This window comes from Actinokineospora cianjurensis, assembly GCF_003663795.1.
GTDB classification, from domain to species: domain Bacteria; phylum Actinomycetota; class Actinomycetes; order Mycobacteriales; family Pseudonocardiaceae; genus Actinokineospora; species Actinokineospora terrae.
In genome coordinates this window covers 1-56585 of record NZ_RCDD01000005.1, presented here as the reverse complement: position 1 = coordinate 56585, position 56585 = coordinate 1, and the positions used below count along the sequence as shown (strand labels likewise).

The following is a 56585-nucleotide window of genomic DNA, read 5'->3' as shown; positions in this document are numbered from 1 at the left end:
CGCCGCGCAGGGCCAACGCGCCCTGCGACCCGACCAGGGACCTGGGCAGGGTGCCTGCCTCGCCGACCGCGCGGAACGTGGTGCCCGGTCCAAGCTCGGCGAGGACGCGGTCGAGCCAGCCGCTCGACACCGACGAGGTCGCCGCCCCGCCGCGTTCGAGGCAGTCCTGCGCCTGGAAGTGGCTGCGCGAGAGGTCCGGTGTGGACAGTGCGGGCACGGCGGTGAACCGGCCCGCGGCCCAGTACTCGTGCAGCGGCGCCAGCGCCGGGTGCAGGCCGAACCCCCGGTCCAGCGGCAGCAGCGCGCCCGCGGGGGCGGCGATCTTGGGCCGGGCCGCTTGCAGGTGCGGATCGCCCGCGGGCACCAGCACGGACAACCCGTCCATGCCGCCGCGCAGGAAGACCACGACGACCGTCCCCTTGCGAGCCGGGTCGCCGAACGACACGCGGGTGGTCACCAGCTGCGCACCCAGCGCCGCCACTCCAGCCGCACCGGCGCCCGCGATCACGCGTCGGCGGGTGAAGCCCCTGTCCCACAACCGACGCCGGTGTTCACCGTCGTGGGCGACCCGGGCGGCCTCGGCCCGCAGCCGGGCTTCCGCGCGGTTCGGGCCCAGCCGGTCGAGGTCGGGACAATCGGGGTGCGGTCCCCGGTCGTCGGTCATGGGCTCGCCTTCAGTGGAGTGCGAAGTACGGGGAGTCGAGCACCAGCGGTGCGAGGTGCTGGGCCATGTCGGCGGGCTTGCCCTTGGACGCCAGGAACTCCACGAGCGCCTGCCGGTGCGCGGGCCGCATGCGTTGGAAGGTCAGCCGTTCGCACAGCGCGTCCACAGAGGCGCCGCCGGATCCTAGGGGTACCAGCTGTTCCGGCTGGTGTAGTCGAAGCCCTTCCACCAGCCCTGGACCAGCCCGGGGTGCCGCATGGCGGCGGTCAGCAGGTCGGTGAACGTCCCGAGGGCGTGCCCGCGGATGACGTCGTTGTGGTACGAGCAGCCGACGTCCCAGGAGACGTCGCTGGGCATGGGCACGGTGAGGTGGTTGGCCCAGAAGTCGACCACCACCTCGAACACCTGCCTGCGGGAGAACAACTGGCGCGCGAGGGTGGCCTGGGCATAGGCCACCATCGCGTCCCAGCTGTACTCCTTGACCGCGCCGCGCACCTCGCGCGCGGACATCGCCGCGGTCGGGAAGGCCCGCCACACCCGGTCGGCCTCGGGGTCCGGGATGGCCGCCGGGTCCAGTTGGTGGCGAACCACCGGTCGATGCCGGTCGAGGAGACCTCGGCCAGCAACTGCGGGGTCGGCCCGAAGGTCACCCTGCGCAGCAAGTGCGACACCGGGTTCGAGGTGTCCACAATGGTCGGTACGGTGGCCTTGGTCGCCGCGGCGGCAGCGGCGGGACCGGCGAAGAACTCCGCCGCGTCCGGGGTGGCCGATCCGGCCGGGCCCGCGACGCCGTGCCGGTAGCTGTCGTCGCGGTCGAGGTAGGCGCCGCCGTCAGCCGGTTTCGCCGCCGCGGGGCGGGGTCCACGCGGCCGGGGCGGTGATGGCTGCTCGTCTTGCGCACCGAGCAGCCCGGAACCAGCCAAACCGGACACCGCGACCGGCACGCACGCGGCCGCGCCGAGCCCGCTGCCGACCAGCACCGCCACCACCCGGCGTCGACCGACCGGCGTTGCCGCGCGTTCGTCCCCGGCGGCGGACTCATCGCCGCCGCCCTTGGCCAAGTTCACAGGTTCGCCCTCGTTCCCCGACGGCCCGGCGTTCCCACCGAGGCGGCGGTAGTGCCAGCGAACGCCGGTCACGCTAGAAGAACACCACCGGGCACAGGTACCTCCGAATGGCCCAAGTACCCGGTTGGCCCGATCGCCTTGCCAGCACTGGAGATCCCGCCCCGGCCCCCGGCACGCCCGAGGGCCGGGGCGCACCCCCAGCACGCGATCAGGTCTCCTGACCGGCCACAGTGGACGTGAACCGCCGCCGGTATTCCGCCGGCCCAACCGAAAGCCCGCGCAGGAACGCGCGGCGCATCGCCTCGGGTGTGCCGTAGCCGCAGGCGCGCGCGATCCTGCCGACGCTGTCGTCGGTGTCCTCCAACCGCAACCGTGCGGCTTCCAACCGCACCTGGTCGACGTAGCGCCCCGGCGCCACCCCGACCTCTTGGGTGAACGCCCGGGTGAAGTGCCGCGGCGAGAGCCCGGCGCGGCGGGCCAGCGCGGTGACCGCCAGGTCGGCCTCGGGGTGCTCGGCGATCCAGCACTGCACGTCGCGCAACGGCGCGCGGTGCGCGACCTGGGCCGACATCTGCGCGCTGAACTGGGCCTGGTTGCCCGGCCTGCGCAGGAACACCACCAGGTGCCTGGCGACCGCGAGTGCCACGTCGCGGCCGAGGTCGTCCTCCACCAGCGCCAGCGCGAGGTCGATGCCCGCGGTCACCCCGGCCGAGGTGGCGATGTTGCCGTCGCGGACGAAGATCGGTTCGGCGTCCACGGTGACGTCCGGGTGCAGTTCGGCCAGGTCGGCGCAGTACTGCCAGTGCGTGGTGGCCCGGCGCCCGGCGAGGAACCCGGCCTCGGCGAGCACGAACGCGCCGGTGCACACCGACACCAGCCGCTCGGCGTGCGCGCCGTTGGCCCGCAGCCACGCCACCAGCGACAGGTCCAGCTCACCAGGCACGCAGCCGCCCGGGGCGACCAGGGTGCCCGCGACCGGGGCGCCGTCGAGGTCGATGTCGGGCGCCAGCCGCATCCTGGCCGAGGTGCGCACCGCGGTCGCGCCGAGGCTGCCGGTGGTGATGGCGTAGGCGGGCGCCCTGCCGTGTTCGGCGAGGACGTCGTTGGCCGAGGAGAAGACCTCGACCGGCCCGACCACGTCGAGCCCCTTGACGCCGTCGTAGAGCATCAGCAGGACGTTGTGCACACCGGCAATCGTGTTCGCCGCACGGCGAGGGCGTCAACGACGCGTTGCCCACCTTTCGCGCCACGCCCCGCTCACAGCGCCCACTGCCGCATCCACAGTGGACGGTCGCGGCCCTGGCCGACCTGGCGCAGCTCGGTGGGGTCGAACAGCACCGGACCGGCGTCGGCGTGCACCAGCAGCACCTCGTGGTAGACCTCGCGGTCGGACAGGATCCAGTCCGGCCTGCACCCGGCGGCCAGCCAGCGGCCGCGCCACAGCGCGGTCTCCTCCACCGCGGCCCGTTCCACCAGTTGGACGCGCTCGACCCGCAGCCCGCGCGCGGCCAGGACCATGCCCGCCACGCAGGCCAGCACCCCGCAGTCGACGTGCTCGGCGCTGGGCACGTCGCACCAGGCGAACGGCCACCGGCTCGGCCCCCACCGGAAGTAGCGGAACAGCCAGCCGAGGCCGAAGGTGGTGGTGTCCCACTCGCGCGCGGGTGTGGCCTCGGCGCGGTCGTGGGCCAGCAGCCAGGACCGGGTGTCCGCGCAGGCGGCGCAGTCCGCGTGCTCGGTGAGGGTCGACGGCGGGTGGTCTGGCACGCCTGGTGCGGACACGGTCATCACACTCCGAACCGGAAGCTCATGCTGGCGTCGTAGGCGCCCGCGTCGAGGAACAGCAGGTGGTCGCCCTCGGCGATGCCGTCGGGCAGGGTGAGGCCCGCGCGCGGGCGGTCGTGCTCCATGCACAGCCGCCCGAACACGGACTCGTCGCCGGGCGGCAGCCTGCGCCACGGCGCGCCGGGGGCCCGCCACAGCACGGGGTGCGGGTGCGAGCCCCAGTCCGGCAGCTCGGCGATCGAGGCGTCCACGACCGCGGCGCGCCCGTGCCTGCCGTCGCGCACGTCCAGCACGGTGGTGAACACCGCCATCGCCGGTTCGACCAGGTGCTTGCCCGGCTCGAACAGCACCTGGTCGAGCGAGCCGAGCTCGCGCACCGCCGCCCTGGTGGCCCGGACCAGCTGCGCGCCCAACTCGGCGCGGCCGAGCCCCGGCGGCCACCCGCCGCCGAGGTCGAGGCACCTGGCTCGCACGTCGGCGCGGGCGAGCAGGTCGGCGGCCACGGTGACCGCCGCGGTGAACTCGCGCAACCAGGCGCGCAGCCCGATCTGGCTTGCGGCGTGGTGGAACTGGAGGCCGAGCCTGCCCACCGGGGCGTCGCGCAGTGCGTCGGCCACCGCTCGGTAGGCGCGCGGGCAGGTCACGTCGACGCCGAAGCGGGACGGCACACCGGGCGGGGCCAGCCGCAGGCCGAGCACGTCGGCGTAGACGCCGCCCTCGGCGACCAGTGCCAGCGTCCGCTCCAGGTCGCCGACCGAGTCGCAGAACACCGCGCCGAACTTGACCGGGCCGCCGTCGAAGCGCCACCACTTGGCCGGACCGCCGAGCACGACCCGGTCACCGGGGAACCCGGCCGCCGCGCACCGGCGGGCCTCGGCCTGCGAGATCACCTCGACCAGCGCGCCGCGGCGCAGCACCGCGCCGAGCACCCGCGGGTCCGGGTTGGTCTTGACCGAGTAGGCGAACCTGGTCGGCACCCCGGTGGCGTCCTCGACGTCGCGGCACACCCCGGCGAGCCGGTCGAGGCCCCGGTCGAGCACCCCGCCGAAGTAGACCCGCGCCGGGGACTCGTACGGGTCGACCAGCAGCGCGTCGGCGATGTCGGCGGCCCGCCGGTGGTCGAGGTCGACCGGGCGCGGCCGCGGGCGGGGCAGGGCCAGCCTGCGCGAGAGCACCGGCATGCCCGACGGGTGCTTGCCGCCGGGTGCCGGGCTGTCGGCGCCGCAGTGCCCGGGGAGCTCGCCGTCGCAGGACAGGCCGTGCTGCCCGGTCGGCACGACGCCGATCGCGTGCGGCCCGGCGGGGATCTCCTCGACGACGCGCACGAACCCGGTGGAGTGCGCCTTCTCCCGTTCCTGGCGGGGGATCCCGGTGGCGGCCGCGACCAGCCGCGCGGGCAGGTTGACCCCGGCGAGGGTGGCGCCGTGGATCCACGCCGGGAACCGCGGGTTGACCTCCAGCAGGTACGGGATGCCGGTGTCGGCCTCCCGGACGATCTCGACCTCCCCGCCGCCGGTCCACCGGGTGATCCGGACCAGGTCGACCAGTCTGGCCCTGGTCGGCGGGTCGAGCAGGTCGACCGACCCGGCCCAGGTCTTGCCCTCGGCGGTCACCATCGTCTTGCGCATCGCGCACGCGCCGAGCAGCTCACCGTCGAGCGCGGCGAACACCACCGACTCCTCGGCGCCGTCGACGTGCCGTTGCAGCAACGTCTCCCCGCCCCAGGTCGCGCGCAGCCCGGCGATGGCCGCCGCCAACTCGGCGCGGCCGTTGGTGGCCACGGCCTCGTAGCGCGACCCCTTCACCCAGACCCGCCAGCCGTGCCGGACCGCGAAGTCGGCGCCGTCCTCGACGCCCTCGGCGAAGCGGTACTCCGGCACCGCGAGACCCAGCAGCGACGCCGCCGTCTCCCCCGGTTTCACGACGGCGTCGAACGCGGCGCTCGGCGGCAGCAGCAGCGCGGGGTGCCCCGGCCTGCGGTCGGCGAGCAGCGCGGCCTCCAGGTCGAGGCCGGGCAGGAACACCGCGCCAGCCGACTCCACGATCGACAGCAGACCGGCGCACAACGCGTCCAGGTCGGCGTCGTGCCAGCCGGGCCGCACGTGCACCCGGTCGAACTCGGAGGCACTGAGCCCGGTCGAGCGCGGCGAGTAGTCCACCGCCTCCAGCCGCAGCCGCGGCCACGCCGACCGCAGCGACCTGGCCAGGCCGAGCCCGGGCGACGGGTTCGGGCCGGAGTGCACGCCGGACAGCACGACAGCGGGAGTCGACACCGGTGCCCCCTTCAGTGCTCGGTGGCGAAGTAGGCGGCGAGCCGCTCGTCCTCGCGCTGGCGCAACTGGGACCACAGCGCGTCGTAGTCGCGCGTGGGGATCGCGGAGTGGTTGTCGTTGTGGTCGGAGTAGTCCTGGAACGCCGTGGCCGACAGGGCCTCCGGGGTCAACCGCGCCCTGGCCGACGCCCAGTGCGAGCGCTCGCCGAGCGGGGTGTGCGGCAGCGGGTAGTAGCGGTAGGCGTCGAAGGCGAGCCTGGGCACGGAGTCGATGAGCTCCAGCGTCGCCTCGGCGTCGGCCCGCGCCTCCCCCGGCCAGCCGATGCCGATCGAGGCGCGGATGACGTAGCCCATGTCGATGGCCCGGTTGAGCACGTCGGCCACCCCGCCGCGCAGCGTGCCCTTCGCCAGCCGCCTGCGGGTCTCCGCCGAGGCCGACTCCACCCCGACGTAGAGCGCGCGGAACCCGGCGCGGTGCATGAGGGCCAGCAGGTCGGGATAGCGGTCGAGATCCGACAACTGGACATCGCACCCGTAACGGAATGGGCTGCCGTCGGCGATCGCGCGAGCGCAGAAGTCGCGTACCCGCCGTTGTCTGGTGTCGATGAAACAGTCGTCGACGAAGTAGAATCCGCGCGCGCCGGTGACCGAGTTCAGTTCCGCGAGGTCGTCGTGCAGTTTCCCGGCGGTGACGTAGCGGAACCGCGCGTGCGGGTACTGGGCGTTGAGGTAGCAGAATGTGCAGCGGCGGGTGCAACCGCGCGCGGAAGCGACGTGGATACCCGGGACGGCCATGTTCGGCCAACTGCGCGCCGGGTGCACGTAGTCCGGCAGACCCGACCACCACGACGGCACACCGACCGCGTCCAGGTCCGGCGGCTCGACCCCGTGCACCAGCCCGCCGCGGCGCGGCCGGGAGTTCGACCAGGCCACCATCGCCTGCTCGCCGTCGCCGAGCACCAGGGTGTGCACGCCGCGCCAGATCAGCGCGTCCGGGTCGGGGAACGTGCTGACCAGCGGCCCACCGGCCACCACGGGCAGCCCGGGGGCGACCGCGGCGAGGTGGTCGACCACGGCCCGGAACCGGCGCGCCCCGACCCCCTGCTTGGCGGTCACGCCCACCACCGTCGGCCTCGACCCGGCCAGCGCCGCGTCCAGGCAGGCGGGCAGGTCGGCGCCGTTGAGGTCGAGCACCACCACGTCGTGGCCCGCCGCCCGCAGCGCGTGCCCGACGGTGAGCGCGCCCCACGGCGGGAACGCGAGTGGATTGCCGTCGTCGTAGATCCCCGGGTGCACCAGCAGCACCTGTTGCCCGCCCACTGCGTCTCCTCCCGTTCGAGCCGGGCATCGCGGTCGGTCAGGACCCCGTTACCCATTCCCGCGACTCACGACACGATCCAGCGACAACGCCGCTCCGGCGTTTCCAGTGCACCACCGACAATGGCCGTTGGGGAATTCCAGGAACGGGCCGAAATTCCGCACGTTCGGTAGTCGGAAATGGCGCGCGGCTGGGCCGAACGGGGTTTCCCGGCGGTCACACCACCCGTGCGGCGCAACCCGGCCCAGGGTGATGTCGTTTTCCCGCTGGAGTCGGCGCGCGGAACCCGAGATGCTGGGGTCATGCACTCCGACACCGAGCGGTGCGTCCGCGCCGTGCAGTCGCGGGACGCGCGGTTCGACGGCTGGTTCTTCACCGCCGTGCTCACCACCGGGATCTACTGCAGGCCAAGCTGCCCGGTGCTGCCGCCCAAGGCCCGCAACATGCGCTTCTACCCGAGCGCGGCCGCCGCGCAGCAGGCCGGGTTCCGGGCGTGCAAGCGGTGCCTGCCCGACGCCTCGCCCGGCTCCCCGCAGTGGAACGAGCGGGCCGACCTGGTCGGCAGGGCGATGCGGCTGATCGCCGACGGCGTCGTCGACACCGGCGGGGTGCCCGCGCTGGCCGCGCGGCTGGGCTACAGCGTCCGGCAGGTCGAGCGGCAACTGCGGGCCGAGTTGGGCGCGGGGCCGTTGGCGCTGGCCAGGGCGCGGCGGGCGCAGACGGCGCGGGTGCTGATCGAGACCAGCGGGCTCGCGATGACCGAGGTGGCGATGGCCTCGGGGTTCGGCAGCATCCGCACGTTCAACGACACCGTGCGCGAGGTGTTCGCGCTCTCGCCGACCGACCTGCGCAGGCGGGCCAGTGCCCAGGCCCGGCCGGTGTCGGGCGGGTTGACCGTGCGGCTGCCGTTCCGGGCGCCGTTCAGCCCGAGCAACGTGTTCGGCCACCTCGCCGCCACGGCGGTGCCCGGTGTCGAGGAGTGGCGGGCCGGGGCGTACCGGCGGAGCATGCGGCTGCCGAACGGCCCGGGGGTGGTGAGCCTGCGCCCGCAGGCCGACCACGTGCGCTGCGACCTGGCGCTGACCGACCTGCGCGACGTGCCGGTGGCGATCAGCCGGTGCAGGCGCCTGCTCGACCTGGACGCGGACCCGGTCGCCGTCGACGACCTGCTCGCCGCCGACCCGCTGCTGGCCCCGCTGGTCCGCCGCACGCCGGGCAGGCGGGTGCCGCGCACGGTCGACGGCGACGAGATGGCGGTGCGCGCGGTGCTCGGGCAGCAGGTGTCCACCCAGGCCGCCCGCACGCACGCCGCGCGCCTGGTCCTGGCCCACGGCGAGCCGATCTCCGATCCCGGCGGCGGCCTCACGCACCTGTTCCCCGACACGGCGGCGTTGGCGGAGATCGACCCGGAGACGCTGGCGTTCCCCCGGTCCCGCCGGGCGACCCTGCTGGGCTTGGTGGCCGCGTTGCCGCGGATCGACCTGTCCCCCGGCGGCGACTGGCGTGCGGCGCGGGAGGACCTGGCGGCGCTACCGGGCATCGGACCGTGGACGGTGGAGACCATCGCGATGCGCGCTCTAGGCGACCCGGACGCATTCGTCGCCAGCGACCTGGGCATCAGGGCAGCGGCGAAGGAGTTAGGTCTACCTGGCGCTCCTGCCGCGCTCATCGCCCACTCCACCGCCTGGCGCCCTTGGCGCTCTTACGCCGTGCAGTACCTGTGGGCCACCGGAAACCACCCGATCAACCACCTCCCCGCCTGACCCGCGGCACCGACTGGGACGCTGACCATCCCCGAACCAAGGAGAACCGTGCTCTTGCTCGACCCGACGACGCTCGCCGAGGCGCTGGACGGCCCCACCCGCTACACCTTCGTCGACACCCCGGTCGGCGAACTCCTCCTCACCGGCGACGGCACCTCCCTCACCGGCCTCTACATGGGCGTCGGCCACCGCCACTTCGCTGGAATCGGCGCGGACTGGCTGTCCGACGCGACCCCGTTCGCCGAGGTGAAGGCCCAACTCGCGGCGTACTTCGCCGGTGAACTCCAGGAGTTCGACCTCCCCCTGGCCCCGCGCGGCACCCCGTTCCAACGCCAGGTGTGGACGGCGCTCACCACCATCCCCTGGGGCCACACCACCACCTACGGCCAACTCGCCCACCAACTCGGCCGCACCCCCGCGGCCTCCCGAGCCGTCGGCATGGCCAACGGCCGCAACCCCATCTCCATCGTCATCCCCTGCCACCGGGTAATCGGCTCCACCGGCGCCCTAGTCGGCTACGGCGGCGGCCTCCCGGCCAAACAACACCTCTTGGCGCTAGAGGGCTCCACCCTCATCTGACCCACGAAGTCGCCACCGAACAACAGCGCCGCCCGGACGCCTGCCGCGGTCCACCGCGTCGGCGCACTCACTGGCCCCGGCGCTGCTCCCGACCGGACATGCACGCGCGTGGCGTCCGTCGAGGAGCGCGGTCGCGGGTCGACGAGCCTGGGCACACCGGCATGCCAGGTAGGTGCGGGCGGATCGGCGACTGTCGCTGTCAGCGCAGGCTGCCCAACCGGTGACGGTCCTTGCCTAGGGCCGGGGTGATCCGTGCGATCGCCGCGCCGGCCGCCGTATTCGGCCAAACCGAGGCCGGCGGTCCCACGGGCTCCGTGGGCGAGAGCCCCGGCCGGCTGTGACGGTACGGCCGCCCGGCCAACTCTTGGCGCTAGAGGGCTCCACCCTCATCTGACCCACCACCGCGTGCACCCTCGTCCAACCCTCGACCTGTCGCCACCGATACAACAGCGCTGTTACATTGCCCGGGTGTCCTACTCACACGGTGATCCCCGCGCGCACGGTCTGCTCGACGTCGGCCAGGGCAACCAGGTCTACTGGGAGGAGTCCGGGAACCCCCACGGCAAGCCCGCCCTGATCGTCCACGGCGGTCCGGGCTCGGGGAGCAACCGCGGGAGTCGGGAGTACTTCGATCCCGAGCGGTACCGGGTCATCCTGTTCGACCAGCGGGGGTGCGGCAGGAGCGTCCCGAACGCGGGAGACCCGGCGACGGAGCTGGTGCACAACACGACGCACCACCTGGTCGCGGACATGGAGGTGCTCAGGGCGCACCTGGGGGTCGAGCGGTGGTTGATCTCCGGCGGCTCGTGGGGATCCACCCTGGTCCTGGCGTACGCGCAGCAGCACCCCGACCGGGTCACCGAGATCGTCATCAGTGCCGCCACTCTGTCCCGGCACGCCGACCACGACTGGATCACCAACGGGGTCGGCCGGTTCTTCCCCGAGGCCCTGGAGCGGTTCCGGGCCGGGGTGGCGGGCGCGGACAACGTGATCGCCGCGTACAACGCCCTGATGGCGCACCCCGACCCGGCCGTGCGCGACAAGGCGGCCAGGGACTGGACGGCCTGGGAGGACACCGTCGTCTCCCTGGAGCCCAACGGGCACGAGGCGCCCTACGGCGGAAGGCCGACCGCGGCGACACACACCATGGTCCGGCTGGTGACCCACTACTGGTCGCACGACGCGTGGCTTGAGGACGGCCAACTGCTGCGCGACGCCCACCGGTTGGCCGGGATCCCGGGCACGATCCTGCACGGGCGCCACGACATCGGTGGGCCGGTCGAGGTCGCGTGGTCGTTGGCGCGGGCGTGGCCGGACGCGGAGCTGCTGGTCGTCGAGGACTCCGGGCACACCGGGAGCGCCGAGTTCTCCCGGCTCAAGCAGCGGACCCTGGACCGCTACGCGCTCACCCCGGCGTGACCAGCCCGGTCCGGTAGGCGACCACCACGGCCTGCGCCCGGTCCCTGACCCCGATCTTGGCCAGCACCCGCTTGACGTGCGTCTTGGCCGTGGACTCCGCGATCACCAGCGACTCGGCGATCTCGGCGTTGGTGTTGCCCAGCGCGATGAGCCGCAGCACCTGCGTCTCGCGGTCGGTCAGCCTGGCCAGCCGCGGGTCGGTGATCGGCGCGGGCAGCTGCCGGACGAACCGGTCGACCAGGTCGCCGGTCACGGCCGGGTCGAGCACGCTCTCCCCGGCGGCGACGGTGCGCACCGCGTCGATCAGCCGTTCCGGGGAGGCGCGTTTGAGCAGGAACCCGCGCGCCCCGGCCCGCAGCGCGCCCCACACGTACTCGTCGTGGCGGAACGTGGTCAGCACCAGCACCGCGACCGACGGGCACGCCGCCAGCACCCGCTTGGTCGCCTCGACCCCGTCCACCCCGGGCATCCGCACGTCCATCAGCAGCACGTCCGGCCGCAGCTGCGCGGCGGTGGCCACCGCGACCAGCCCGTCGCACGCGTCGCCGACCACCTCGATGTCGCCCGCCGTGCCGAGGACCACCTTCACACCCGCCAGCAGCAGCGGGTCGTCGTCGGCGAGCACGACCCGGATCACGCCAGCGGGAGCACGACCCGCAGCCGGAACCCGCCCCCGTCACCTCCCCCGTGCACCACGGACCCGCCGAGCACCTCGGCCCGTTCGGTGATCCCGGTCAGCCCCCGGCCGACCCGGTAACCCGGTCGAGGACCACGCCCCCGGTCGGCTACCTCCACCGCGACCCCCTCCTCGGACGGACTCACGGACACTGAGGCCGACCTCGCCTTGCCGTGGGTGAGAGCGTTCGTCAACGCCTCTTGCACTATCCGGTACACCGCGAACTCCACCGGTCCGGGCAGTGCGTCGACCTCGACGCGCAGGTCCACCGCCATGCCTGCCTCGGTCATCCGCGACGCCAGGCGGGCCAGGTCCGGGTCGTCCGGGCGCAGCGCGGCGAGCACCCGGTCGAGCTCGTCGAGCGCCTCACGGCCGGTGCGTTCCACCGCGGTCAACAACTCCTTCGCCTTGGCCGGGTCGGTGTCGAGCACCACCCGGCTCGCCCCCGCCTGCACCAGCATCACGTTCACCGTGTGCCCCACCAGGTCGTGCAACTCCCGCGCCATCCTGGTCCGCTCCTCGGCGACCGCCGCGCGGTTGAGCAGCGCCGAGCGCTCCTTGGCCCTGGCCGTCGCGAACCCCACCGCCCACGCCAGCAGCCAGAGGAACACCGTCCCGGCGATCGCGACGGCGGAGAAGGGGAGCTGGGCGTTGTAGGCGAGCACCCCGGGCACCACGATCGCCGGGCCGACCAGCGAGTGCCGCGGCGGGGCGTGGACGCCGAGCGCGTGGATCCCGATGACGTTGGCGTACGGGGCGATCGGGTCGGCCACCCCGAGCAGCCCGCCGGTGACCAGCGCTGCCGTCCCGAGCAGGTACCCGACCAGCGGGGCGCGGGTGCGCAGGGCCAGACCGATCGCGACGCCCGCGGTGAGCCACAGCGGGCCGGGGCCGGTGAGCGCCATGGCGGTGAACGCCGCGACGCCGAGGGCACCGTCGACCAGCGGCACGCGCCGCTCAGACAGCCACCGCGGAACGCTCATCAGCCACTTCCCTCGTCACCACGGCCTGCCAGAAGCCCACACCCACGCCCACGACGCCGACCAGGCCCAGTACCGCGACCGGCAGGGTCGGGTCCGTCCACGCGCGGCCCGCGTAGGCGGTCACGGTGACCGCGGCGTACACCGCCGCGTACCCCGCGGTCGCCACCAGCATCGTCCACAAGCGCGCCCTTGTCGCGAGGGCGGTGCCCTCCAGCAGGACCGCCAGCACGATGAGCACCTGGATGCCGTGGATGCCGATGGCGTGCGCGAGCTTCGCGCTGCCCGCCGCGCCGAACACCAGGTCCTCCGGGACGTGCCCGGTGGCCGCGTAGACCTTGTCGCCCTCGCCGATCAGGTCCGTGCCGATGTAGCCCGCGACGGCCAGCGCGAGCAGGCCCCCGACCGCGGCGACCCGGGCCACGGCGGTGCCCCGGAAGTCCACCAGTGCCCACACCAGCAGGAACCCCGTCGCCGCGGCGACCAGCAGTACCGTCATCCCCATGGCGCTGAACACGCCCTCGTCGAACGGGGTGCCGGAGTTGAAGTGCGACGGCACGCCCCGCCACTTCTGCATGGTGATCAGCGCGACCTCCACCAGCGACGACCCGCCGAACACCAGCGCGAACGGCCAGCCGAACCACCGCCTGCCCAGCTGCCGCATGACCCACACCGCCGACCAGGTGACCAAGCCGAACGACGCGCCGAACACCACCGGCTTGCGCCAGGTCACCGACCCGAGCCACGGTCCACCGTCGACCAGTGCCACCACACCGTGCACCGCCGCGGAGACCAACAGCAGCGTGCCGCACCACCACAGGAACAGCTGCGCGCCACCGACCGGCCGCACCGCCGCCCACACCTGTCTGGCCATCCCGGCCACCCGCCCCGCCAACGTCCCCACGGCTCCCCCGCTCGATCCCCTGCGACCCATGGCGATGACGGTAGGTCGGACCCAGGTCCGGCTCGTCCCCCCGACGGGGTAGGCGAACCCTGAGAAGTCCCCCATGGTCCACTGTGGATTGTGGGAGCGCGCCCGAATTGCGCCGTTCGGTGGAAGCGGTGGTTTAGACCTCCACCCTAGTTTGGTCCAGACCAAAGGGCGGATCCCTGCCGCCTGATGAGCGAGGAGAACCATGTCCGCGAGAAAATGGCGCACCGCGGCGCTGCTGACCGGAGCGGCCGTCGCCGCGGCGGTCGTCACCGCGCCCGCCGCGCAGGCCCACCAGCCGGACCACGGTCACGGTGGCGCTGACGCGAAGGTGATCGGCTACTTCACCCAGTGGGGCATCTACGCCCGCAACTTCACCATCCGCAACCTGGTCGACAGCGGCACGGCGGCGCGGCTGACCCACCTGAACTACGCGTTCGGCTTCCTCGACGAGAAGGGCTCCTGCGTCAGCGCGGACGCCTGGGCCGACTACCAGAAGCCGTTCGCCGCGGAGCAGAGCGTCGACGGCGTCGCCGACGTCGCGGGCCAGCCGCTGTCCGGGAATCTCAACCAGCTGCGCAAGCTGAAGAAGAAGTACCCCAAGCTGAAGGTCTACATCTCCCTCGGCGGCTGGTCGGGGTCGAGGTACTTCTCCAACGCCGCGCTCACCGCGGAGTCCCGCAAGGCGCACGTGACGTCCTGCATCAACCAGTGGATCAAGGGTGACATCGCGGGGCCCGGCGCGGCGGCGGGCGTCTTCGACGGCATCGACGTCGACTGGGAGTGGCCCAACAGCAAGGCGGGCGAGCCCAACAACATCAGCAGGCCCGAGGACAAGGTCAACTACACCGCGCTGCTCAAGGAGTACCGCACCCAGCTCGACCAGCTGCCGCGCGGCAAGCGCGACCTGACCGCCTACCTCCCGGCCAACACCAGGGAGATCGACTCGGGCTTCGAGGTCGCCAAGGTCATGCGCTACCTGACCTTCGGCAACCTGCAGGGCTACGACTACCACGGCGGCTGGGACCCCACCACCAACCAGCAGTCGGCACTGCGCACCGCCAAGGGCGACCCGACCCCGGCGCCGGGCTACAGCAGCCAGGTCGTCATCGACGCGTGGGTCACGCGCGGCGCGCCGAAGGACAAGCTGACCCTGGGCGTGCCGTTCTTCGGTCGCGGGTGGACCGGCGTGGCGAACGTCAACAACGGTCTGTACCAGAAGGCCACCGGCCCGGCCCCCGGCACGTGGGAGGCGGGCGGTGAGGACTACAAGGTCCTCAAGACCAAGGTCGGCGCGTACAAGGTGTACCGCGACGAGAAGGCCGGGCACGCCTGGCTCTACGACGGCACCACGTTCTGGACCTACGACGACCCGACCGAGATCCGCCGCAAGGCCCGCTACATCGAGAAGCAGGGCCTGGCCGGGGCGATGATCTGGTCGCTCGACGCGGACACCGGCGACGGCGAGCTGATCAAGGCGCTGTACAGCGAACTGTCCTGTTAGGACGAGTGGCGTAACGGGGTCCCCGGCGGTTGCCCGCCGGGGACCCCTTCGCGTGTAGGGCGAATGGAGTCTGTCGGCGGGCCCGCCGCTGATCTACGGTTCCCCCAACCCACCGGGGAGAGGACACCAGGCAATGAGCGGATGGCCCCACCTGCGTTCGTCGCGGACCGTGCGGGCCGGGTCCGCACCGGGCACCGTGGTCACCTGCGGGGTGACCGACACGGTCATCGCCGACGTCCCGGTGTCGGTGGTGTTCTTCTTCGGCCACCCGCTCGACGAGGACCGCCTCGCCGAGGGCCTGGCCACCGCGCTGGCCGCGGTCCCCGGCTTCGCGGGCCGCCTGCGCACCACCGGTGACGTCCTGGAGGTCGTCTGCGACGACTCGGGCATCCCGTTCGACACCTACGACCTGGACGAGACGCTGCCCAAGGCGATCGGCCGGGTCACCCTGCCCGGCGCCGACTTCGTCGACCACGTGCAGGCCCCGGCCGCGCGCCTGGGCGGCCTGCCGCTGCTCACCGTCCGGCTGACGCACCTGTCCGACGGCACCTCGGCGCTGGGCTGCTCGTTCCACCACTCGGTCGGCGACCTGGCCAGCTTCATGTTCCTGGTCCGCGCCTGGTCGGCGGCGACCGAGGGCACCGAGCCGCCGGAGATCACCCTGCTCACCGACCCGGACGCGTTCCTCGACGAGGTGCTGCCGCCGGTCGACTCCGGCCGCCCGGGGTTCCGGCTGCCCACCCCGGAGCAGGCTGAGCGGCTCGGGGCGGAGTTCGCCGGGGCGGTGCGGGCGAACCGGACGGTCCAGGTGTACTTCACCGACGCGGAAGTCGCTGCGTTGCAACGGGAAGTGAGCACGGCGGCGGGGCGTCGACTGTCGGTCAACGACGTGCTGTGTGGACACGTGACCTCCGTGGTGCGCACGCTCGCCGGGGACACCTCGGAGGAGCGCGCGATCGCGATGCCGGTGAACGTGCGCCGGTTCCTGGGGCTCGACGAGGGCGTGATCGGGAACCTGGTGGGCGAGATGTACGTCACCTGCCCGCCGGGCGCGCCTGCCGAGGACATCGCCACCCGGATCCGCGCCGCGGTCGAGGACTTCCCGCGCGCGCAGCTCAACCTGCGGGCGAACCGCGCGTTCCTGGAGTCGATCGGCCGCTCCCGGCTGCGCGAGTGCGTCCCGGTCGGCTTCGACCCGGACCGCAGGACGTTCACCATCACCAACTGGAGCCGCTTCGGCATCTACGAGGTGACCTTCGGCGGCAAGCAGCCGGTGTTCTTCAGCCCGACCTCGAACCTGCAACTGCCGTGGGTGTCGTGGATCGTGGAGGGCTTCGACAACCGCGGCCTGCTGTTCACCATCGCCGTCCCCGCCCGCCTGGCCACCGCGTTGCGCGGACCCGCGGGCCGGGAGGCGCTGCACCGCTACCGGGACCCGGCGGAGGAACTGCCCGCGCTGGCCGGTGAGGTGCGCAAACTGGCCTGACGTTCGAACACGTGTTCGAACACTCTGCTAGGCTTGGCCCCGTGAGACGCTCCACGGTGGCCAGGTACTACCTACCCTGGCCCGCCCCGGTCCAGGCAGCGCACTACACCGACCCGGCCGTCCTCCCCGCCATCAGCCACTGGGTCACCGCCCTGCGCCAACAGGGCAAGGTCTCCCCCAACGTCACCTTCACCCTCACCACCGACACCCCACCCACCGCCACCCTCACCGACGACTCCGGCCAACACGTCTTGCTCCCCAAGTCCTACCTGGTCCTCAACCACCACGGCCTCCACGTCCTGGACCCCCACACCTTCCACCGCCACTACCAACCCCCCACCACCGACCGGGAATGGTCCACCTGACCACCCCCACCACCTACACAACCCGCCCCCCAACCAGAACCGACCACCCCCGCCCACCCCGCCGCAGACCGATGACCGTCGGATCTCGGCGAACCAGGCGAGCCGCTTGGGCGCGCCCAGCGGAACTGTCCACACAGAACTGCCGGACCACCGGCGGCGCCACGCGCGTGCGGGTCGGGCAGCGCGGGCAGGTCAGACAACACAACCCGCCCCAACCCCAGGTCACCCCGAGTGGCGGCCCGGCTGTCCGCCATCGACTGCCCGCGCCCTCCGCCGCCCCACTGCAAGGTCAGTGCCTATCCAGAACACAGCCCGCCTCGTCGCGTTGCCGCGCGGGCGAACACGACCGGGCCCATCCCGCTCGGCTGTCCACCTCGTCGTATCGGCGCGCGGGACGACTACCGCCGACGGCCCTGGTTAGTGAACCCAAGCCGCACCAACCCTTCCTCGCACCCTGCTTGCTTGCCACCACCCTCAACATCGAGAGTACGTGTTTCGCAAGCCCGCCAAGGAGATCCGAGGCGCCCTGTGGACAAGTCCAGCCTTGGGGATGGACGGGCCTGCTATGACTTGCCTTCGCCCTCGGTGGCTTCGCGGGCTCGGGCTCGGCGTTTGCCCTCGTGCATGGCGACGACGCGGGCTACGGGGATGGTGTGGCCTTCGGCGACGAGGTCGGCCGGGAGGGTTTGGGGTGAGGGCATCAGGTCGACCCAGGGGTCGTTGTCGCCCAACAACTCCAGGGCCGTGCGGATGGTGAAGTCCTGGGGGGTCACGTGTTCCAGCGCGTCCCACGCGACCGGGAACGAGACTGTCACCCCGGGTCGGATGCGCGGGCTGTACGGGGCCGCGATCGTGGCGCCGTAAGCGCGGGTCGAGTCCAGGAAGACCTTTCCCTCCCGGTCGTCCTTGATGTACGCCGTGGTCGCCACCGACGGGTCCAAGCGCTCTGCGCGGGCGGCCAGGGCGCGGGTCGCGGCGGCGATGTCATCAGCGCCAGTGGGAGCGAGTGGGACCATGATGTGGACGCCTTTGGAGCCGCTCGTCTTCACCGCCGCCGACAGCCCCTCGTCGGCCAGTGCCCGGCGGACCACGGCGGCCGCGGCGACGACGGGGGCGAAACCGGCGTCCGGCGGCGGGTCGAGGTCGAGTACCAGGTGTGTCTGGACTGTCTCCCCCAGCCGGAACAGCGGGACGTGGTACTCGACGGCGCGTTGGTTGCCGAGCCAGAGCAGTGTCCTGAGGTCGTCGCAGACGGCGTAGTTGATCTCGCGTTTGCTGGACTCGGCCCACATCGGCGTCGTGCGGACCCAGGGCGGGGTGTACTTCGGCGTGTTCTTCTGCATGAACGGCGGCTGCCCCGGCCGGATCCGGACCACCGACAGCGGCCGGTCGCGCAGGCCGGGGAGCATGAGGTCGGCCACAGCGGCCAAATAGTCCACGAGGGTGCGTTTGGTGGCGTCGGCGCCGTCGAACAGCGGCTGGTCCAGGTTCGTCAGCGACACCCCGTCGCGGATTTCCTCGGTCGTCACCCGGTTCACTGTGCCACACGGGTGACCTGGGCAAACCCCTGTATACCAGTTTCGTGTCACCCACTCGGTGGAGCCCGGGATCTGAGGTTTGCCCGATCCGGGTTATGGGTAACAATTCACTTCACAGCACTGATACGCCAGATGACCCCCGGGGAACAGAGGACCAGCCCATGCGCGAAGACACCGTCGGTGTGCTCGACGTCGGCTGCTTCAGCGCGCACCTGGTGGTGGTCACCGGCGGCCAGGGCTCCCCGCTGCACCCCGTGCACTCCGACAAGGTGCCGCTGCGGCTCGACCGGGCCTACGACGACGACGGCAACCTGCGCGAAGAGGGCATCGACGCCATCGCGGCCGCCATCGCGGCGGTGCGCAGGCGGGTGCGGCGGGCCGGGGTGCCGGTCGGCGAGTTCCTGCCGTTCGCGACCTCCTCGGTGCGGGACGCGGCGAACGCCGACATGGCGGTGCGCGAGATCCAGCGCCGCACCGGCATGGCCCTGCGCACGTTCACCGGCGAGCAGGAGGCCGAGTTGGCGTACCTGGCGGCCAGGCGCTGGTCGGGCAGGCAGGGCAGGCTGACCGTGCTCGACGTCGGCGGCGGGACGGTGGAGCTGGCGACCGGGTCGGCCGACCAGCCGCAGGTCGCCACGTCGCTGCCCTACGGTGCCCGCGCCCTGACCACGCTGGGCCTGGCCCACCGCGAGGACCTGGTCGAGGACCTGATCCGCGACGCGCTCACCGCCCGCGACCTGGCCGCGCTGCACCGGGGGCAGGCCGTTGGCTGCTCGAAGGTGTTCGGCGGGCTCGCCAAGCTCGCGGGCGGCAGCACCGTGCGGGTGTCCGACCTCGACCGGTGGATTCCCCGGTTGGCGGCGCTGTCGAGCCGCAGGCGGGCGAAGCTGCCGGGTATCTCCCGGCACCGCGCGGGCCAGTCGCTGGCGGGCGCGGTGGCTGCGCGGGCGTTGATGGAGGTGACCGGGCACGACGCGGTGACCGTGAGCCCCTGGTCGACCACCGAGGGCCTGCTGCTGGCGCTGCGCGAGCACCGCTGGGAACTGGTCGGTTCCGACGCCGCCTGACCGGTTCACCCCGAGGCGCCCGTTTCACCCTCGACCAGCGAGGTATTCCCGGAGCATGACGGAGATGGCGGTGTGGTCGGTGGCGGTGCCCGCCGAACCCGGTCAGTTGCACCTGGCACGGCACGCCCTGCGCGACTGGCTCAGCGGGTCCGGCGTCCCGGAGCACACGTGCGACGATGCCGTGTGGTCCGCCGACGAGGCGATGAGCAACGCCATCGCCAACAACGGCCGAGCGGGCCGCCCGGCCACCGTCCTCGGCGTCAGCGCCCACATCGACGAGGACGTCGTCGTGGTGACCGTGGTCGACGAGGCGGGCTGGCGCGTCCCCGCCTCCGGTGTAGTCCTCGCGGGCCGGGGCATGGCCATCGTCCGCGCCCTGGCCGAAGAGGTGAACCTGGCCGTCACCGACGGCCGCACCACCTTCACCGCCTGGTTCACCCGCGTCTGAGGTCATCCACAGTTGAGCCATTCGGGTCTGTTGTGGACACCCCGGGGCGTTCGCCGTAGCGGGCCAGGACGGCGGCGCGGAGGTCGGTGTTGGTGCGGGGGACGGGTTCGATGAAGACCTCGGTGACGTCGTTGTGCGCCGACTGGAGTTCGGCGGCGAGGCGCACGCAGACGTGTTCGAGTTCTCCGGCGGTGAGGGTGTCGTCGAAGTCGACGCGGGCGCAGACCAGGACGCTGTCGGTGCCGATGAGCATGGTCTGCAGGTCGACCACGGCGTCCACCTCGGGTGCCGCCGACAGGTGGTCGCGGATGCCGAACACCAGGTCCGGTGCGGCTTGGCGGCCGATGAGCAGCGCCGCGTTGGCCCGCCCCAGCAGGAACGCCACCCCGGCCAGCAGCACGCCGATGGCGATGGACGCGACCCCGTCCCACACCGACTCGCCGGTCAACTGGTGCAGGCCGACCCCGGCGAAGGCCAGCAGCAAACCGGACAACGCGGCCGAATCCTCGTAGAACACCGTCGTCGCCGTCGGGTCGTCGCTGAAGCGCAACTGGTGCCGGAACGTGCGCCCCTGCTCGGCCGCGTCCCGCCGGACCTGGCGCAACGCCTGCGCCCACGACACCGACTCCAGCACGAACGCCCCGGCCAGCACCAGGTACGCGACCAGCGGCGAGGTCTGTTCCTCCGCCTCGCCGAAGACCGTGGAGAACCCCTCGTACAGCGCGAACATCGCGCCCGACGCGAAGATCGACACGGCGGCGAGCAGGGACCAGAAGTACCGGGCCTTGCCGTAGCCGAACGGGTGCGCGCGGTCGGCCGGGCGGCGTGAGACGCGCAGCGCGGTCAGCAGCAGCACCTCGGTGATCGTGTCGGCGAACGAGTGCACGGCCTCCGACAGCATCGCCGCCGAGCCGGTGACCAGCCCGGCGACCAGCTTGAGCACCGCGATCAGCAGGTTGACCGACCCGGCGAGCACCACGGTGAGGGTGCTCTCCTCCTTCTCCTGTGCCACGCGGCGATCCTAGGTCGCCGCGCGGCACCCCGCTCAGGTCGCGATCTCCCCCAGCACGCCGATGGCCGCCCGGAGTTGGTCGTCGCGCAGGTACGGCGCGGGCCCGAACCGCAGGTGGACGCCCCGGCTGTCGGTGAGCACACCGCGTTGCGCCAACACGCGTTGAAACTCCTGCGCACGGGGTGAGACCAGCGACAGGAACCCCGCGAACCGCTCACGCGGCGTGTCCCGGTCACGGGTCACGACGGAATCCGGCAGTCCCAGCTCGTCGAACGCCGACGCCAGCACCCCGTTCTGGTGCAGCGAGATCTCCCGCAGCCGAGCCGGGGTGAGTTCCTGCTCCACGAAGAAGTCCAGCACCCGCGCGGCGCGGTAGTGGCTGGTCGGGTCGTAGGTGGACCCGGCGAACCTGGTCGCCCCCGGCCCGTAGGCGACGAGCGTCGGGTCGCGTTCATCAGCGAGGGCATCGAACTCGGCGAACCACCCGGTGATCACCGGACGGGTCTGCTGCGCGTGTGCGGGCAGCCGCAGGAAGCAGTTGCCCTCCCCGAGTTGCAGGTACTTGTAGCCGCCACCGACGATCCAGGCGTCCGCGAGCCCGTCGAAGTCGAACGGCACCACACCAAGGGCGTGGTACGCGTCGACGAGCAGCTCGGCACCGTGCCGCTCACAAGCGGCGGCCACCGCACCCAGCCCAGGCACGATCCGCGATGTCTCGAACAGCACCGACGACACCAGGACCGCCGCCGCCCGATCGTCCACTTCGGACGCCAGCCGCTCGGCGAGGGTGTCCGCGGGCTCGGCGGGAACCCGGACGATCCGGACGAACTCCTCGGCGAGCCTGCCCAGCTGCCTGCGCAGGGTGTGGAACTCGCCATCGGTGGTCACCAGCTTCGGTCGCCCGGTGATGTCGACGGCGGACAGGAAGCGCACCACCAACTCGTGCGTGTTGGCCCCCAGCGCGATGTCACCACCCGGGTCGCCGAGCAACTCCCCGTACGCGGCCCGCACCCGGTCCGCCTTGGCGAACGCGCGCCCCCACTTGTCGTCCACCTCGAGCGCCGCGTCGTCGAAAGCCTCGATCTGGCCCTCCAGCGCGACATCCGGCCACGCCTGGTGCGAGTGCCCGGTCAGCAGCAGCCGGTCCGCCACGCGGAACCGGGTGTAGTGCGCGGCGAGGTCGCTCACAGCTCGCTCCGCACGGCCCACAGGTCGGGGAACGCGGGGTCGAACAGGGTGCCGCGCAGGTAGGCCGCGCCCGCGGACCCGCCGGTGCCCTGCTTGGTGCCGATCGTGCGCTCGACCATCTTCACGTGCCGGTACCGCCATTCCTGGAGACCTTCGTCGAGGTCGACGAGGTACTCGGCGACCGTGGACGGCCCGCCGTCGTCGGCGTAGACCGCCAGCAGGACCCGTTGCAGCTCCGGCGAGGGTTCGACGGGCAGGCTGACATCGCGGTCGAGCACCTCCGGCGGGACGGTGTACCCGTGCGTGACCAGGTAGGCCAGGAACGAGTCGAACAGCGACGGCCGTGACATCGCGTCGCTGATGCGGGCGCGCTGCTCGCCGCCATCCGGGTAGTGCGCGAACGCCCGCCGGTCGCGGCGGCCCAGCACGGCCTCCAGCTCGCGGAACTGGGCGGACTGGAAGCCGCTGGAGGCGTCGAGCCTGGCGCGGAAGCTGGTGAACTGGCGCGGGGTCATCGTCTCCAGCACGTCGATCTGGGCGACGATCACCTTGAGGATGGTCAGCACCCGGCGCAGCACCCGGGTGGCGTGCGCGGTGTCGCCCTTGAGCAGCACGGCCTGCAGGTGGATCAGCTCGTGCAGCAGCTGCTTGAACCACAGCTCGTACACCTGGTGGATGACGATGAACAGCAGCTCGTCGTGCTCGTCGGAGCGCGGGCGCTGCGCGGTGAGCACCTCGTCGAGCGCGAGGTAGGACGTGTAGGTGAGGGCGGCTGCCGTATCGGCAGGGCTGGTGCCGGTCTCGGTCACGGGGTCATCGCTCCGTCGAAGTGGCGCTGGGCCTGCTCGGCCAGCGCGGGGTAGGTGTCGTGGAACAGCGCGACCGCGGCCCGCCGGTGCGGCGGTGGCGGGGCGATGCCCTCGGGCAGTTCCGGGTCGAGCAGGGCGAACTGGCGGTAGGCGTGGGTGAGCCGCACGCGTAAGCCGAAGGCGGTGGCCGGGTCGGGGTCCGGGTCGCGGTCGGCGAACTCGGTGACGAAGTCGCGGTAGCGCCGTTCCAGGGCGTCGAGGTCCCACACCCGGGTGACGAAGTCGGCGAAGTCCGGCACGGCGGCCGGGGCGCCGACCAGGACCCCGGCGTGCGTGGCGACGCCGAGGTCGGCCAGCAGGTCGGCGACCTCGGCCGCGCGGTCGTGCGGGGCCAGCCAGGTGCCGTCCTGGACCGAGCCGAAGCCCAGGAAGCGCAGCCTGCGCACCAGCCTGGCCCTGGCGACCCGCTGGTCCTCGGGGATGGCGTGCCAGAGCACGGTCCACTGTCCCGCGTCGCTGGTCCGGCTGCCCAGGCTGAAGATCCGGCGGTCACCCTCCGCGAGCACGGCGGCGGCGCGCGGGGTGATCCGGTAGTGCACCATCCGGCCGTCGCGGACGCGTTCGAGCAGGTCGCGGCGCACGAGCCGGGTCAGGGCGACCCGGGCGGCGCCGGGGGTGGAGCCGAACTCACCCAGTAGTGAGACCAGGCCGCCGGACCAGACGGTGGTGCGCTCGCGGGGGCGCAGGTGGGCGCCGAGGATGGTCAGCACGAGGTCCTGCGGCGCGGCGTCGAACATGGGGGTGAGCTTAGTTGACACCTAAGCGGGGTCAACCGTAACGTTTTCGCCAGTGACCCCGGCCACAAGGGTGTGACGCTGGTGAAGGTCGGTATCGGACTCCCCAACACGGTCCCCGCCCGCGACGGCGGGACCCTGCTCGACTGGGCCCGTCGCGCCGAGTCGGCGGGGCTGGCCACGCTCGCGGTGCTCGACCGGCTGCGCTACGACAGCGTCGACCCGTTCATCGCGCTGACCGCGGCCGCGGCGGTGACGGAGCGGATCGGGCTGGCCACGATGATCGCGATCGGGCCGCTGCGCTCCCCCGGTGGGCTGGCCAAGCAGGCCCAGTCGGTGCACGAGGTGTCCGGCGGGCGGTTCACCCTCGGTCTCGGCATCGGCGCCAGGCACGACGACTACGCGGCCGCCGGTGTCGACCCGTCGACCCGCGGTGCGGCGCTGTCGACGCAGCTTGCGGCATTGCGCGCGGACGGTGAGTCCTCAATGGACATCTTGGTGGGCGGCAGTTCCGGCTCCGCGTTGGCGCGCATGGCCCGGTACGCCGACGGGTACGCGCACGGTGGTGGTCCGCCGCGGGCGTTCGCGTCGGCGGCGACCAAGGCCAGGGCGGCGTGGTACGACCACGGCAGGGCCGGTCAGCCCGTGTTGTGGGGTCAGGGATATCTCGCGGTGAGCGACCCGGATCGCGGGCGGGACTACCTGAGCGACTACTACGCCTTCACCGGCCCGTTCGCCGACAAGATCGCGGCGGGCGCGTTGACCAGCGTGCGGGCCATCAAGGACTACATCCGCGGCTACGCCGACACGGGGTGCGACGAGCTGATCCTGTTCCCCACCACGCTCGACGTCGCCGACATCGACCGACTGGCCGAGGCGATCTGATGGACGTCTCGATCCTCGGCGCCGGACCGGCCGGGCTGTACCTGGCGATCCTGCTGCGCAAGGCGGGCCACACCGTCACCGTGCACGAGCGCAACGCCCCGGACGCCACGTTCGGCTGGGGCGTGGTGTTCTCCGAGGAGACGCTGGGCGCGCTGCGCGACGCCGACCCGCCGACGCACCTGGAGATCACCGACTCGTTCGCCCGCTGGTCGACCATCGACATCCGCCACCGCGGCCAGGTCGTGCGCTCCACCGGCCACTCGTTCACCGCCATCGCCCGGCGGCACCTGCTGGCGATCCTGCAGACCAGGGCCACCGACCTGGGTGCCGACCTGCGCTTCGGGTCCGAGGTGGACGAACCACCGGATGCCGACCTGCGGGTGGCGGCCGACGGCGCGAACAGCAGGACCAGGCAGCGGCACTTCCGCGCGAAGGTGTCCACCCAGGGCGGCAAGTACGTGTGGTTCGGCACGGACCTGGTGCTCGACGCGTTCACCTTCGCGTTCCGGGAGACCGAGCTCGGGCTGTTCCAGGCGCACGCGTACCCGTTCGACGAGCACACCAGCACGTGGATCGTGGAGTGCGCCGAGCCGGTGTGGCGGCGCGCGGGGCTCGACACCGCTTCCGAGCAGGAGAGCATCGCGTTCTGCGAGCGGCTCTTCGCCGACGACCTCGCGGGGGCGACGCTGCGGTCGAACCGCTCGCTGTGGCTGGACTTCCCGCTGGTGCGGTGCGGGAGCTGGCACAAGGGGAACCTGGTCCTGCTGGGCGACGCCGCGCACACCGCGCACTTCTCCATCGGCTCCGGCACGAAGCTGGCCATGGAGGACGCGATCGCGCTCGCGAACTCGCTGGCCCGCACACCTTCGCTTGAGGCAGCGCTGACGGACTACGAGCTGGAACGCCAGCCTGCCGTGGAACGGTTCCAGCAGGCGGCGGCGGAGAGCGCGGCGTACTTCGGGCGGACGGCGAACTACACGTCGTTCGAGCCCGTGCAGTTCGCGGTGAACCTGCTGACCCGTAGTGGGCGCGTCACGCACGCGAACCTGGCGCAGCGCGATCCCCGCCTGGTGCGGCGGGTCGACTCGTGGATCGCCGGTCGGGCCATCGCACCGCCGCCGGTGTTCGCGCCGTTCAAGGAGTTCGCGAACCGGCTGGTGGCAGAAGTGTCCACACCGGACGAAGCCGCTTCGAGGGCCGCGGACGGGTACGGGCTCGTGCTGACCGGGCCAGTGGGGGTGACGGGACGGGACTCCCCGCCACTGGCGGCCTGGACCGGGATCGACGCGCCGCTAGGGGTCCGGCTGACGCACTTCGGCGCGCGTGGGGTCGAGCCGGTTGCCGCTTCCCCTGTGCCGTACGGGCCTGGCGCGCCGGTGCCGGTGGAGTTGACCGACCTGGACGAGGTCCGGCAGGCGTTCGTCGATCACGCGACGCGGGCAGCCGAGGCCGGAGTCGCCCTGCTGGAGCTGGACATGGCGGAGGGGCACCTGCTCGCCGGGTTCCTGTCGCCCCTGACGAACCGCCGCACCGACGAGTGGGGTGACCGGCACAAGTTCCCGCTGTCGGTGCTCGACGCCGTCCGCGCGGCATTCCCCCGCACCCTGTCCGTCCGACTCACGGTGACCGACTGGTCCCCCGGCGGCACCACGATCGCCGACGGCATCGCCTTCGCCCGCCAACTCCACGCCCACGGCACCGACCTCGTGCACGTCCGCGCGGGCCACACCACCCCGGACTTCCGCCCGGACTACCGGCGCGGCTACCTGACCACCCTGTCCGACCGCGTCCGCAACGAGGCGGGGATCCCCACCCTCGTCGGCGGGTACCTGACCACGCTCGACGAGGTCAACACGGTCGTCGCGGCGGGTCGAGCCGACCTGTGCGTGCTCACGGAGGCGCCGTGAGCCACCAGTTCGCGGACCTCACCTCGCCGCAGGCCGCCGCACTGCGGGAAAGCACGACGGTGCTGCTGCTGCCGGTGGGGGCCGTGGAGCCGCACGGACCGCACGCGCCGCTGGACACCGATCCGCTGATCTCGGCGGGGATGTGCGCGCGGGCGGCCGACCGGTTCGCCGGGGATCCGGTCACCGTGAAGGTGTTGCCCGCGCTCTCCTACGGGGTCACCGAGTTCGGGGCGGGGTTCGCGGGAGCGGTGGGGATCAGCGCGGAGACGCTGGGCCGATTGGTGGTCGAGATCTGCTCGTCGTTGGCCGCGCAAGGCTTTCCCAGGGTCGTCGTCGTCAACAACCACTTCGAGCCGGGACACGTGACGGCGCTGCGGGACGCGGTGAAGACCTTGGCCGACAAGGGAATCCGCACGACCTACCTCGACCTGCTCCGCCGCGCGGCCGTCACCCGGTTGACCGAGGAGTTCCGGTCCGGCTCCTGCCACGCGGGCCGGTACGAGACCTCGCTCGTGCTCGCCGACCGCCCCGACCTGGTCGACACCGACGTCATGGCCGCCTTGCCACCACTGCTCGTCGACATGCCCGCCGCGATGGGGTCCGGCGCACAGGGGTTCATCGAGATGGGCATGGGAGACGCCTACTGCGGTGCTCCGGCCGAGGCGAGTGCCGAGGAGGGGCACGACACGTTCGCCCGGTTGACCGAGTTGCTGGTCGAGGCCATCCACGACCAGGTGAGTTGAGAGGAGCACGGTGCAGGCAACGCAGCTCAACCTCGCAAGCCACTTCCTCGACCGCAACCTCGACCTGGGCCGGTCGGACCGCCCAGCCCTGCTCGGCCCGACCGGCCCCACCAGCTACGCCGACCTCGCCGCGCTCACCAACCGGATCGGCAACGTCCTGCTCGAGTTCGGCGTCAGGCCCGGGGATCGGGTGCTGTTAGCCCTGTCCGACGGTGTCGAGTTCGTCGCCGCCTGGTACGCGGCGCAGAAGGTCGGCGCCATCACCGCCGAGGTCTACACTTTCCTGACCGCCAAGGACTACGCCTACTTCCTCGACTACACCGACGCCACGGTGATCATCGCCGACTCCCTCACGCTTGACCGGCTCCGCGAGGCGGGCGTCCAGGATCGGACCGTTCTGGTAGTCGGCGCAGGCGAGTTACGTTCCAACGAGCACGACCTCGACGCGCTGGCTTCGGGCGCTGAGTCCACTGTGGATGCTGTGTTGCGCGCCGAGGGCGACGTGGTGCTGTGGAAGTTCACCACGGGCAGCACGGGCGCGCCGAAGGCATGTCCGCACGGCGTCCGCAGTCCGCTCAACAGCCACGAGTGGTACGCGCGCGGTGTGCTCGGCCTGACCGAGGACGACATCGTGCTGCCGGTGCCGAAGCTGTTCTTCGGCTACGCCCGCGACCTGACCGCGTTGTTCCCGTTCGGGGTCGGCGGCGCCGGGATCGTGTTCCCCGAGCGCACCACGCCGGAGCGGGTCTTCGCGTTGATCGCCCGGCACCGGCCGACCGTGCTGGTGAACGTGCCGACGATGATGGCCGCGATGGTCGCGCACCCGCTGGCCGCCGACCAGGACCTGAGCTGCCTGCGGCTGTGCACGTCGGCGGGCGAGGCACTGCCGCCCGAGCTGCACCGCAAGTGGGACAACACCTTCGGCGTCGAGGTGATCGACGGGATCGGCTCGTCGGAGGCGTACCACATCTACATCTCCAACCGCCCCGGCGCGGCGAGCACCGGCAGCATCGGGTCCCTGGTCCCCGGCTACACCGCGCGGGTCGTCGACCCGGACGGCGTCGAGGTCCCCGATGGCGAGGTCGGCACCCTGGAGATCACCGGTGCGACCGCGGCGTCCGGGTACGTGGGTGACCCGGCGAAGTCGGCGACCACCTTCCCCGGTGGCGACACCGTCCACACGGGAGACCTGGTGGTGCGCGATCCGGATGGCGAGTTCCACTACCGGGGCCGCGCGGACGACCTGTTGAAGGTCAGCGGGATCTGGGTGGCGCCGAGCGAGATCGAGCACTGCCTGATCGGGCACCCGGATGTCGTGGAGTGCGCCGTCCTCGGCCACAACCGCGACGGGCTGATCCGGCCTTACGCGTTCGTGGTGGTCACCGGGGAGGCCACTGAGGACGACCTGCGCCGGTTCGTCCGCGAGCGGTTGTCCCCGCACAAGACCCCCGAACGGGTGGTCTTCGTGGCCACTCTCCCCCGCACCACCAACGGCAAGCTCGACCGCAGGGCGTTGCGCGCGTTGGATGTGTCCTCATGAGACGCGTCGTCATCACCGGTGGCACCAGGGGCATCGGCGCGGCCATCGCGACCCGGTTCCGGGACGCGGGCGACGAGGTGTTCGCACTGGGCCGGGCCGACTGCGACGTCACCGACGAAGCAGCGGTGCGGGCGTTGTTCGCCGACCTCGGGCCGGTCGACGTGCTGGTCAACAACGCCGGGATCGCCTCAAGCGCTCCGCTGGCGAAGACCACGGTCGCGCAGTGGCGCACGCAGCACGACGTGAACGCGCTGGGCGGGTTCCTGTGCACCCGGGCGGTGCTGCCGCGGATGCTGGAGCGCGACACCGGGCGGGTCGTGTTCGTGGCGTCCACCGCGGGCAAGGTCGGGCAGCGGTACACCGCCGCATACTCGTCGGCCAAGCACGCCGCGATCGGCCTCATGCGGGCGGTCGCGGCGGAGGTCGCGGGCACGGGGGTGACGTCGAACGCCGTGTGCCCGACGTTCACCCGCACCGACATCGCCGCCGAGGCGGTACGCACCATTGTGGACAGAACGGGGCGCACGCCCGCGGACGCGGAGGCCGCGCTGGCGTCGGCGTCCCCGCTGGGGCGGTTGCTCGAACCGGACGAGGTGGCGTTCGCGGTGGTGTTCCTGGCCGCGGCGGAGGCGGGCGCGGTGAACGGGCAATCGCTCGTGCTCGACGGAGGAGGAGTCCAGTGACCGGTGTTGGAGGCAGTCGATGAGCCCGTTCCGGGCATCACCCGGGGTGACCGGCGAGTGGGGCCACTTCGGGTTCACCGTCGAGGACGGGGTCGCCACGGTGACCCTGGACCGGCCGGAGAAGCTGAACGCGCTCACCTTCGACGTGTACGCGGACCTGCGCGACTTGGTGGCCGAGCTGCCGCACCGCGGCGACGCGAAGGTGTTGGTGCTGCGGGGAACCGGGCGCGGGTTCTGCTCGGGCGGGGACGTCGAGGAGATCATCGGCGAGCTCCAGTCGATGGCGGCGGCGGAACTGCTGGAGTTCACCCGGATGACCGGCGCCGTCGTGCGGGCGCTGCGCGAGTGCCCGATGCCGGTGATCGCGGCGGTGAACGGGGTCGCGGCGGGCGCGGGGTCGGTGCTGGCGCTGGCGGCGGATTTCCGTTTGCTGGCCGAGGAAGCGTCGTTCTCCTTCCTGTTCACCAAGGTCGGGTTGGCCGGTGCCGACATGGGGTCGGCGTACCTGCTGCCGCGCTTGGTGGGGCTCGGGCGGGCAACGGAACTGCTGATCCTGGGCGAGCGGGTCGACGCGGCTCGGGCGGAGCAACTCGGGTTGGGCACGGTGGTCGACGATCTCCCCGCGGCCGCGGAGTCCCTGGCCCGTCGGCTCGCGGATGGGCCCGCGCTGGCGTACTCCATGACGAAGGTGCTGCTGACCCGCGAACAGGACCTGGACCTGGCGTCGTCGATCGAACTGGAGGCGATCAGCCAGGCCCTGCTGATGAAGTCCACCGACCACGCCGAGTTCTACGCGGCCTGGTCCGCTGGCCGCCCCCCGGTGTGGAGGGGCCGATGACCCCGCACCGCGTTGTGACAGCACCGGACCTGGCCCCACCAGTCGGCTTCGCCCACGCCGTGGTCGCGGCACCGGGGAGCACCGTGTACCTGGGCGGCCAGACGGCCCTGGACCCCGCCGGGGCGATCGTCGGCGCGACCATGGCGGAGCAGTTCGACCAGGCCGCGGGCAACGTAGTCTCCGCACTGACCGCGGCGGGTGCCCATGCCTCGCACCTGGTCTCCTTCATCATCTACGTGACCGACGTGGCCGCGTACAAGGCAGCCCTGCCGGAGCTGGGTCCGTTGTGGCGCAAACACTTCGGCAGGCACTACCCGGCCGTGGCCCTGCTGGGGGTGACCCGGCTGTTCGACGAGGAAGCCCTGATCGAACTGGTGGCGACCGCCGTGGTTCCCGGAGGTGCGGCGTGAGCTCACTGGATGACCTGCGCGCGCGGTGCGAGGCGTTGGCCCAAGGTCCACTGCGGACCGCGGCAGAGCAGGGGACTCCCGGGCGGCTCAACCGGGGGCTGGTGAAGGCGTTGGCGGAGCACGGGGTGTTGGCGGAGATCTTCGACCGGCCCGCGAAAGCGTTGGTGCTGTGTGTGATCCGGGAGGCGCTCGCGCGGCACTGCACCGAGGCGGAGACGGCGTTCGCGTTGCAGGGGTTGGGCGCGTACCCGATCGTGCTGGCGGGGAGCGCCCCGATCGTCGACGAGTGGGTTCCCCGGGTGGCCGCCGGGGACGCCGCGGTGGGGTTCGCGCTGACGGAGCCGGAGGCGGGCTCGGACGCGGCGCACCTGGTGTTGCGGGCGGTCCCCGAAGGCGACGACTTCTTGCTGACCGGGGAGAAGACCTACATCTCGAACGCCCCCGAAGCCGACGTGTACTCGGTGTTCGCCCGCACCAGCGACACCGGCGCCAAGGGCATCACCGCGTTCGCCGTCCCCCGCGACACCCCCGGCCTCGACGGCGAGCCGCTCGACCTGCTCGCCCCGCACGCCATCGGCCGCCTGCGCTTCACCGGGGCCCGCGTCCCCCGCGCGAACGTCCTCGGCGAGGTCGACGGCGGCTGGTCGGTCGCCATGCGCACCCTCGACATGTTCCGCCCCAGCGTCGGCGCCTTCGCCGTCGGCATGGCCCAGGCCGCCCTCGACGCCGCCATCGCCCACGCCACCCACCGGCACGCCTTCGGCAAACCCCTCTCCGCCTTCCAGGGCCTCACCCACCAACTCGCCGACGTGGCCACCCGCCTGCACGCCGCCCGCCTCCTCGTCCACGACGCCGCCACCGCCTACGACGCCGCTCCCGGCACCACCGCGTCCCTCTCGGCCATGGCCAAGCTCTTCGCCACCGAGACCGCCCAACAAGCCGTCGACCTCTCCATCCAGGTCCACGGCGCCCAAGCCCTCGAACGCGGCCACCTCCTCGAACACCTCTACCGCGAGGTCCGAGCCCCCCGCATCTACGAGGGCACCTCCGAGATCCAACGCGAGATCATCGCCCGCGCCCTCTTCCGCAAGTAGCCCCCGGCAGCCCGCCAAGGGCACGGGCCCTCACGTGAACCAGCCTCGGGTGGAAACCCGCGTCCTGGATCGCGATCACCACCGTCGTGGAAGAGTTCAGCAAGAGCGACCGGTGCGACGCCGCCTGACATGAGCTTGTCGGCCGGCGGGAGCCACGCGCCTGCCGTTCGCGTCGGCGGGATCGGCGGCCAACTGCCGCACAGCCGCTTGAACGCTGTCCGGCAGGTCCGTCAAAGCGCCATCAAGCCGTCGCGCGTGGTTCTGGGCGATTGAGCAACGCAGGGTTCAGCGCGTCCGCCGGACGCCGCGCCGCCGTCGCATCTAGCGGCGTGGAGTTGGCCGTGGCCGAGGGCACCGTGAAGCGGGCGGCTGGGTGCTCTCACCCAGTTCGCGAAAAGTGGGCGCGCACTGAGATCCCCTCGGGGATGGGCTACTTCCGGATCGGTCCCGGTGGGAACCGGGCGCGGGGTCAGGGGCTCCCACCGGTATGCGGATGTGGTGGGTGGTGGCGTTGGCGCTCGTGGCCGGGTGTCAGTCGGCACCGGTGGGGCGGGTGGGCTTAGGGGAGCCACCGCGTCAAGTGAGTCTGGGGGAGGTGTCCAAGGTGTCGGATCTGGTGTTCGCCGAGGACGATGAGTTGGTCGCCGGGTGGTATTCGTACTTCCAGGAGTGGCACCTGGCCGCACGGGTCAGGGTGGGGTCGGTTGATCGGTTCAGGAAGGACAACGGGTTGGCGGAGCCCGCGCCGGTGCAGGGGGCTTTTCGGAATCCGGCGAGTGACGCCGACCCCGGGTGGGAGCCGGAGCCCGCGACGGGGGTGACCCCGGCTGACACCGATGTGCGGCGTTCTGTCCGGTTCGTGCGGGACGGGAGCGGCGCCGAGGTGGTCTACCTGGTGGTCGAGGCGGCGTGAGTTTGGCGGGGACGATCATGGGTGCGGCACGATAGCGGGCATGACCGAGTGGGTCCGCCCGATCAGGCGGGGTTGGCTGGTCCGCGGCGAGGTGCCCGGACCGGATGTCGACGAGTTCGCTGACGCCGATCGGGTGGTGGCGGCGTTGGCGCGGCCGGGGACCCGGGGGTCGCTGCTGGCCGTGCAGCACCCGCACCGCACGCCGACCGCGCTGGCCGCCGGGCACGACCTGCTCGACGTCCTGGCCGAGGCGCGGCGCACGCTCAGGGAGTTGACCCGCACCGCGTACCGGCCGGTCGCGGACGTGATCGCGCCCTACCGGGTGGACGGTCCGGACGGGTCGGCCACCGGCGTGCTGTGCCTGGTCGACCCGGCCGCGGTCGGGGCGGACGGGGTGTCGTGGGTGCGGCACAGCGAGCAGGTCTACCCGGAGGTCGTGGCCGAGCGGGCCGCTGTCCTCACCGGACTCGGGTGCGCCACCAGTGCCGCGCTGCTGATCCCGGTGGTCGACGGCCAGGTGCTCACCGACACCGTCGACCAGGCCATCGCCGCGGCGGGCGCGCCCGCGATCTCCACTGTGGACAGCAGTGGCCGCAGGCACCAGGTGTGGCTGCTGGGTCCCGGCCCGATCCAGGACGCCGTGCTGTCGGTGGTCGCCGCCCGCCCGTTGATGGTCGCCGACGGCAACCACCGCGTCGCCGCAGCGGCCGCGGCCGACCTGGGTGGGCTGCTCGCGCTGGTCACCGCGGGCCCCGGCCTGCGCATCGGCGGCTACCACCGCGTCCTCACCGGCACCGGCCTCGACGCGGACGCCCTCGGCGCCGCCTGGCGCGCCATCGGCCTCCAGGTCACCGAGGTCGCCGCCGCGGCACCGCCCGAGCACCCGGGGTCGGTGGTCGTCGAAACCCACGGCCGGACCCTGTGCGTCGACCTGCCGCCGTCCACCGCGCTCGACCACGCCCAGGTCGAGACGCTCCTGCTGCGCCAGGCCCTGCGCCTCGACCCGGAGGGCACCCACGTCCGCCCCCTGCCCGAGGGCCGCACCCCGGACACCGAGGTGGACGCCGTGCTCAGGCTCGCCCCGGTGCCCCTCGCCCAAGTCCTGGCCGTCCACGCGGCGGGCGGCCGGATGCCCCGCAAGAGCACCTACTTCACGCCGAAGCCCCGCAGCGGACTCCTCCTGGCCGACCTCGACCGCTGAGACTCGCCTGCCACGGCTCGGTGCCAGAAGTCGCTAGGCCGTGGCCGGGCGGGGTTTGCGCATGAAGACGCGGGTGACGGGTTCGACCACGCGGGCGGCGACCGGGCCGATGACGGCCATCAGCAGCACGTACGCGGTGGCGAGGGCGGCCAGTTGCTTGTCCACGGCCCCCGCGCTGACCGCCAGGCCCGCGATGACGATGGAGAACTCGCCCCGCGCCACCAGCGCGGCCCCCGCCCGGGCCTTGCCGAGCGTCGCGATGCCCTGCCTGCTCGCGGCGAACCAGCCGGTGCCGATCTTGGTGACGGTGGTGACCACGGCGAGGGCCACCGCGAAACCCAGGACAGGGGGGATGCTGCTGGGGTCGGTGTTGAGGCCGAACACCACGAAGAACATCGCGGCGAACAGGTCGCGCAGGGGTTCGAGCAGCTTGGTGGCGTTCTCGGCGGTCGAACCGGAGATGGCGATGCCGAGCAGGAACGCGCCCACCGCCGCCGACACCTGCAGCTGCGAGGCCAGCCCGGCGACCAGGAGCGCGGCGCCGAGGACGCGCAGCAGGAACACCTCGGGCTCCGGGCTGTCCACCAGCACCGAGACGTAGCGGCCGAAGCGCAGCGCGATCACGAGCACCACGGTGACCGCGACCAGCGACACCCCGACCGCGGTGAGCCCGCCGAGCAGCGTCGCCCCGGCCAGCAGCGCGGTGAGGATCGGCAGGTAGACGGCCATCGCCAGGTCCTCGAACACCAGGATCGACAGCACAACCGGCGTCTCGCGGTTGCCCAGCCGCCCCAGGTCGCCGAGGACCTTCGCGATGATCCCCGACGACGAGATGTAGGTGACGCCCGCCATCGCCAGCGCGCCGACCGGGCCCCAGCCCAGCCACAGCGCGACCGCGGCGCCGGGCACCGCGTTGAGCACGATGTCGACGACCCCGGCGACCCAGGACCGCTTCAGCCCGGTCACCAGCTCCGCGGCCGAGTACTCCAGGCCGAGCAGCAGCAACAGCAGCACGACGCCGATCTCGCTGGCGATCTCGGTGAACCCCTCGATGCCTGCTAAAGGCACCAGGCCCCCGGCGCCGAAGGCGAGCCCGCCGATCAGGTACAGCGGGATCGGGGACACGCCGATGCGCCAGGCAAGCCGTCCGAGCACACCCAGCCCGAAGAAGACAGCGCCCAGCTCGATCAACGAGATGGAGGAATCGTGCAAGAGCCTTGCCCCGCTCAGCCGCGTTCGAGGACTTCGGCGGCCTTGGCCAGGCCGTCGCCCGTGCCGACCGTCACTAACAGGTCGCCGCCGCCGAGCGCGAAGTCGGGCTGCGGCGAGGGGTGCACGGTGCCCGCGCGGACCACGGCCACCACGGACACCGCGGTGCGGGTGCGCAGCGCGGTGTCGCCCAGGGTGCGGCCGTCGTACGGGGAGTTCGGCGCGATCGGCAGCTGCCGGGTGCTCACCCCGGGGGCCTGGTCGCGCAGCTGGGCGACCAGGTTCGGCGCGCCGAGCAGGTTCGCCAGCGCGGCGGACTCCTCCACGGTCAACGGGATGGACGCCACGCACGAGTCCGGGTCGTCGTGGCGGGACACGACCAGGTCGAAGTGCCCGTCCCGGTGCGTGATCACACCGATGCGCCGCCCGGTGCGCGACACGAAGTCATGACGGGTCCCGATCCCCGGCAGCGGGGTCACCTCGACGTTCACCACACCACGGTAACAAGCCCGGTGCCCGTTTCGTTCCCTCAGGCGTGCGCGCGTGCCGCGGCGAACAGCGACCACAGCCGCGGCAGCCTGGCCCGCACCTCGTCCTCGTCCTCGATGTCCCACTCCGCGTCGACCGGCTTGGCCGCCGCCCCTGGCAACCCGAGCCGCTCCAGCCCCGACTCCAACCCGGTCACCTCCTGGTGCGCCTCGTGCGCGGCGAAGTCCAGGCTCTCCCACTCCGGCCAGTCCTGGTCCGACCACTCCCGCATCGGCCGCCCAGCCAACGCCACCACCCCCGGCACCTCGGCCAGGCTGTCCGGATCCGCGACCGCCCGCTCGAACACCTCGCGCCCCAGCGTGAGCAGCCACAACTGGAAGTAGCAGAACCCGTCCGCCGAACACCCCTCCTCGACCAGGTGCGCCGCCGCCCACATCGTCCAGGTATCCGCCCGCCGCCTCACCTCCGCCAACCGCCGCGCGAACTCCACCACCTCCCCCACCGGCAACCGCGTCAACTCCTCGGTCAGCCACTCGCTCTGCTCATCCCGATCCCCAGGCTGCTCGGTGGCCCGACCGAGCAACTGCCAGAACCCCTCGTCGGTCATACCGGGATCATGCCGTGCGGCACCGACAGTTCGGGGTGGATCCCACACTGTGCGTCACGAGGTGTATGCGGAGTGGGTGTGCGCGGGGTGGGGTGTTGTGGGCAGGGCGGTTATCCACAGGGCGGCTGGTCGCTCGGCGCGGTGTGTCGGTGTTCGCCGGTAGGCTGTATATCGGGGGCTGCTGTGGCCGGTTTGATCTTGAGCTGAGGGTGTTCCGGCTCTCGTGCTCGCCTGCGGCGTCGACGATCAACGCCTCGCCTTCGGCATTGGCCGGGGCGCGATTTAAGTGACAAGCTCGATGCGGCGAACTTGTTTTGCGTGGGGCCCCTACGACACCCGGGCAGAACCACAAAGCAGGGGCCCAAGAGCAGGCCCTGCCACGGTGAGCGACGCTACGGGTGCCGTTCCCCCACGCAAAACAAGTCCGCCCCATCGAGCCGGCCTGGCACCAGCGGATCCGAGGAGCGCGTGGCTGGCCAACGATGTAGAGGGGCGCGTTAGGGCCAACGTCTGGGAGGGCGCGTTGGGGCCAACGTCGTAGAGGGGCACGTTGGGCCAACGCCTGTGAGGGGCGGGTTGGGCCGACGATCGTGAAGGCCGGGTGGAGACCATCGTCGTGGAGGGCATGTGAGGGCCAACGATCGTGAGGGCCGGGTGGGGACCACCGTCGCCGAGTCTCGATCGGCCTGGACCGGTGGCCAACGAATGGTCAAGGCAGGTACTTGTCCACAACCCCTTCAACCATCCACAGCCCCCAGGCGAGCCCTATTGACAGATCGGCGGGGGCGATAGGTTCAGAGATGGGGCCCCGGGAGGGTGGGCCCCCGGAGCGGAGTTGATCTTGAGCGGGCGACGATCGGGCTTGGGTGGGGAATCGGGCCGCGTCAAGGGGTGGGTTACATGTTCACGGCGGTGTAGAGGGCGCCTACCTCGGTGCGGTTGAGGGCTCGGAGGGAGCCGGGGCGTTGGTTGCCCAGGCGGACGTCGGCGATTTGGGTTCGGACCAACTGGAGGACGGGGTGGCCGACTTCCTCCAGCATGCGGCGGACGATGTGTTTGCGGCCCTCGTGCAGGACCACCTCGACCAGGGCCTTGCCCGCGTAGCTGTCGACCAGGCGGAACGAGTCGGCGGTGGCGGGGCCGTCGTCGAGCATGACGCCGTCGCGGAGGCGTTTGCCCACGTCGCGGGCGACGGGGCCGGGGACCTCGGCGAGGTAGGTCTTGAGGACCTGGAAGGAGGGGTGCATCAGGCGGTGGGCCAGGTCGCCGTCGTTGGTGAACAGCAGGAGGCCCTCGGTGTCGGCGTCGAGGCGGCCGACGTGGAAGAGGCGATCGCTGCGGTCGCGCAGGTAGTCGCCGACGCACGGGCGGCGGCGGTCGTCCTCCATGGTGCTGTGCACGCCGCGCGGCTTGTTCAGCGCGAGGTAGACGCGGTCCTCGCGGACCACCACGCGCACGCCGTCGACGTGGATGACCACGGCGTCGGGGTCGACGCGCTTGCCCTGCTCGCGCACGACCTCGCCGTCGACGCTGACCCGGCCCTGGTCGATGAGGTTCTCGGCCGCGCGGCGCGAGGCCACCCCGGCACTGGAGAGGACCTTCTGGAGCCGGACGCCCTCTGGGCTAGTTGACATCGTCGATCGCATCCACTTCTGGCAGCAACGGGGCGATCGGGGGCAGGTCCTCCAGCGAGGACAGCCCCAACCGCTCCAGGAACAACTCGGTCGTGCGGTACAGGATCCCACCTGTCTCGGGATCGGTCCCGGTCTCCTCGATCAGCCCGCGCACCACCAGGGTGCGGATGACGCCGTCGACGTTCACCCCGCGCACCGCGGCGACCCGGGACCGGGTCACCGGCTGACGGTAGGCGATGACGGCCAGTGTCTCCAAAGCGGCCCTGGTGAGCTTCGCCCGCTGGCCATCCAGTAGCAGCTTCTCCACGACAGGCGCGAACCGGTCACGGGTGAAGAACCGCCACCCCTCACCGACCCGCCGAAGGTCGATCCCACTGCCCTGCTCGGTGTAACGGGCCGCGATGCGCCGCAACGTCTCCCGGACTCGCCGCACCGGCTGGTCGGTCGCGGTCGCGAGCAACTCCTCCTCCGCAGGCGAGTCGACGACCAGCAGCACCGCCTCCAGCGCGGACTCGAGGTCGGCATCCTCGGTGAGGTCGGGGAACCCCGACCCGGTCTGCACCAGATCGGTGTCCGCTTCCTCCTCAGCGACAGGCTCGGGCACCGACTCCTGGCCCACCGACGCCTCTTGGCCCACCGACGGCTCCTGGCCCACCGGAGCGTCTTGATCTACCGGCACGTCTTGGCCCGCTGGAGCGTCCTGCGCCACCGGAGCCTCTTGGTCCACCGGAGCCTCTTGAGCCACCGGCACACCTTGGTCCACCGGCGCGTCTTCATCTACCGGCGCGTCTTGCGCCACCGGAGCCCCTCGGTCCACCGGCGTGGGGTCCACGGCCAGGTCGTCCACCACGGCAGGGGTCTCGGTCTGGTCGTTGTCAGCCATAGTCCTCGTCCTCGGTGCCGACCGGTGCCGCGGCGGCCTCGGTCAGCGCGCCGCCGGTCCACTCCACGTGCAGGTCCCCCAACGGGTCCGGCTGCTCGAACAGCACCGTCGCCTCCCGGTACAGCTCCAGCAGCGCCAGGAAGCGGGCCACGATCTCGATGGTGTGCTCGCAGTCGGCCACCAACTCGGAGAAGCTCGCCCGCCCCAGCTCCGCCAGCCTGACCCGCAGCAGGTCGGCGGTCTCCCGGACCGACACCCGCCCCATGTGCAGGTGGTCGAGGGAGACGACCGGCGGCGGCTTGGGCCGGAACACCGCGGCGGCGATGGCGGCGAAGCGCTCCGGGTCGACGCCGATCAGCACCTCGGGCAGCAGTTCCTGGAATCGGTCCTCCAGCGCAACCGACCGCGGGTATCGCCGCAGCGCCCCCGCCTCCAGCTCGCTGAACAGGGCGGCGACCTGCTTGTACGCCCGGTACTGCAGCAGCCGCGCGAACAGCAGGTCCCGCGCCTCCAGCAGCGCCAGGTCCTCCTCGTCCTCGACGTCGCCCGCGGGCAGCAGCCTGGCGGCCTTGAGGTCGAGCAGGGTGGCGGCGACGACGAGGAACTCGGTGGTCTCGTCGAGGCTCCAGTCGTCGCCGAGGGAGCGGATGTGGGCGATGAAGTCGTCGGTGACCCGGTGCAGCGCCACCTCGGTGACGTCCATCTGGTGCTGGGAGATCAGTTGCAGCAGCAGGTCGAACGGGCCCTCGAAGTTCGACAGCCGCACGGTGAACCGACCGCTCACCGCGACCGCGGGTTCCTCCTCGGTCACTGGCCGCCGTCCTGGCGCAGCTTGCGCACCAGCACCGAGTCCGCGCCGTTCTCGGCGAGGTCGGCCAGCGCGGTGGCGACCGCCTCGCGCACCACCCGGCCGCGGTCGACGGCCACGCCGAACCCGGCGCGCAGGGTCAGCCTGGCCTGTTCGAGGGCGAGCAGCTCCTCGTCGGAGACGTAGACGGTGATCTTCGAGCTGTGCTTCTGGCGCGGGGTGCCGCCGGGGACCGGGTCGAGCGGGTTGGTCACCGGGCGATCACCTCCCTGGCGAGCTGGCGGTACGCCTTGGCCCCCGCCGAGCGCGGCGCCCATGTGGTGATCGGCTCACCGGCCACGGTGGTCTCCGGGAACCGCACGGTGCGGTTGATGACGGTGTCGAACACGGTGTCCTTGAACGCCTCGACCACGCGCGCCATCACCTCGCGCGAGTGCAGGGTGCGGGGGTCGAACATGGTGGCCAGGATGCCGGTGATCTCCAGCTTCGGGTTGAGCCGCTCGCGCACCTTCTCGATGGTGTCGATGAGCAGCGCGACCCCGCGCAGGCTGAAGAACTCGCACTCCAGCGGGATGAGCACGCCGTCGGCGGCGGCGAGGGCGTTGACGGTGAGCAGGCCGAGCGAGGGCTGGCAGTCGACCAGGATGTAGTCGTAGGCGTGCAGCACCGGCCGGATGGTGCGCAGCAGCGAGTGCTCGCGGCCGACCTCGGAGACCAGTTGCACCTCGGCGGCGGAGAGGTCGATGTTGCTGGGCAGCAGGTCCATGTTCTCGACGCCGGTGCGCAGCACGACGTCCTCGATGCCGACCGACCGCTCGATGAGCACGTTGTAGATGGTGCGGTCGAGCTGGTGGGCCGGGATGCCCAGGCCGACCGACAGCGCGCCCTGCGGGTCGAAGTCCACCAGCAGCACCCGGCGGCCGAACTCGGTCAGCGCGGCGCCCAGGTTGATCGTCGACGTGGTCTTGCCGACGCCGCCCTTCTGGTTGCACATGGCCAGCACCCGCGCCGGACCGTGGTGGTCGAGCAGCGCGGGCTCGGGGATGTGCCGCTTGGGTCGACCGGTCGGGCCGACCCCGGTGCCGCCTACCTCCTCCGGGCCGTCGTCGTCAGCGTCGGAGGCTGCGCGCGGCGCGATACTCAGCTCCACGGCACCCCCGTGCGGAAGTGTCGACATGGCGATCTAGCTCCTTGTCGCCTGCGTTGCTGTCACGCGCAGCGTAAGCGGGTGCCGGTCAGCCACCAACGCGGCTCGCCGGTGCGCGCCCCACCTGTCGAGCCGGTTGTCAAGACCAGTCGAGCCGGGACCAGTCGAGCCGAGACCGGCCGGATCGAGGCCCGGCCCGGCTAGCCGTCGACCCGGATGACGGCGCCGAGCACCGATTCCAGCAGCCCGGGGAACCGGCGGTCCAGTTCGTCGCGGCGCAGCGACAGCCAGCGCTGGTTGCCGTCGCGGCGGGTGTGGGTCACCCCCGCCTCGCGCAGCACCCGCAGGTGCTGCGACAACGTCGACTTGGCCACCGAGACGTCCAGGTGCCCGCACGACATCTCGCCCGCGTCCGAGAGCTGGGTCACCACGGCCAGCCTGGTCGGGTCGCTGAGCGCGTGCAGCACCTCCGGCAGGGTCAGCCGCTCCAGTCCGGGTTCGTCAACCTCGCCCATCGCGCCCATCGCGCACCTCCGGCGGAACAGAGTAGGGGAAGGATCATCGAAAACAGGTTGACTTGGGGAGTTTTCACCTCAACCGCCGACTGACCAGCACTCTTAGCCGATCGCTCTCGGATGGGCGGTGGCGTACACCTCACGGAGGGTGGTCACGGTGACCAGGGTGTAGATCTGCGTGGTGGTCACCGAGGCGTGCCCGAGCAGTTCCTGCACGACCCGGACGTCGGCGCCGCCCTCGAGCAGGTGGGTGGCGAAGCAGTGCCGCAGGGTGTGCGGGGACACCGGCACGGCGATGCCCGCGTGCTCGGCGGCGGCCTTGAGCACCGTCCACGCGCTCTGCCGCGACAGCCGCCCGCCCCTGCGGTTGAGGAACACCGCGGGGGTGCCGCGGCCCGCTGCGGCGAAGCCGGGCCGGGCGCGCACGAGGTAGGCGTCGACGGCCTCCAGCGCGGGTCGTCCGATGGGGACCAGCCGCTGCTTGCCGCCCTTGCCGTCGAGCAGCACGGTGCGGTCGGTGGCGTCGACGTCGTCGAGGTCGAGTCCGACGACCTCGGAGATGCGGGCGCCGGTGGAGTAGAGGACCTCCAGCAGCGCGCGGTCGCGCAGTTCGCCGGGTCCGTCACCGTGCGGGGCCTCCAGCAGCCGCAGCACGTCGTCGACCGGCAGGGCCTTGGGCAGCCGTCGCGGCGGGGTCGGTGGTTTCACGCCCCGGGCGACGTCGTGCTCGACGAGTCCTTCCCGGAGCGAGAACCGGTGCAGCCCGCGGACGGCGACCACGGCGCGTGCCGCCGAGGACGCGGCCAGCGGCGGGTGGTCGGTGTCGCCCTCGCGCAGCAGCACCAGGAACGAGGACACGTGCCGCTCCCCCACCGCCGCCAGGTCGCGGACCCCGTGCGCGGCGAGGTGGTCGAGGTAGCGACCCAGGTCCCTGGTGTACCCGTCGAGGGTGTTGGTCGCGGTGCCGCGTTCGACGGCGAGGTGGTCGAGGTAGGTGCGCAGCGCGGCCTCGACCGTGCCACCGCCGCCGGAACCCATCGGCCGAGCCTAGCCGGATCGACCGAACGGGGGACGGCGATCACGTATCGTGGGCGGTGTGAGTGTCCCGGGTGGTCCCGATTCCGTGCGCGTCGGCACCACTGAGCGCGAGGACTCGATGCGCGCGCTCGGCGAGCACTTCGCGCAGGGCAGGCTGCCCATCAGCGAGTACGAGCAGCGGGTCGGCGCGGCCGCGGACGCGGTGACCCGGGGTGATCTGCGGGTGTTGTTCGCCGACCTGCCCGCGCCGCACCCGCCGTTCCTGGTGCCGCCGACCTGGGCCGCGCCGCCGCCCCAGCCGCTGCCGTACTACCCGCCCGCCAACCAGGCGTTCGGGCCGCCGGTCCAGTACGGGGAGATGCTCTCGGACCGGTCCAAAGTGGTCGCGGGCCTGCTGCAGATCTTCCTGCCGTTCGGCGTCGGCCGGTTCTACACGGGCAACTACGGGATCGCGATCGCCCAGTTGGTCACCTGCGGCGGCTTCGGGATCTGGTGCCTGGTGGACGGGATCGTGCTGCTGGTCAGCGGCGGCCACGACGGCGAGGGCCGCCGCCTGCGCGACTGACCCCCGCCGCCCCCGCTGTTCAGCCGCGGCGCTCGAACGCCCTCGGCCTGCCCTCCCACGACGCGTCCGCCTGCCGTGCCGGGACCGCGCCGGTGGTGACGGCGTGCGCGGCGAGCAACCCGGCGACCGCGGCGGCGTTGGTGATCTCCCCGGCCAGCACCCGGCGGACCGCGTCGGCCAGCGGGACCCGGTCGATGACCAGGTCGGCCTCCTCGTCGCCGAGCACCACCCGGTCCACAGTGGACAGACCGGTGGCCAGGTAGACGCGCACGACCTCGTCGGTGAACCCGGGCGAGACGGCCAGGTCCACCAGCACCGACCAGTCCGCGGCGGCGAGCCCGACCTCCTCGACCAGCTCGCGGCGCGCGGCCTCCAGCGGGTCCTCGTCGGCGTGGTCGATCAACCCGGCTGGCAGCTCCCACAGCCGGTCGCCCACCGGGTGCCGGTACTGGTGGATCAACGCCACCGAGCCGTCGTCGTCGAGCGCGACCACGGCGACCGCGCCCAGGTGCTCGACGACCTCGCGGTTGGCGGTCGTGCCGCCCGGCATCGCGACCTCGTCGAGGCGCAGCGCCAGGATCCGGCCGACGTGGATGTCGCGGGTGGACACCACCTCGAAGGCGTGGCTGCCCGGTCGTGTGCTCACGCGTCCACCTTCTCCGGCTGGTCGAGGTCGACCGGCAGCCGCTCGGCGCGCAGGTAGGTCAGCGCGGCGCCGATGAACCCGGCGAACAGCGGGTGCGGGCGGGTCGGGCGGCTCTTGAGCTCCGGGTGCGCCTGGGTGCCGACGAAGAACGGGTGCGCCTCGGCGGGCAGTTCGACGAACTCGACCAACCGCCCGTCCGGCGACGTGCCGGAGAAGTGCACCCCGGCCTGGGTGAGCCGGTCGCGGTAGGCGTTGTTGACCTCGTAGCGGTGCCGGTGCCGCTCGGTGACCTCGCGCTCACCGTAGACACCCGCCACGACCGAGCCCGCGGCCAGCGCGGCCGGGTAGGACCCCAACCGCATGGTGCCGCCCATGTCGCGCTCACCGGCGACGACGTCCTGCTGGTCGGCCATGGTGCTGATCACCGGGTCGGTGGTCTCGTCGGCGAACTCCGCGGAGTTGGCGCCCGCGATGCCCGCCAGGTTGCGCGCGGTCTCGATCACCATGCACTGCAGGCCAAGGCACAGGCCCAGGATGGGGACGCGGTGCGTGCGGGCGTGGGTGATGGCGCCGATCTTGCCCTCGATGCCGCGCACGCCGAACCCGCCCGGCACCAGCACACCGTCCACCCCGGACAGGGCGGCGGCGGCACCGGCGGGCGTCTCGCAGGCGTCCGACGGCACCCAGACGACCTCGACCTTGGCGCGGTGGGCGAACCCACCGGCGCGCAACGCCTCGGTCACCGACAGGTACGCGTCCGGCAGGTCCACGTACTTGCCGACCAGGGCGACGCGGACCGTCTCGGTCGGCTTGTGCACCCGGTCGAGCAGGTTGCCCCACACCGTCCAGTCGACGTCGCGGAAGGGCAGCCCGAGGCGGCGCACCACGTAGGCGTCGAGGCCCTCGCCGTGCAGCACGCGCGGGATGTCGTAGATGGACGGCGCGTCCGGCGCGGCGACGACCGCGTCGGTGTCCACATCGCACATGAGCGCGATCTTGCGCTTGAGCCCGGCCGGGATCTCCCGGTCGGCGCGGCAGACGATCGCGTCGGGCTGGATGCCGATGTTGCGCAGCGCGGCGACCGAGTGCTGCGTCGGCTTGGTCTTGAGCTCGCCGGAGGGGGCGAGGTAGGGCACCAGCGACACGTGCAGGAAGAACACGGTGTCGCGGCCAACGTCGTGGCGGACCTGGCGGCACGCCTCCAGGAACGGCAGCGACTCGATGTCGCCGACCGTGCCGCCGACCTCGGTGATCACCACGTCCGGGGCGCGCCCGGTGGCGTCCGGCTCGGCCATCGCCCGGATCCTGGCCTTGATCTCGTCGGTGATGTGCGGGATGACCTGGACGGTGTCGCCGAGGTACTCGCCGCGCCGCTCCTTGGCGATGACCGCCGAGTACACCTGGCCGGTGGTCACGTTCGCGCTGCCGGACAGGCTGCGGTCGAGGAACCGCTCGTAGTGGCCGATGTCGAGGTCGGTCTCGGCGCCGTCCTCGGTGACGAACACCTCGCCGTGCTGGAACGGGTTCATGGTGCCGGGGTCGACGTTGAGGTACGGGTCGAGCTTCTGCATCGTCACCCGCAGGCCGCGCGCGGTCAGCAGCTGACCGAGGCTGGAGGCGGTGAGGCCCTTGCCGAGCGAGGAGGCGACGCCTCCGGTGACGAAGACGTGCTTGGTCGTCCGAGCGTGCTGCACCAAGAGGGCTCCCGTGGTCTAGGTCGCGGTGGTGTTATCGCGCTGGCCGCGGCGTTCTGACCGCGCCGGTCCACGGGGTTTCATGCTAACACCAGCCGCGCGCGGGTCCGCACAGCGCGCGGCCCCGCCGTGTCGCCCCGGTGGGGGCGGTGGCGGGGCCGCGGATCGGGTCAGGGGGTCGGCGAGCAGGTGGTCGCGCCGACCAGCACGTCCCCGGAGATCCCCGACGGCGGCAGGAACCGGATGTGCGCCACGTTCAGCGTGATGCTGCCGTCCGTCGGCGTGATGACCTCCTTGAAGGTGATCGTGGCCAGGTTCTCGTTGAGGGAGCCCTTGAGCTCGCGCACGTAGTTGGACGGCAGCGGGTTGGGCAGCGCGGCCAGGCCGGTGAGCCCGCCGAACGACCAGCCTGCGGTGGAGCCGTCGTTGTCGCCGACGCAGCTCACCTTCCAGGTGCCGATCTTGATCCGCGGGCCGCCGAGCAGCACCAGCGCGGACAGTTCGAAGTTCGAGCCGGTGGCCTCGGACTTGGTCTCGGTCAGGCCCTCGTCGGCGTCGACGACTCTGGTGGTGCACGTCGAGGTGCCACCACCGAACTTCACCCCGGCGGCGCTGACGACGCCGGAGGACCCCGTGCTCGGGCCCGTGACCGAGCACTGGGCGATGGGCTGCAGGGTCGTGGGGATGCCCAACCGGACCAGGTTGGCCGACCCGATGTGCGCCGTGCCCGGCGCGGCGACGGCCAGCGCCGGGGTGCCGGTCGCGATCAGCGCGGTGAACGCGGCGGCCGCGGTGAACGCGATCCTCGCCTTGGTGATGTGCCCCATGGTTGCTCCTTGACCTCCCGTGGCGGAACGGACTCCCACCAGGGGCGTCATCGGTTCCGACGGTCGGAAAATGACCAGCTGATCATGGTCCGTACCCGTCCGGGAGTACCGTTCACGCGTTGGTGAGGGATGCTCATGACCCCGCGCGACCACATCACCCGCCCGAGCGATGCCGTTACTCGGCAGGGGCGCCGGGCGCGGCGGCCTGCGCGTTGCCCGCGCTGCCGTAGCGGCCCGCCCGCTCGGCCACCTGCTCGGCCAGCGCGAGCACCACGACCACCCGACCGGCCGGGGTGTCCACGTTGTCCACTGTGGACAGTATGGAGGTCGCGGCGGTGTCGGCCCTGACCACCCCGACCGCGCCGGACCCCTCGGCGGAGCCGAGCCCGCCGGTCAGCACGGTGCCCGCGCCCGCGCGGTCGACCTGGGTGGCGAACCGGGCGATGGTGGCCGCCTTGTCGCCCGCGTCGTCCCCTGTGGACGCTCCACCGGTGAGCACCACGGCGAGCTGCGCGGGCGCGATGTCCGGTGCGGCGGCGAGGAACCCGCCCTCGGTGAGCCCGGCGAGCGCGGCCGCGGACTCCTCCGGCGACGCCTGCGGTTTGTTGTCCGCCTTGCTGATCAGCAGCAGCGGACCGAGCAACCCGCCCGCGAGGGTCCCCGGGTCGGTCACCGTCGGCAGCTGCACCCCGGCGGGCAGCAACCTGGTCACGATCTCCTTGAGCTGGTCGGCCTTGGCCGGGTCGGCGAACGCGTCGGTGAGCTGCAGCTCACCGGTGACGCTGCCGCCCGCCGCCGTCACCAACGCCTTCACCGCGTCCCGGTCGGCCGGGTGCGCGTCGGCGGTGGTGATCAGCACCACCGTGCGCTTGTCCAGCGCGCCGCGCACCGCCAGCGGCCCGATGGCGCCCGCGAACGAGTCGCCGTCGGCCAGCCGCGCGTTGAGCGCGTTGCGGTCCTGCTCCAACTGGGTCACCTGGGTGCCCAGGTCGCTGTTCTCGGTGGTGATCCCGGACAGCAGGGACCGGCTCAGCGTCGTCGAACCGAGCACCACGCCGACCGCGATGGCCAGGAAGACCGCGGCGATGGAGGTGATGTGGTAGCGCAAGGTGATCACGAGAACAGCCCCTTGACCCAGGAGAACACCGCGGACCAGGTGTCGGTGAACCAGTCGCCGTAGGCGGCGCCCACCCCGGAGACGGCGATGGCGGCGGTGATGGCGAGCAACGCGGCGCCGACCATGACGACCACCGCGCCCGCGGAGACCCGGCTGCGGTGCAGCGTGGCCACCGCCTTGCCGTCGACGAGCTTGCCGCCGAGCTTGAGCCGGGTCAGGAAGGTCGACGGGTTGGACCCGGAGCGGCCGCGGTCGAGGAACTCGCGCAGCGTCGCCTGGAACCCCACACCGACCACCAGGGTCGCCTCGTGCGCCTCGGCCAGCAGCAGCGCCAGGTCCTCCGAGTTGCCGGACGCGGGGAAGGTGACGGCCTCGATGCCCAGGTCCTGCACCCGGTTGAGGCCGGGGGCGTGCCCGTCGACGTAGGCGGGCACCACGATCCTGGCACCGCTGCGCAGCGCGTCGGTGGAGATGCCGTCCGGGTCGCCGACGATCACGTCCGGCCGGTGCCCCGCGGCGCGCAGCGCGTCGGCGCCGGACTCGACACCGATGAGCACCGGCCGGTGCTCGGAGATGTAGCGGCGCAGACCGCGCAGGTCGTCGACGTGGTCGACACCCGGGGCCACCACGACGACTTGCCGCCCGCGCATCTGCACCGGGATCTGCGGGACGCCGATGCCGTCGAGGATCATGGTGCGCTCGCGGCGGAGGAACTCGATGGTGTTGGCGGAGAACGCCTCCAGCTGCGCCGACATCCCGGCCTTGGCCTCGATCATCTGGTCGGCGATGGTCTCCGCGGTCTGCCGGGTGCCGCTGGCGACCTCCTTGTCGCCGAGGTACACCCCGCCCTCGTGCAGCCGGACCCGGCTGCCCTCCTTGATCACCCGCAGCGCGTCCGACCCGACGCCGTCGATCAGCGGGACGCCCGCGTTGACCAACAACTCCGGCCCCAGGTTCGGGAACCGCCCGGAGATCGACGGCGAGGCGTTGACGACCCCGGCGACCTCCGCGCGCAGCAACGCGTCCGCGGTGGCCCGGTCCAGGTCGAGGTGGTCGAGGACGACGACATCACCCGGTGAGAGCCGACGCAGCAGGTCACCGGTCCGCCGATCCACCTTGGCCGACCCGGTGATCCCGGGGCGCGGCGGCTGCGAGCGGCTGAGCAAACCCGGGAATCTCATGCGCCCGATGGTGACAAACCAACCGCGATTAGTCCGGACGCCACGCCGCGATAGTCCAAATGGTCTACAGACGCTCGATGGGGCGAACTTGTTTCGCGCGAGGCCCCTACGACACCCGTGGCAGGACCGCAAAGCAGGGGCCGAAAAGCATGGCCCTGTCCGCGCGACAACGCTACGGGTGCCGTCCCCCCACACGAAACAAGTCCGCCCCATCGAGCACGAGCGGGCGGGTCGGCTCGTGGAGCGTCAGGCTTGGCGCTTCTTGCGGGTGGGGCGGGGTTTGCCGCTGAGCTTCCAGTCGTGCTTCTCGCCGTCGGCCACGCCGAGGAGTTCTTCGGCGTGGGCGCGGCCGGTCTCGGTGGAGTCCATGCCCGCGAGCATCCTGGCCAGTTCGACGACCCGTTCGCTGTCGTCGAGGGTGCGGACGTCGCTTCGGGTGACGCCGCCGTGGATGCCCTTGTCGACGATGAGGTGGCGGTCGGCGAAGGCGGCTACCTGGGCCAGGTGGGTCACGACGATCACCTGGTGGCTGCGGGAGAGCCGGGCCAGCCTGCGGCCGATCTCCACCGCGGCGCGGCCGCCGACCCCGGCGTCGACCTCGTCGAACACCAGGGTCGGCACCGGGTCGCTGTGGGCGAGCACGACCTCGATGGCGAGCATGACCCGCGACAGCTCGCCGCCGGAGGCGCCCTTGTGCACCGGCAGCGGTTGCGCGCCGTCGTGGGCGACCAGCAGCAGTTCCACGTCGTCGACGCCGTCGGCGCCCGCGTGCAGTTCGACGCCGCCGACGGTCAGCGCCACCGGGTCGCCTGACTCGGCGGGCCGGGGCCGCACCGAGATCTGCACGCTGGAGCTGCCCATGGCCAGGCCGCTCAACTCGTCGGTGACGGCCTTGGCGAGCGCCTCCGCCGCGACCGACCGGGCCTGCGTGAGCGAAGCGGCCAGCGTGCCGAGCTGAACGGCCAACGCGGCCTTGCGGGCGGCCAGCTCGCCGAGCGCCTCCTCGGAGGTGTCCAGACCAGCGAGCTTGTCGACCGCGTCGCGCGCCCAGGCGAGCACGCCGTCGACGTCGGCGGCGTACTTGCGGGTCAGCGCCTTGAGCTCGGCCTGCCTGGCCAGCACCTGCTCCAGCACGGCCGGGTCGGCGTCGAGGCTGTCGAGGTAGGCGGTCAGTTCGGCGCCCACGTCGGTCAGCAGCACGGACGCCTCGGCCAGCCGCGGCTCCAGCTCGCGCAGCCTCGGGTCCTCGGACCCGGCCACGCGCCGCTGCGCCTCACCGATCAGCCCGAGCGCGCCGGGCACGTCCGGATCACCGTCCGGCGAACCGGACACCGCGTAGCTGGCGCCGCTGGCGGCCTCGCGCAGCTGGTCGGCGTCGGCGAGCCTGCGGGCGCGATCGACCAGTTCGGTGTCCTCACCCGGCTGCGGGTCGACGGCGGTGATCTCCTCCAGGCCCATCCGCAGGATCTCGGCCTCGCGGGCCAGCTCCTTGGCGCGGCGGGTCCGGTCGTCGAGCTCGGCGGTGACGGCGATCCACTGCTCGCGGGTCGACCGGTACTCGGCGAGCACGCCCGCGATGTCGGCACCGGCGAACCGGTCGATCACCGCGCGCTGCTCGGCCGGGCGCAGCAGCCGCAGCTGGTCGTTCTGCCCGTGCACCGCGATCAGCTGCTCGGCCAGGTCCTGCAGCACCCCGAGGGGGACCGAGCGGCCCCCGACGTGGGCGCGGGAGCGACCGTCGGTGCTGACGCTGCGCAGGGTGATCAGGCTGCCGTCGTCCTCGGGCTCGGCGCCCGCCTCGGTGGCCACGGCGGCGGCCGGGGACCCGTCGAGGCCCTCGAACCGGCCCTCGACCACGGCCTTCGGCTTCCCGCTGCGGACCCGTGACGCCTCGCCCCTGCCGCCGGAGAGCAGGTGCAGGCCGGTGACGACCATCGTCTTGCCCGCGCCGGTCTCCCCCGTCACGACGGTGAAACCCGGGTGGAGCTCGAGCGTGGCCTCGTCGATCACGCCGAGGTCCTGGATGCGCATCTCGGCTAGCACAGGGCGCACCCTAGCGGCTCCCGGTGATCGCGGTAAGCGCCCGCCCACAGGTTCACCGCGTCCGCCAGCCGTGCACGGGCAGCGCGAACTTGTCGACGAGGCGCTCGGTGAACGTCTCGTCACGCAGCCGGGCCAGCCGGATCGGCTGCTTGCCGCCGCGCACCTCGATGCGCGCGCCCGGCGGGATGTCGAAGGTGCGCCTGCCGTCGCAGCACAGCACAGCGGGCTGTCCGTCCGGGTCGACCTCGATGCCGACGACCGACTTGGACGACACCGCGAGCGGCCGGGAGAACATGGCGTGCGCGTTGCTCGGCACCACCAGCATCGCCTGCACGTCCGGCCACACGATGGGTCCGCCCGCGGAGTAGGCGTACGCGGTCGAGCCGGTGGGTGTGGCGCACAGCACGCCGTCGCAGCCGAAGGAGGACACCGGGCGGCCGTCCACGTCGACCCGCACGTCCAGGATCCGCTCGCGGCTGCTCTTCTCCACGCTGGCCTCGTTAAGAGCCCACGTGTCGGCCAACAGCTCGTCGCCGAGGTAGGCCCGGACGTCGACTGTCATCCGCTCCTCGACCAGGTAGCCCTGTTCGACGACCAGCTCGATCGCCTCCGCCAACGCCTCTGACTCGGCCTCGGCGAGGAACCCGACCCTGCCGAGGTTGACCCCTAGCACCGGGACCCCCGCGGGGTGGGCCATCTCGGCCGCGCGCAACAGCGTCCCGTCGCCACCGAGGACGAACACCAACTCGGTGCCCACGGCGGCCTCCGGGCCCAGCGGCACGACCTCGCTGTAGCAGGACGGGTCGAGGTCGGGGGCCTCGTCGTCGACCACCCGCAGCCGCACCCCGGCCGCGGCGAAGCAGGTCGCGACCTTCTCGGCCACCCGCCGGTTCTCGGCGCGGCCGGTGTGCACGACCAGCAGGATCTCCCTGGCCGCACCCGGCGCGCTCGGCTTGATCGGGTGGGTCACTGCGGCCCCTCCTCCACGGCGGTTTCCACCAGAGCCGTCACCTCGGCGTCGGCGCGCGGCTCACCGCGGCGCAGCCAGGCGAAGTACTCCACGTTGCCCGACGGTCCCGGCAGCGGGCTCGCGACCACCCCGTGCACGCGCAGGCCCAGCTCACCGGCGGCGGCGAGCACCCGGGAGACCACCTCCACGCGCAGCTCGGGCGCCCGCACCACACCGCCGGAGCCGAGGCGTTCCTTGCCGACCTCGAACTGCGGCTTGATCATCGGCAGCAGGTCGCCGTCCTCGCGCAGGCAGGCGTGCAGCGCGGGCATCACCAGGCGCGCGGAGATGAACGACAGGTCGGCCACCACCAGCTCGACCTGGCCGCCGATGTCGTCGGGGGTGATGGCGCGGACGTTCGTACGGTCCTTGATGACGACCCGCTCGTCGTTCTGCAGCCGCCACACCAGCTGACCGCGCCCCACGTCGGCGGCGACGACCTGGGCGGCGCCGCGGCGGAGCAGGACATCGGTGAAGCCGCCGGTGGACGCGCCCGCGTCCAGGCAGCGGCGGCCGTCGACCGGGACCTCGAACGCGTCGAGGGCGCCGAGGAGCTTGTGCGCGCCGCGGGAGGCCCAGTTGGGGTCGTCGCCGACGTCCTTGACCACCACGGCGGCGTCGGTCTCCACGCCGGTGGCCGGTTTGGTCGCGACGGTGCCGCGGATGGTGACCCGGCCCGCGTCGATGAGCTCGCTGGCGTGGTCGCGGGAGCGGGCCAGCCCCCGGCGGACCAGTTCGGCGTCCAGCCGCGCCCTCCTGGGCACCGCGTCAGACCTTGTCGATGCTGGCGAGCGCGGCGGTGAGCGCGATGTGCACCGCGTCGAACCGGTCGACGTGCTCGGCGACCGGGATCGCGTCCAGCCCGTCGAGCCCGGCGACGGCCTCGGCTATCGCCTCGTCGCGGGCCGCCGGGTCCCTGGGCGGTCCGGGGGTCGGGGTGAAGTCCACCTGCACTCCTCCACGCTATCCGATGGTGCTCGTCCGGTGGGCGCTCAGCGCGCCCGGGTGAGTCCGAGTTCGGCGAGCACGGGGTGGTCACCGGTGATCCGCGGCGGCGTCGCGGTGGCCCAACTCACCGCGCACAGCGCGCGGACCAGGTCCAGCGGGTCACCGTCACCCGTGACGACGACCTCGTCGCCCTCGGTGCGCAGGTCCCAGCCCGGCTTGGGCCCGACGGCCAGGTCCGCGGCGGAGGCGGTGATCGCGCCGAGGTCGGCGGCGATGTAGGTGGGCCGGGCCTCGGGTCCCGCCGCGATCACGTCGGCGGCGGTGGAGACGCCGGTGAGGACCAGCAGCGAGTCCAGGCCCGCGGCGACGGCGCCCTCGATGTCGGTGTCCAGGCGGTCGCCGACGACGAGGGGGTGCTTCGCGTCGGCGGCGCGGACGGACTCGTCCATCAGCGGGGTCGCCGGTTTGCCCGCCACCTCGGGGTCCTGCTCGGTGGCGTGGCGCAGCGCGGCGACGAGGGAACCGTTGCCGGGCAACAGCCCGCGTTCGGTCGGGAGCGTGCGGTCGATGTTGCAGGCGACCCACAGCGCGCCCGCCCGGATCGCGACCGACGCCTCGGCGAGGTCGTTCCAGCTGAGGTCCGGCGACAGGCCCTGCACCACGGCCTTGACGCCGGTCGCGGTGCGGACCGGGACCAGGCCGACGGCGGTGATCTCGGCGGCGAGCGCGGAGGTGCCGAGGACCAGGACGTGGTCGCCCCGGTCCAACCGCTGGGCCAGGACGGCGGCAGCGGCTTGCGCGCTGGTGCTGACCTCGTCGGCGGTGGCGGGGACGCCGAGCCCGGTCAGGTGCTCGGCGACCTGCTCCGGCGACCGGGAGGCGTTGTTGGTGACGAAGCGAACCGTGGTCCGCTCCGCCCTGGCCGCGGCGACGGCGTCCGCCGCACCGTCGATGACCTGACCGCCCCGGTAGACGGTGCCGTCGAGATCGAACAGCAGGGCGTCGTAGCCGTCCAGCAGCCGATCAGCCATCCACGACGTCCTTGCCGCTCTTGTCACCCACAGCGCTCTTGCCCTCGCCGGGGTTCTTGTCCTCGTCCGCGGTCTTGTCTGCCGCGGTCTTGTTGTCAGCAGCGGCGTTGTCAGCAGCGGCGTTGTCAGCAGCGGCGTTGTCAGCGGTGGGGTTCTCGCTGACCGCGGCGTTGTCGGCAACGGTGCTGTCGTCGGCAACAGCGGCGTCGTCGTCCACCAGGTTGTCGTCCGCGTCGTCGTCGGCCGCGTCGTCGGAGTCGACCAGGTCGTCCTCGTCGTCCACTTCGGACTCGTCGGCGTCGTCATCGGCCGCGGTGTCCTGGTCGGCGGCGTCCTCGTCGGACTCGTCCACCTCGACGGTCTCGCCGGGCAGCGCGGCGGCGATCTCGGACTCGTCGGCGCCGAGCTCGAAAGCGCGCTCGGCGGCGTCGGTGTCCTCGTCGTCATCGGCCTGGGCGGCGTTGAGGAACCACTGGATGGCTTCCTCGGTGCGGTCCGCGGCGGCCAGGTTGTCGGCGTAGGCGTAGAACAGCCGGGCGCTCCACGGGTCGCGCCGCTTGGGGTCGAGGTCCGGCCCCTGCAGGCCGACAACGGCCGCTTCCAGCTGACCCATGTCCCTGCGCGCACCGGCGCTGACGATCCGCAGCTCGACGGCCACGTCCGCGGGCAGGTCGCGCCCCGCTTCCTTGGCCAGCTCCAGTGCCCGCTCCGGCCTGCCGAGCGCGCGCTCGCAGTCGGCCATCACGGCGATGTAGGTGTTGCCGCCGCTCATCCGGCGGACCGCGCGCAGCTCGGAGAGGGCCTCGGCCCACTCACCCGCGTGGTAGGCGGTTAACCCGGCGGCTTCCCGGACGACGGCCACCCGCGCAGCCCGCTCCCGCGCGAACCTGGCGTGCTCGAGGGCGCGCTCCGGGTCCTCGTCGACGAGCATGCCCGCGGCGACCAGGTGCTTGCCCACCAGCTCGGCCAGCGACTTGGGCAGGCTGCGCAGCCCGGCCCGAGCCTCGACGTCGAGCGCGGAGTAGTCGGCGCCCTCGGGCAGCTTCGGCCCGTACTCGACGGGCGCGGAGTCCCGGTCCCCCGAGTCGCGCTGCGGCCGCTCCCGGCGCCCGGTCACCTCGACGAAGCGGTCCTCCGCCTGGCCCCAGCGCTCGACCGGCTTGTCGACCTGGTCGCCGTCGCCCGTGTCGGTCGCGGCCACGAGGTCGGGCTCGACGTCGTCAGCGCGGAAGTGCCCGCGGCCGCCCGCCCGGAACCCGGACCGCTCACCCGCACCGGACCGCTCGTCGGACTTGAACCCACCGGGACGGGAACCGCCGCGGTCGTCCGACTTGTAGCCACCACGGTCGGAACCGCCCGAGCGCGAGCCCCCGCGGTCATCGGAACGGTAGCCACCACGGTCCGAGGTGCTCGGCCGCGAACCGCCACGGTCGTCGGAGCGGAACCCTCCGGAGCGCGAACCACCGCGATCATCGGACTTGTAGCCACCACGATCGCCACTGGGGCGCGAGTCGCGGTCACCGCCACGGTATCCACCGCGGTCATCGGACTTGAACCCGCCGCGATCGCCGCTGGGCCGCGAACCGCCGCGGTCATCGGAAGACTTGTAGCCGCCACGGTCGGAGCCAGTCGGACGCGAGCCACCACGGTCATCGGAACGGAAGCTGCCACGGTCCGAACTACCCGGACGCGAGCTACCCCGGTCGTCCGAGCGGTACCCGCCGCGGTCGGAATCACCCGAGCGCGAACCGCCCCGATCGTCCGACTTGTAGCCCCCGCGGTCAGAACCGCCGAAGCGCGAACCACCACGGTCATCAGACCGGAAACCGCCACGGTCGGAACCGCCAGGGCGCGAGCCCTCGGAGGACTTGTAACCGCCGCGATCGAACCCACCGGAACGGGAGCCGCCACGGTCATCAGAAGACTTGTAACCGCCCCTGTCGGAGCCGCTGGGCCGCGAGCCACCCCGGTCGTCGGAACGGAACCCGCCGCGGTCAGATCCACCCGAGCGCGAGCCACCGCGATCGTCAGACTTGAACCCGCCACGGTCCGACCCGCCGAAGCGCGAGCCACCACGGTCGTCCGACCGGAAACCGCCCCGGTCTGAACCGCCCGAGCGCGAACCGCCACGGTCATCGGACTTGTAGCCACCACGGTCGAACCCACTGGAACGGGAGCCGCCGCGGTCATCAGAAGACTTGTAGCCACCACGGTCCGAACCGCTGGGCCGCGAACCACCGCGATCGTCGGACCTGTAGCCCCCGCGATCGGATCCGCCGAACCGCGAACCACCACGGTCGCCGGACTTGAAGCCACCACGGTCGGAACTCCCGGACCGGAAACCCCCACGGTCCGAACCGCCGGTGCGCGAACCACCACGGTCATCGGAACGGAACCCGCCCCGGTCAGAGCCGCCGGTGCGCGAGCCACCGCGATCGTCCGAGCGGAACCCGCCACCTGTTGCGCCGGAACGGAAACCGCCGCGATCCGACCCGCCAGAGCGCGAGCCGCCACGGTCATCAGAAGACTTGTAACCACCACGATCGGAACTGCTTGAGCGCGAGCCACCACGGTCGTCGGAACGGAACCCGCCGCCCGTTGCGCCGGAACGGAAACCGCCCCGGTCAGAGCCGCCGGTACGCGAGCCGCCACGGTCGTCCGAGCGGTACCCACCGCGGTCGGAACCACCGGTGCGGGAGCCCCCGCGGTCGGAGCCGCCGAAGCGCGAGCCGCCTCGATCGTCAGAGGACTTGTAGCCGCCGCGGTCGGAGCCGCTGGGCCGTGAACCGCCGCGGTCGTCCGAGCGGTAGCCGCCGCCGGAGCGGAAGCCACCACGGTCGTCGGACCGGGGGCCGCCACGCGAGGAGTCGGAGGACCGGTAACCCCCACGGTCCGAGGAGCTGTTGGTGGACCGGTAGCCGCCACGGTCCTGGGCACCCCGGTCACCGCCGGGGCGGGAGTCTCGATCACCGCCGCGGTAACCACCCCGGTCGGACTTGTGGCCGCCGGTCTTGTTGTAGCCGCCGCGGTCCGAACTTGAGCGGCTCTCGCCGCGATCGGATCCGCGTCGGGGGGAGTCGCCTGCCTCGTTCCGACGACCTGACTCGTTGTCCGACACCTGATCCTCCAGCGTGCGGGCTACCCGCAACTTGCTCCGACATACCGAAAAGGGCCTGTGGTCTGACGCACGTTACACGTGCCTCACCACAGGCCCTTTCGGGAATGATTGTCCGGCGGCGTCCTACTCTCCCACACCCTCACGAGTGCAGTACCATCGGCGCAGGTGGGCTTAGCTTCCGGGTTCGGAATGGGACC

General features: G+C 72.3%; 56 protein-coding genes and 1 rRNA gene (1 of these 57 running past the window's edge). 20 read left to right on the top strand and 37 right to left on the bottom strand.

Going from position 1 to position 56585, the window contains the following annotated elements:
* The 3 genes in view from CLV68_RS35415 to CLV68_RS25705 are tightly spaced (at most 17 nt apart) and all read right to left on the bottom strand, a layout consistent with a single transcriptional unit that may run on beyond the window.
* Positions 1-664 carry the 5' portion of a DUF1501 domain-containing protein gene (locus CLV68_RS35415; protein ID WP_246010109.1) on the bottom strand. 311 nt of this gene lie to the left of the window's left edge, so 664 of the gene's 975 nt are visible here — the first part of the coding sequence; its start codon is at positions 662-664; its stop codon lies beyond the left edge, outside the window.
* A gap of 10 nt (positions 665-674) precedes the next feature.
* On the bottom strand, positions 675-830 hold the full coding sequence (locus CLV68_RS33500) for a DUF1800 domain-containing protein (RefSeq protein ID WP_147460161.1): 156 nt from the start codon (positions 828-830) through the stop codon (positions 675-677).
* Positions 831-847: 17 nt separating this feature from the next.
* On the bottom strand, positions 848-1255 hold the full coding sequence (locus CLV68_RS25705; RefSeq protein WP_170224577.1) for a DUF1800 family protein: 408 nt from the start codon (positions 1253-1255) through the stop codon (positions 848-850).
* A 6-nt stretch (positions 1256-1261) separates the two neighbouring features.
* On the opposite strand from CLV68_RS25705, the gene CLV68_RS34210 reads away from it, so the two are divergent.
* Positions 1262-1465 carry a hypothetical protein gene (locus CLV68_RS34210; protein WP_170224576.1) on the top strand — a complete coding sequence of 68 codons (204 nt, stop codon included), beginning with the start codon at positions 1262-1264 and terminating at the stop codon, positions 1463-1465.
* 474 nt (positions 1466-1939) lie between these two features.
* Here CLV68_RS34210 and CLV68_RS25700 read toward each other — a convergent pair whose 3' ends face one another.
* The 4 genes from CLV68_RS25700 to CLV68_RS25685 all read right to left on the bottom strand — a co-directional run bounded on the left by CLV68_RS25700 (position 1940) and on the right by CLV68_RS25685 (position 7108).
* A complete protein-coding gene (locus CLV68_RS25700) occupies positions 1940-2917 on the bottom strand; it encodes a GlxA family transcriptional regulator (RefSeq protein ID WP_121393471.1) in 978 nt (325 codons plus the stop codon).
* 71 nt (positions 2918-2988) lie between these two features.
* Positions 2989-3519: a hypothetical protein gene (locus CLV68_RS25695; protein WP_092774676.1), complete on the bottom strand. Its 531-nt coding sequence runs from the start codon at positions 3517-3519 to the stop codon at positions 2989-2991.
* Positions 3519-5789, bottom strand: a complete 2271-nt coding sequence (locus CLV68_RS25690) for an ATP-grasp domain-containing protein (RefSeq protein WP_147460160.1) — start codon at positions 5787-5789, stop codon at positions 3519-3521. The genes CLV68_RS25695 and CLV68_RS25690 overlap by 1 nt, the downstream gene beginning before the upstream one ends.
* Positions 5790-5800: 11 nt before the next feature.
* Positions 5801-7108 (bottom strand): B12-binding domain-containing radical SAM protein, encoded by a 1308-nt coding sequence (locus CLV68_RS25685; protein WP_121393469.1) that lies wholly within the window; start codon positions 7106-7108, stop codon positions 5801-5803.
* Between the two features lie 300 nt (positions 7109-7408).
* On the opposite strand from CLV68_RS25685, the gene CLV68_RS25680 reads away from it, so the two are divergent.
* The 3 genes from CLV68_RS25680 to pip all read left to right on the top strand — a co-directional run bounded on the left by CLV68_RS25680 (position 7409) and on the right by pip (position 10867).
* Positions 7409-8869: a DNA-3-methyladenine glycosylase 2 gene (locus CLV68_RS25680; RefSeq protein ID WP_121393468.1), complete on the top strand. Its 1461-nt coding sequence runs from the start codon at positions 7409-7411 to the stop codon at positions 8867-8869.
* A gap of 54 nt (positions 8870-8923) precedes the next feature.
* Complete coding sequence (locus CLV68_RS25675) at positions 8924-9448, top strand: methylated-DNA--[protein]-cysteine S-methyltransferase (RefSeq protein WP_211346781.1); 525 nt, start codon at positions 8924-8926, stop codon at positions 9446-9448.
* Positions 9449-9916: 468 nt separating this feature from the next.
* Entirely contained in the window at positions 9917-10867 is a 951-nt protein-coding gene (gene pip / locus CLV68_RS25670) for a prolyl aminopeptidase (RefSeq protein ID WP_246010108.1), read from the top strand.
* Here pip and CLV68_RS25665 read toward each other — a convergent pair.
* From CLV68_RS25665 to CLV68_RS25655, 3 genes are read right to left on the bottom strand one after another with little or no spacing between them, the layout of a single operon-like run.
* Positions 10854-11504: a response regulator gene (locus tag CLV68_RS25665; protein ID WP_121393466.1), complete on the bottom strand. Its 651-nt coding sequence runs from the start codon at positions 11502-11504 to the stop codon at positions 10854-10856. The genes pip and CLV68_RS25665 overlap by 14 nt on opposite strands.
* Positions 11501-12526 (bottom strand): sensor histidine kinase, encoded by a 1026-nt coding sequence (locus tag CLV68_RS25660; RefSeq protein WP_147460159.1) that lies wholly within the window; start codon positions 12524-12526, stop codon positions 11501-11503. The genes CLV68_RS25665 and CLV68_RS25660 overlap by 4 nt, the downstream gene beginning before the upstream one ends.
* The gene (locus CLV68_RS25655) at positions 12501-13457 is read right to left on the bottom strand and encodes a hypothetical protein (protein WP_147460158.1); all 957 of its coding nucleotides are present in this window, start codon (positions 13455-13457) and stop codon (positions 12501-12503) included. Before CLV68_RS25655 ends, CLV68_RS25660 begins: the two co-directional genes overlap by 26 nt.
* Before the next feature lie 202 nt (positions 13458-13659).
* Here CLV68_RS25655 and CLV68_RS25650 point away from each other — a divergent pair, with 202 nt between their 5' ends.
* The 3 genes from CLV68_RS25650 to CLV68_RS25640 all read left to right on the top strand — a co-directional run bounded on the left by CLV68_RS25650 (position 13660) and on the right by CLV68_RS25640 (position 16809).
* A complete protein-coding gene (locus CLV68_RS25650; RefSeq protein ID WP_121393463.1) occupies positions 13660-14958 on the top strand; it encodes a glycoside hydrolase family 18 protein in 1299 nt (432 codons plus the stop codon).
* Positions 14959-15091: 133 nt separating this feature from the next.
* The gene (locus CLV68_RS25645) at positions 15092-16444 is read left to right on the top strand and encodes an acyltransferase (protein WP_121393462.1); all 1353 of its coding nucleotides are present in this window, start codon (positions 15092-15094) and stop codon (positions 16442-16444) included.
* Between the two features lie 41 nt (positions 16445-16485).
* On the top strand, positions 16486-16809 hold the full coding sequence (locus CLV68_RS25640) for a hypothetical protein (protein ID WP_147460157.1): 324 nt from the start codon (positions 16486-16488) through the stop codon (positions 16807-16809).
* Positions 16810-17372: 563 nt separating this feature from the next.
* Here the strand turns inward: CLV68_RS25640 and CLV68_RS25635 are convergent.
* A complete protein-coding gene (locus CLV68_RS25635; protein WP_121393732.1) occupies positions 17373-18338 on the bottom strand; it encodes a DNA polymerase domain-containing protein in 966 nt (321 codons plus the stop codon).
* Positions 18339-18508: 170 nt separating this feature from the next.
* Between CLV68_RS25635 and CLV68_RS25630 the strand changes: the two genes are divergently transcribed.
* Positions 18509-19414: a Ppx/GppA phosphatase family protein gene (locus tag CLV68_RS25630; protein ID WP_121393460.1), complete on the top strand. Its 906-nt coding sequence runs from the start codon at positions 18509-18511 to the stop codon at positions 19412-19414.
* Between the two features lie 55 nt (positions 19415-19469).
* Positions 19470-19862, top strand: a complete 393-nt coding sequence (locus tag CLV68_RS25625) for an ATP-binding protein (RefSeq protein ID WP_121393459.1) — start codon at positions 19470-19472, stop codon at positions 19860-19862.
* On the opposite strand, the gene CLV68_RS25620 is transcribed toward CLV68_RS25625, so the two are convergent.
* Genes CLV68_RS25620 through CLV68_RS25605 form a run of 4 tightly spaced genes read right to left on the bottom strand, consistent with a single transcriptional unit; the run spans position 19849 to position 23668 of the window.
* The gene (locus CLV68_RS25620; protein WP_121393458.1) at positions 19849-20874 is read right to left on the bottom strand and encodes a cation diffusion facilitator family transporter; all 1026 of its coding nucleotides are present in this window, start codon (positions 20872-20874) and stop codon (positions 19849-19851) included. The two genes, CLV68_RS25625 and CLV68_RS25620, sit on opposite strands and share 14 nt — an antisense overlap.
* A 33-nt stretch (positions 20875-20907) precedes the next feature.
* The gene (locus tag CLV68_RS25615) at positions 20908-22062 is read right to left on the bottom strand and encodes an aminotransferase class V-fold PLP-dependent enzyme (protein ID WP_121393457.1); all 1155 of its coding nucleotides are present in this window, start codon (positions 22060-22062) and stop codon (positions 20908-20910) included.
* Positions 22059-22871, bottom strand: a complete 813-nt coding sequence (locus tag CLV68_RS25610) for a tryptophan 2,3-dioxygenase (protein WP_121393456.1) — start codon at positions 22869-22871, stop codon at positions 22059-22061. Before CLV68_RS25610 ends, CLV68_RS25615 begins: the two co-directional genes overlap by 4 nt.
* Positions 22868-23668 (bottom strand): PaaX family transcriptional regulator, encoded by an 801-nt coding sequence (locus tag CLV68_RS25605; protein WP_121393455.1) that lies wholly within the window; start codon positions 23666-23668, stop codon positions 22868-22870. Before CLV68_RS25605 ends, CLV68_RS25610 begins: the two co-directional genes overlap by 4 nt.
* Before the next feature lie 81 nt (positions 23669-23749).
* Here CLV68_RS25605 and CLV68_RS25600 point away from each other — a divergent pair, with 81 nt between their 5' ends.
* The 10 genes from CLV68_RS25600 to CLV68_RS25555 all read left to right on the top strand — a co-directional run bounded on the left by CLV68_RS25600 (position 23750) and on the right by CLV68_RS25555 (position 33879).
* Positions 23750-24550: an LLM class flavin-dependent oxidoreductase gene (locus CLV68_RS25600; RefSeq protein WP_170224574.1), complete on the top strand. Its 801-nt coding sequence runs from the start codon at positions 23750-23752 to the stop codon at positions 24548-24550.
* Positions 24550-26457 (top strand): FAD-dependent monooxygenase, encoded by a 1908-nt coding sequence (locus CLV68_RS25595; RefSeq protein WP_121393453.1) that lies wholly within the window; start codon positions 24550-24552, stop codon positions 26455-26457. The genes CLV68_RS25600 and CLV68_RS25595 overlap by 1 nt, the downstream gene beginning before the upstream one ends.
* Entirely contained in the window at positions 26454-27200 is a 747-nt protein-coding gene (locus tag CLV68_RS25590; RefSeq protein WP_121393452.1) for a creatininase family protein, read from the top strand. Before CLV68_RS25595 ends, CLV68_RS25590 begins: the two co-directional genes overlap by 4 nt.
* Before the next feature lie 10 nt (positions 27201-27210).
* Positions 27211-28740: a benzoate-CoA ligase family protein gene (locus tag CLV68_RS25585; RefSeq protein WP_121393451.1), complete on the top strand. Its 1530-nt coding sequence runs from the start codon at positions 27211-27213 to the stop codon at positions 28738-28740.
* Entirely contained in the window at positions 28737-29423 is a 687-nt protein-coding gene (locus CLV68_RS25580; RefSeq protein WP_121393450.1) for an SDR family NAD(P)-dependent oxidoreductase, read from the top strand. The genes CLV68_RS25585 and CLV68_RS25580 overlap by 4 nt, the downstream gene beginning before the upstream one ends.
* Before the next feature lie 19 nt (positions 29424-29442).
* On the top strand, positions 29443-30261 hold the full coding sequence (locus tag CLV68_RS25575; RefSeq protein WP_121393449.1) for an enoyl-CoA hydratase family protein: 819 nt from the start codon (positions 29443-29445) through the stop codon (positions 30259-30261).
* Positions 30258-30671, top strand: coding sequence for a RidA family protein (locus CLV68_RS25570; RefSeq protein ID WP_121393448.1), 414 nt, complete (start codon positions 30258-30260; stop codon positions 30669-30671). Before CLV68_RS25575 ends, CLV68_RS25570 begins: the two co-directional genes overlap by 4 nt.
* Positions 30668-31765 (top strand): acyl-CoA dehydrogenase family protein, encoded by a 1098-nt coding sequence (locus CLV68_RS25565; protein ID WP_121393447.1) that lies wholly within the window; start codon positions 30668-30670, stop codon positions 31763-31765. Before CLV68_RS25570 ends, CLV68_RS25565 begins: the two co-directional genes overlap by 4 nt.
* A gap of 604 nt (positions 31766-32369) precedes the next feature.
* Complete coding sequence (locus tag CLV68_RS25560; protein WP_147460156.1) at positions 32370-32678, top strand: hypothetical protein; 309 nt, start codon at positions 32370-32372, stop codon at positions 32676-32678.
* 40 nt (positions 32679-32718) lie between these two features.
* Positions 32719-33879, top strand: a complete 1161-nt coding sequence (locus tag CLV68_RS25555) for a DUF1015 family protein (RefSeq protein WP_121393445.1) — start codon at positions 32719-32721, stop codon at positions 33877-33879.
* A gap of 33 nt (positions 33880-33912) precedes the next feature.
* On the opposite strand, the gene CLV68_RS25550 is transcribed toward CLV68_RS25555, so the two are convergent.
* From CLV68_RS25550 to xerD, 10 genes are all read right to left on the bottom strand, one after another.
* A complete protein-coding gene (locus tag CLV68_RS25550) occupies positions 33913-35091 on the bottom strand; it encodes a cation:proton antiporter (protein ID WP_121393444.1) in 1179 nt (392 codons plus the stop codon).
* 14 nt (positions 35092-35105) lie between these two features.
* Positions 35106-35579, bottom strand: a complete 474-nt coding sequence (locus tag CLV68_RS25545; RefSeq protein WP_092774943.1) for a cation:proton antiporter regulatory subunit — start codon at positions 35577-35579, stop codon at positions 35106-35108.
* Between the two features lie 38 nt (positions 35580-35617).
* Positions 35618-36184, bottom strand: a complete 567-nt coding sequence (locus CLV68_RS25540; RefSeq protein WP_121393443.1) for a DUF4240 domain-containing protein — start codon at positions 36182-36184, stop codon at positions 35618-35620.
* A gap of 896 nt (positions 36185-37080) precedes the next feature.
* On the bottom strand, positions 37081-37818 hold the full coding sequence (locus tag CLV68_RS25535) for a pseudouridine synthase (RefSeq protein WP_121393442.1): 738 nt from the start codon (positions 37816-37818) through the stop codon (positions 37081-37083).
* On the bottom strand, positions 37808-38701 hold the full coding sequence (gene scpB / locus CLV68_RS25530) for an SMC-Scp complex subunit ScpB (RefSeq protein ID WP_246010107.1): 894 nt from the start codon (positions 38699-38701) through the stop codon (positions 37808-37810). Before scpB ends, CLV68_RS25535 begins: the two co-directional genes overlap by 11 nt.
* Positions 38694-39512 carry a segregation and condensation protein A gene (locus CLV68_RS25525; RefSeq protein WP_121393441.1) on the bottom strand — a complete coding sequence of 273 codons (819 nt, stop codon included), beginning with the start codon at positions 39510-39512 and terminating at the stop codon, positions 38694-38696. The genes scpB and CLV68_RS25525 overlap by 8 nt, the downstream gene beginning before the upstream one ends.
* Positions 39509-39763 (bottom strand): hypothetical protein, encoded by a 255-nt coding sequence (locus CLV68_RS25520; RefSeq protein WP_092774643.1) that lies wholly within the window; start codon positions 39761-39763, stop codon positions 39509-39511. The genes CLV68_RS25525 and CLV68_RS25520 overlap by 4 nt, the downstream gene beginning before the upstream one ends.
* On the bottom strand, positions 39760-40686 hold the full coding sequence (locus CLV68_RS25515; RefSeq protein WP_092774642.1) for a ParA family protein: 927 nt from the start codon (positions 40684-40686) through the stop codon (positions 39760-39762). Before CLV68_RS25515 ends, CLV68_RS25520 begins: the two co-directional genes overlap by 4 nt.
* A 170-nt stretch (positions 40687-40856) precedes the next feature.
* The gene (locus CLV68_RS25510) at positions 40857-41171 is read right to left on the bottom strand and encodes an ArsR/SmtB family transcription factor (protein WP_121393730.1); all 315 of its coding nucleotides are present in this window, start codon (positions 41169-41171) and stop codon (positions 40857-40859) included.
* Between the two features lie 102 nt (positions 41172-41273).
* Positions 41274-42209 (bottom strand): site-specific tyrosine recombinase XerD, encoded by a 936-nt coding sequence (xerD, locus tag CLV68_RS25505; RefSeq protein ID WP_121393440.1) that lies wholly within the window; start codon positions 42207-42209, stop codon positions 41274-41276.
* 58 nt (positions 42210-42267) lie between these two features.
* Here xerD and CLV68_RS25500 point away from each other — a divergent pair, with 58 nt between their 5' ends.
* A complete protein-coding gene (locus CLV68_RS25500; RefSeq protein ID WP_281274694.1) occupies positions 42268-42774 on the top strand; it encodes a DUF1707 domain-containing protein in 507 nt (168 codons plus the stop codon).
* Between the two features lie 19 nt (positions 42775-42793).
* Here CLV68_RS25500 and CLV68_RS25495 read toward each other — a convergent pair whose 3' ends face one another.
* From CLV68_RS25495 to rrf, 12 genes are all read right to left on the bottom strand, one after another.
* Positions 42794-43420: an NUDIX domain-containing protein gene (locus CLV68_RS25495; protein WP_246010106.1), complete on the bottom strand. Its 627-nt coding sequence runs from the start codon at positions 43418-43420 to the stop codon at positions 42794-42796.
* Complete coding sequence (locus CLV68_RS25490; RefSeq protein WP_121393727.1) at positions 43417-45114, bottom strand: CTP synthase; 1698 nt, start codon at positions 45112-45114, stop codon at positions 43417-43419. The genes CLV68_RS25495 and CLV68_RS25490 overlap by 4 nt, the downstream gene beginning before the upstream one ends.
* Before the next feature lie 170 nt (positions 45115-45284).
* Positions 45285-45941, bottom strand: coding sequence for a hypothetical protein (locus CLV68_RS25485; protein WP_121393439.1), 657 nt, complete (start codon positions 45939-45941; stop codon positions 45285-45287).
* A 175-nt stretch (positions 45942-46116) separates the two neighbouring features.
* Positions 46117-47058, bottom strand: a complete 942-nt coding sequence (locus CLV68_RS25480) for a copper transporter (RefSeq protein WP_121393438.1) — start codon at positions 47056-47058, stop codon at positions 46117-46119.
* Positions 47055-48239, bottom strand: a complete 1185-nt coding sequence (steA, locus tag CLV68_RS25475; protein ID WP_121393437.1) for a putative cytokinetic ring protein SteA — start codon at positions 48237-48239, stop codon at positions 47055-47057. The genes CLV68_RS25480 and steA overlap by 4 nt, the downstream gene beginning before the upstream one ends.
* Positions 48240-48485: 246 nt before the next feature.
* On the bottom strand, positions 48486-50291 hold the full coding sequence (recN, locus tag CLV68_RS25470) for a DNA repair protein RecN (RefSeq protein WP_211346766.1): 1806 nt from the start codon (positions 50289-50291) through the stop codon (positions 48486-48488).
* A 43-nt stretch (positions 50292-50334) separates the two neighbouring features.
* The gene (locus CLV68_RS25465; RefSeq protein ID WP_245782136.1) at positions 50335-51252 is read right to left on the bottom strand and encodes an NAD kinase; all 918 of its coding nucleotides are present in this window, start codon (positions 51250-51252) and stop codon (positions 50335-50337) included.
* Positions 51249-52055, bottom strand: a complete 807-nt coding sequence (locus CLV68_RS25460; protein ID WP_121393436.1) for a TlyA family RNA methyltransferase — start codon at positions 52053-52055, stop codon at positions 51249-51251. The genes CLV68_RS25465 and CLV68_RS25460 overlap by 4 nt, the downstream gene beginning before the upstream one ends.
* Before the next feature lie 4 nt (positions 52056-52059).
* Positions 52060-52239 (bottom strand): hypothetical protein, encoded by a 180-nt coding sequence (locus CLV68_RS25455; RefSeq protein WP_121393725.1) that lies wholly within the window; start codon positions 52237-52239, stop codon positions 52060-52062.
* Positions 52240-52283: 44 nt separating this feature from the next.
* Positions 52284-53270 carry an HAD-IIA family hydrolase gene (locus CLV68_RS25450; RefSeq protein WP_121393435.1) on the bottom strand — a complete coding sequence of 329 codons (987 nt, stop codon included), beginning with the start codon at positions 53268-53270 and terminating at the stop codon, positions 52284-52286.
* Positions 53263-54471 carry a tetratricopeptide repeat protein gene (locus CLV68_RS35410; RefSeq protein WP_246010105.1) on the bottom strand — a complete coding sequence of 403 codons (1209 nt, stop codon included), beginning with the start codon at positions 54469-54471 and terminating at the stop codon, positions 53263-53265. Before CLV68_RS35410 ends, CLV68_RS25450 begins: the two co-directional genes overlap by 8 nt.
* Before the next feature lie 2027 nt (positions 54472-56498).
* Positions 56499-56585, bottom strand: a 5S ribosomal RNA gene (rrf, locus tag CLV68_RS25440); the annotation flags it as partial.

Excerpts from the sequence above, each read along its gene's own strand:
- CLV68_RS34210 (WP_170224576.1), top strand. The coding sequence starts at position 1,262 with ATGCCGGTCGAGGAGACCTCGGCCAGCAACTGCGGGGTCGGCCCGAAG.
- CLV68_RS25695 (WP_092774676.1), bottom strand. The coding sequence starts at position 3,519 with ATGACCGTGTCCGCACCAGGCGTGCCAGACCACCCGCCGTCGACCCTC.
- CLV68_RS25680 (WP_121393468.1), top strand. The coding sequence starts at position 7,409 with ATGCACTCCGACACCGAGCGGTGCGTCCGCGCCGTGCAGTCGCGGGAC.
- CLV68_RS25660 (WP_147460159.1), bottom strand. The coding sequence starts at position 12,526 with ATGAGCGTTCCGCGGTGGCTGTCTGAGCGGCGCGTGCCGCTGGTCGAC.
- CLV68_RS25655 (WP_147460158.1), bottom strand. The coding sequence starts at position 13,457 with ATGGGTCGCAGGGGATCGAGCGGGGGAGCCGTGGGGACGTTGGCGGGG.
- CLV68_RS25650 (WP_121393463.1), top strand. The coding sequence starts at position 13,660 with ATGTCCGCGAGAAAATGGCGCACCGCGGCGCTGCTGACCGGAGCGGCC.
- CLV68_RS25645 (WP_121393462.1), top strand. The coding sequence starts at position 15,092 with ATGAGCGGATGGCCCCACCTGCGTTCGTCGCGGACCGTGCGGGCCGGG.
- CLV68_RS25630 (WP_121393460.1), top strand. The coding sequence starts at position 18,509 with ATGCGCGAAGACACCGTCGGTGTGCTCGACGTCGGCTGCTTCAGCGCG.
- CLV68_RS25625 (WP_121393459.1), top strand. The coding sequence starts at position 19,470 with ATGACGGAGATGGCGGTGTGGTCGGTGGCGGTGCCCGCCGAACCCGGT.
- CLV68_RS25605 (WP_121393455.1), bottom strand. The coding sequence starts at position 23,668 with ATGTTCGACGCCGCGCCGCAGGACCTCGTGCTGACCATCCTCGGCGCC.
- CLV68_RS25595 (WP_121393453.1), top strand. The coding sequence starts at position 24,550 with ATGGACGTCTCGATCCTCGGCGCCGGACCGGCCGGGCTGTACCTGGCG.
- CLV68_RS25580 (WP_121393450.1), top strand. The coding sequence starts at position 28,737 with ATGAGACGCGTCGTCATCACCGGTGGCACCAGGGGCATCGGCGCGGCC.
- CLV68_RS25575 (WP_121393449.1), top strand. The coding sequence starts at position 29,443 with ATGAGCCCGTTCCGGGCATCACCCGGGGTGACCGGCGAGTGGGGCCAC.
- CLV68_RS25570 (WP_121393448.1), top strand. The coding sequence starts at position 30,258 with ATGACCCCGCACCGCGTTGTGACAGCACCGGACCTGGCCCCACCAGTC.
- CLV68_RS25555 (WP_121393445.1), top strand. The coding sequence starts at position 32,719 with ATGACCGAGTGGGTCCGCCCGATCAGGCGGGGTTGGCTGGTCCGCGGC.
- CLV68_RS25540 (WP_121393443.1), bottom strand. The coding sequence starts at position 36,184 with ATGACCGACGAGGGGTTCTGGCAGTTGCTCGGTCGGGCCACCGAGCAG.
- CLV68_RS25535 (WP_121393442.1), bottom strand. The coding sequence starts at position 37,818 with ATGTCAACTAGCCCAGAGGGCGTCCGGCTCCAGAAGGTCCTCTCCAGT.
- scpB (WP_246010107.1), bottom strand. The coding sequence starts at position 38,701 with ATGGCTGACAACGACCAGACCGAGACCCCTGCCGTGGTGGACGACCTG.
- CLV68_RS25515 (WP_092774642.1), bottom strand. The coding sequence starts at position 40,686 with ATGTCGACACTTCCGCACGGGGGTGCCGTGGAGCTGAGTATCGCGCCG.
- CLV68_RS25510 (WP_121393730.1), bottom strand. The coding sequence starts at position 41,171 with ATGGGCGAGGTTGACGAACCCGGACTGGAGCGGCTGACCCTGCCGGAG.
- xerD (WP_121393440.1), bottom strand. The coding sequence starts at position 42,209 with ATGGGTTCCGGCGGCGGTGGCACGGTCGAGGCCGCGCTGCGCACCTAC.
- CLV68_RS25485 (WP_121393439.1), bottom strand. The coding sequence starts at position 45,941 with ATGGGGCACATCACCAAGGCGAGGATCGCGTTCACCGCGGCCGCCGCG.
- steA (WP_121393437.1), bottom strand. The coding sequence starts at position 48,239 with ATGAGATTCCCGGGTTTGCTCAGCCGCTCGCAGCCGCCGCGCCCCGGG.
- CLV68_RS25450 (WP_121393435.1), bottom strand. The coding sequence starts at position 53,270 with ATGGCTGATCGGCTGCTGGACGGCTACGACGCCCTGCTGTTCGATCTC.